Below are 56,984 nucleotides of genomic sequence, written 5' to 3'. Positions count from 1 at the left end.
GTCCCCTGCAGGAAGCCGTAGGAGTCGGTGTCCCACACCACCTTGCCCTCGGCGTCCTTCACGACGCCCGGCTGCAGAGCGGCGATGAAACCGCGATCGGCGTCGGCGAAGTCGGCGGTGTCGGAAAACGGAAGGGTGTCGGCCAGTCTCCGATTGGCCTGCGCGACGGCATCGGTGGGATCGGTCTGCGTGCCGGACGGATTCACCTCGTCCGATGGCCCGCACCCACTGATCGCCGACCCGACGCCGACCGCCGCGAGGGCCGCCGCGCCGACGCCGAACATTCCGCGTCGCGACACCCGCGACCCGCCGGTGCCCGGATTCTCCGGTTCACCGGCGGTGGTTTCTACCCCGACCACGTCGATCTCCTGTTCTCGATCGAATCGAGCACCGAACCCAGCCAAGCAAGTGTTAGCCGGAAGTTCGCCAATTTCCCGATAACGATTGGTTCACATCCACGCATTGACAGATTGTCAGCTTCTACCCGCCAGGAGTCGACGGCCATCGCATCGCCCGGCGGTTGCTACCTGAGAACAGTAGTGCAAATTGCAGTCTTACTGCAATAGCGGTCGGGTGCGGCGCACCACACACCGCGCGCGATGGACGACTCGGTGCGGGCTGTGATCGGATGCAGGAATGAGCGAGGGGACGAGTGAGGCCACCGGCGAAGTGCGGCGGCGCAGACGCAATCCTGAGCAGACGCGCCGGGCGATCGTGGAGGCGCTGCTGGCGGCGCTGAAGGAAGGCACCTTCGTTCCCACCTCGAAGGACATCGCCACCCGCGCCGGCGTCTCCGAGCGCAGCGTCTTCGTGCACTTCCCCGAGCGCAACAGCCTGCGCACGGCGGCCGTCGAGGCGCAGTCGGACTACGTCGAAACGCTGCTCGTGCGCCCCGATCCCGCCCTGCCGCTGTACGAGCGCATCGACGCCGTCGTGCGGCAGAGCGAGGCGATCTTCACCGCCCAGCGCAATCCGCGCCTGCTCGGACTGCTGGAATCGCAGTCGATTCCGGAGGTCGACGACCGAATGCGGCTGACCGACAGCCGAATCCGTGACGAGTTGGGCCGAACCTTCGCCCCGGAACTCACCCGGAACGGATCCCAGGACGCCGAACTGCTCGACCTGGCCGAGGCCACGATCGGCTGGGCCTACCGGCATCAACTGACGGACCGACGCGGCCTCTCTCAGGAGGCCGCGTCCCAGGCCATCACCCGGGCGTTGCGAACCCTGTTGTCCGACAGCGCGTCCGAGGGTTCGCCGGTGGCGCGCTAGATCTCGACCATCTGATAGTCGGCGACGAAGCGCGCCAGGTAGCGCAGGTGATCGCTGGAGTCACCGAGGGTGTGTTCGATGGCCGTCAGTCGCGCGGTGTAGTGCCCCACCGGATACTCGGCGGTCATGCCGATCCCGCCGTGCATCTGGATGGATTCCTGGCCGATATGCCTGGCGGAGCGGCCGATTCGCAGTTTGGCACGCGAGGCCACCACCGGATCGATGATGCCGTCGGCCAGTGACATGGAGGCGTACAGGCTCATGCTGCGCGCCAGTTCCAGCGAGACGTACATATCGGCGGCCCGCTGGGTCAAGGTCTGGAACGTGCGCAACTGGACGCCGAACTGCTTGCGGGTCTTCAGATACTCCGAGGTCAGCCGCAACGACTCCTCCATCGCGCCCACCGCTTCGGCACACAGTGCGGCTTGCGCGCCGACCTGTGCGGCCTCGATCTCCGAGGCGGCGTCGCCGGCGTCACCGAGCCGTTCCGCACTCGCACCGTCGAATTCGATATCGGCGCCACGCAGGCCGTCATGGGTGGTGAAGCCGGTACGGCGCACGCCGGGGTCGGCGGGATCGACCAGGAACAGGCCGATGCCCTCGGGCGACGCCGCGCTCACGATCAGCCGATCGGCGCAATCACCGTGCGGGACGGGATGTTTGCGGCCGGTGAGCCGCCAACCGTCGGCTCCCTGCTCGGCCTGGGTGAGCCGCACGGCGGCGGGCCACCGGTATCCGGGTTCGGCGTGGGCGAAGGCGAGTCGCAGCTCCCCCTCCGCGATCCGGGGCAGCAGATCCTTGCGCTGGGCGTCGGTGCCGGCCCGGGCGACGAGGCCGCCCGGCACCAGCGCGCAGTCCAGCAGCGGTTCCGGGGCGAGGCGACGGCCGATCTCGGTCAGCACCAGCATCGCTTCGATGGGACCGGCGCCCATGCCGCCGTCCTCCTCGGCGAAAGTCAGTCCGAGCAGGCCGATTTCGGCGAAAGTGGCCCAGATCTTCGGGTCCCAGCCGAGTTCGGTGCCGGTGACCTCGGTGCGACGCTCAGGGGTGTAACCCCGGGCGAGCACATCGCGCACGGTGTCGCGGAGCATTTCCTGTTCGACGGTCAGAGCGAAATCCATGGTGCTTCCTCACAATCCGAGGATCGTCGAAGCGATGATGCCGCGCTGCACCTCGTTGGATCCTCCGTAGATCGATGTCTTGCGATAGTTCAGGTATGTCGAGGTGCTGCGCCGCGCCCAGTCCGGGGTCTCACCCTCGCGGGGCAGTGCCTCGGGCCCGGCGATGTCCACCATCAGTTCGGTGACCGCCTGCTGCAGCTCGGTGCCGCGCAGTTTGAGAATCGAGGACACCGGGTTGGGCTTGCCGTCCGAGGATCCGGCCGCCACCCGCAACTGCACCAATTCCAGTGCCAGCAACTCGTTCTCGAGTTCGGCCAGCCGGGTGGCGAACACCGGATCCTCCAGCAGCGTGCCCTCCCCCAGCCCGGTGTGGCGGGCATACTCCTTGGCCAGCCACAGCCGGACCTTGTTCTGCCCCACCGCCGCGATGCCGGTGCGCTCGTTGCCGAGCAGGAACTTGGCATAGGTCCAGCCCTGGTTCTCCTGCCCGACAAGCTGATTCACGGGCACCCGCACGTCCTGCAGGAACACCTCGTTGACCTCGTACCCGCCGTCGATGAGCTCGATCGGACGCACGGTGACGCCCGGGGTGTCCAGCGGGAACAACAGCATGGAAATGCCCGCCTGCTTCTTGGGCGCCGCGGGATCGGTGCGCACCAGGCAGAAGATCCAGTCGGCGTTCTGGGCGGCGGTGGTCCAGGTCTTCTGCCCGTTCACCACATAGCTGTCGCCGTCCCTGACCGCGGTGGTGCGCAACGACGCCAGATCAGAACCGGCCTCGGGCTCGGAAAAGCCCTGACACCACCAGATCTGGAGATCGGCGGTGGCGGGCAGGAACCGCTCCTTGAGCTCCTGCGAACCGAACTGCGCGATGACCGGGCCGATCATGTTCACGTTGAAGGTGAGCGGTTCCGGCACGGAGGCGAGCTGCAGCTCGTCGTGCCAGATGTGGCGCTGGATCGGCGTCCAGTCCCGCCCGCCCCACTCCACCGGCCAGTTCGGGGTCGCCAGTCCGTGCGCGTTGAGGATGCGCTGGGTGGTGACGATGTCGTCCTTGCTCAGCTCCTGTCCATGCCTGGCCCGATTGCGGATATCGGCCGGGATCTCGGTGCGGAAGAAGGCGCGCAGCTCGTCACGGAAGGCGAGCTCGTCGTCGGTGAGCGCCAATTGCATGCGTGTGACCTCCAGTTTCGGTGCCGCCTCGCAGCGGAGCCGGTATTCGGTGGATATGGTACACAGAGTATTCAATGTCTCAAATAGCCTCGTGGTTCGCGTAGCCTGGAACCTCGGACATCGCGCGAAGGAGCCCCATTGCCGGATCAGGACAGCACCCTCGGCGTCGGCGAACTCATCGCGAAGCGCCACCGCGAGGCCAGCACGCCCGGACAGCGCACCGACGGCCATCGACTCGCCCTGGTCATCGAGGGCGGTTCCTCGCGCGGTGCGTTCTCGCACGGAATGACCACGGCCATCGAGGAATTGGGCCTGTTGCCGACATTCGACACCGTCTACGGCGCGTCCGCCGGAGCGCTGAACGCCGCCTGGCTGCTGTGTGGGCGCGCGGTGGACGCCGAACGGGCCTGGAATCCCGAGGTGATCAACCGGGTCATCAGTCCTCGCCGGGCGCTGCGCGGCGCGAAGGTCGTCGATACCGACTACCTGGTGCACACCGTCTACGAACGGATCGTGCCGATGGATTTCCCCGCGATCCTCGCCAATCCGGTCACCTTCCACCCCATCGCCACCGATGCCGACACCGGTGCGGCGGTGGATCTGCACGCCGGGCTGACCGATCCGCTCTCGGTGCAGACCGCCCTGCGCGCCTCCACCTGCCTGCCGATCCTGGCCGGTCGGCCGGTGCGGATCGGCGCGCACCGCTACGTCGATGCCGGACTCTCCGAGTCGGTGCCCATCCGAACGGCTCTCGTGCAGGGCGCGACCCGGGTACTGGTGTTGCGCACTCGCCGTGAGGACGAAAACCACCGTCCGCCTTCATCTCTGGAGAGTCGCGTGGTGGCGCGCTTCCTGTCCCGGCACGCACCGGGGACCGTGCAGCCGTGGCTCGTGCGCACCCTGCAGAATCAGCGCGACGAACAGGACTTCGCCACCGATCCGGCCGTCCTGCAGATCCGCCCGCCGCACGACGCGCCTCGCATCGGCCGCCTCGACCGCGACCCCGTCCGCCTGCGCGAGGCGCTCACCCTCGGCCGCGCCGTGACCGCCCGAACGCTGGCCGCCTACCTGGCCCCTATGCTTTCGGCGTGACGCGCGCCGACGGAAGCAGAGCACCGGGCCGACCGGCCTCGGCCAGCCGGGACGATGTGCTGCGCGCGGCGATCGCGGTGTTCATGGCCGGTCAGCGCCTGGACGTGAACGCCATCGCGCTGCAATTGGGTGTCAGCCGGGCCAGCATCTACCGCTGGTTCGGCTCCCGGGAGGGTCTGCTGGGAGCGGCGATCTCACGCCAGCTCGAACGCGTGGCGGCCTACGCCGATCGGCAGACCCACGCCACCGGTGGCGAACGACTGAATCTGATCCTCGATCACACAATCCACGCGCTGGTCGAAAACGACGCGCTGCGAACCTATTTCGACAACGAGTCCAACTCGGCGCTGCGGATGATCACCCGCAGTGACGGACCGGTGCACCAGGCGGCGGTCCGGCTGCTCGAATCTCTCATCGAGCGCGCCGAATCCGAGGGGTACCGACCGCCGATCGAGCGCGCCACCCTGGCTTACGCACTGGTCAGGCTGTGGGATGCCTTCCTCTACAACGATGCCGTCGCCGGGTTCCGGGGTGATGTCGAGCGCCTGCGGCAGGTGCAGGACGCGCTGTTGCGCACCTGATTCGGCGCATCGGTTTCGGTAGTCCGGAAACGATACGGCCCGCCGGTTCCGAAACCGGAACGGGCGGGCCGAGATTCGCTGGAGCGAGCGTGTGAACGCTCAGGCAAGACCCCAGGCGTGCAGCAGGTAGGTGACGTTGGCCGCGAGAGCGGTGACCGAGTTCGCCAGATCGAGAGCGGCGGAACCGAGGTTGATGATCGGCATGTGTTCTACTTTCGAGTCGGAACCGTTTCGCCGATCAACGGTAGTTACATGGGCTAACGGTCCGCACCATGAATCGACTCACTGCCCCCATCGCCTGTAGCCCCCGTCACACGACGGCTCCCCCACCTGGTGAACCCGTCGAGCCACCCGGCGAGAGTGGTTCAACTCTCAGCGCACAGGCTGCGACACGCGGCGCTCGCGCGGGGACGAAAGCAGGAAGAACGAGACGACGAGCGCCCCGCCGACCAGATACAGCCCCCACGACCCCTCGATCAGGGTGCGGTAATCCTCGCGCAGCTGCTGCTCGGCAACCTGGTACAGCCGCCAGCCCAGCACGCCGAATCCGGCCAGCCCGGCGAGGTTGCCGACCCAGCCGATCAGTCGGAAACCGCTCAGGGCCGCGATGAGGATCAACAGCGCGGCGCCGAGCAGCCCGGCCATCAGGGAGCCGAAGAAGCCGCCGGACTGCGAGCCGATCTGGTCCAGCGAACTCCCGGTGGGGAACCCGTTCCGCAGGTCGGCGAACTGAACGTTCCGTGCGTCGATGGGGCCCAGCAGCGGAAAGAAGACCCCAACGGCCATGACGATCGCGCAGACGAAAAGCAGCAGGTGAACCGATGTGCGCATACTCAACGGTAGGGCGCGGGACGGTTCGGTGTACGAACCCACGCCTCAATCGCGTTGAACATGTGATCAACGCGATGCGCTCTCAGCGAATACCCGGCGTCCCCGGATCCGCGCCCACGCAGCCGAGAATGAAGCATCCCGCGGGCCAGTCGGCGAAGGGCCGGGTGAGCGGTGCGCCGAGGCAGCTCAGGAACCCGCAGCCGGGATACGCCATCGGGCCCAGGCCGAGTGCGGCATACGTGGCATCGGGGTTCATGATCATCGGATCGGCCAGGCTGATATCGGGATGCTGCTGATAGGGGCCCGGATCGGCCAGCGTCGGCGACCGGAACGCACCGGTCAGGGCGCGCAGCACATCGTGCGGGAAGCTGACCGCGCCGCCGGGCACCGTGATTCCCGTCCAGCTGACCAGCAGGCCGAGGCTGGGCACGATGAAATTGTCCTGTCGCATCATTCCCGACATCTGGTAGGCGTCCTTGGGCAGACCGGGGAACGCCGCGTCGCAGCCGGGGCCGTTGACCGTGAACAGGAACCCGTAACAGGGGTTGGCCTCGGTCGGCGTGCGCGCCTGGTCGAGGTAGGCGGTCGAAATCAGCTGGTTCCCATGCCAATTGCCATTGTCGGTCAGCAGCAGACCGAGCTTCGCGAAATCGTTCGGCGGCAGGACAAGGTGCGCGTAGCCGTAGGTGTTGTCACTGCGGTCTCGTGCCCAGTGATAGTCACCCTGCCGGATGCCCAAGGGGTCGAACAGCTTTCGCTGCGCATAGGCTTGGAAGTCCTCGCCGACGGCTCGCTGCACCACGTACGCGAGCAGGTCGATGGCACGCTGGCTGTACTGCCATTCGGCGCCCTGAGGGTTCACGATCGGCATACCCAGCGCCTGGGCGACCACATTCGGGTCCAGCTGCACCAGACCGGTCACACCCTCCGACGCGACGGCCACCTCCATACCCGAGGTCTCGGTGAGCAGACTGCGGATCGTGATCGCCCGGTGGGACGAATCCCCCAGTCCCGCAGGCAGATAGCTGTCGATCGGGTCATCGACCCGCAGTTTCCCCTCCGACACGGCGACACCGGTGACCATGGACACCACGCTCTTGGTGCTGCTCCACAGATTCCACGCGACGCCGCCCGCCTGCTGATTGTTCGGACCGCCCGCGATCAGACAGTTGTTGCGGAACACCTGGAAGGTGAAACGGGTCGGATCCGATGCGAGCGTGACCGCCTCTCGCAGTGCCGCCGAATCCACTCCCACCTCCTCGGGGGTCGCGGTCTCGGGTTGCCGCCCGTCGCTCACCGCGCAATGCTTCAGTCCGTCTCCGGTGGCGGGCGCGGCTGACGCCATCGGGCTAACTGCCAGCATCACGCCCGCGGTCAGCACCGCCACCACGGCACCGGTCCGGAAACGGCCGGTCCTGAAACGCGCCACACTGCCCTCCACTCTCGAAACCACGTCCGTGAAATCGGAAAGTGCTTGGCGGCGTTATCGTCTCGCGACCCCCGAGTTATCGGGGCTGCGCTTTTCGGGGCTCAGGTTTTCGGGGCTGAGGTTTTCGGGGCACCGTCGGGCGGAGTGCGGCGGCGCGGGCTCTCGGATCAGCGGGCGTCGACGGTGGCGAAGGCCGCCCAGGCGATCGGGGAATCCTCGATGCGGCCGCTTTCGCGCCAGTGCGCCAGTCGCGTTCGCTGCCAGTTGTTCAGGGCCAGTACCGGGTCCGGTTGCTCGTGCGCGGAGTCGATGGCGCACACCGCATCCTGCAGCGGCCGAGTGTGCGCCGGTGCGCCGCCCAGGCGCTGGAAGGCGAGATCGGTGGGCAGGGGCCAGCGCCCGGCGGTGACCAGCTCCGCGCCGCCGGTGATCATCGCGGCGACCAGACCCAGCGCCTCGCCGAAGCGCAGATCACCGCCGCTCTCGCAGGCCACGAGTGCCACCCGGCTCGGGAAGGGCCACAGTTGGGGACCGCTGCGCGGGTCGTCCGCGAGGGTGTGGGTGCCCAGCAGCAGATCCCGAGCCGATAGTGGGCGGTGGTCGCGTTGGGCGGCGGCGAATCCGGTCGTATCGGCGGTGCACGCCAAATGCATGGTGGCCGTCTCGCTTCGACCCGAGGCCGGCGCCGCGGCGGTCACGTGCCCGACGTACAGCAGTCGAGATGCGCCCTCGTGCAACATCTTTCCCAGCCAGTTCCGATCCACATCCGTGCGCCGGAAGGCGGCGAGCGCATCGTCCACGGCCGGGATCAGCCGATCCTGCCGCGCGTACCCGGCCACCAGCCGGGCCAGCGGCGCGGCCGAATCCATTCGCCCGAGTACCGATCCCAGCGCGGAATCGGCCCTGAAGCCCGGAATTCGCGGATCGAGAATCGCCACCACCGGCAGCTCCCGCGTCTGCTCCCACGACCAAGCCACCCGAGCCGGTGCGTGCACGATCCCCGGCGGGGCGAGAACACTCACGTCGGCGATCTCCACCAGCCGCACACCGGGATCCGGTGCGATCAGCTCCCACGGAATCTGTGCCACCCGCGGCGACGGTTGAATCCGAATCAGCGGTCTGACCCCCGCCACATACAGCTCGTACAGCCGCACCGCCAGCTGGTACGGCAGGAAGGTCCCGGAAAGCAGCTGCGCCAGCTCGTTCTCGGCCGCGTAGCTCGCCAATTCCCCAGTGGTCAACGCCGATTCGAGCCCGTTCACCATCCCCGGCGCGGGCAACGCCTCCGAGAACCGCCGCACCGCCTCCCGCACCTGCTCCTCGGGAACCACCCCGACCCCGCCCTCGGCACTCCCGTCCTCCCACCGCCATGTCACATACAGATCCCCCGCATCCGCCATCCGCACCACCGCGGTCGGCCGCTCGCCTGTCATCGGCATTCCGCCCGAAGGTCGTGCCGCATCCGATGCGTCATGATCGGATCACCCGGTCGTCGCGGAGGCGGCGGCCGTAGCGTTGTTCGGCGGCGGCGATCCAGGCGGCCAGGGCGATGTGGCCGTCGGGGGCTACCGCGATGTGCGGGGGTGGGGCTACCGGCAGGCCCGCGCCCGCGGCTACGGCGGCCAGGGCCGTGCCCAGTTGGAGGGCGTCGTTGACCGGATCGATGCTGGCGACCGGGGGCTCGAGCGGGTCCGGCAGATCGACGGGAGGTGTGGTGCCGGAGATTCTATTCAGGTCGAGAGTTGTTCCGGCGCAGCATGTTTCGATGAGATCCGCGACGAGCCGGGCGTCACCCGCGAGGTACGCGTAGCGGAAGGCGAAGCGGAGCGCGGGATCGGCGATGCGCCGGTTCCAGGTTTCGCGCTGGGCGCCGTCGGGCAGTTCGCTGCGGACGGCGTCCAGGGCCAGGGCGGCGGGGACCGCCAGATCCACTGCGCGCGGGAGAAGGCCCGGAACCGTCTGGACGAGTGGTTCCAGCAGGCCCGCGTGCCAATAGTCGAGTTGGGCGCACAGCAGGCCCAGGCCCCGCTCGGCGTAAATGGTGCGGGCGGCGGCCAGTTCGGCTTCGCCGTCCTCGTACTGTCCGGCGGTGTAGGCGACGGTGGCAAGGCGGGTGCGCACGTCGGCGGCGTCGATGATCGCTCCGGATGCCTCGAATCGGGACAGCGCCTGGCGGTAGCGAATGGTCGCGGTATCGAGGTCGGCGCGCTGTTCGGCGATGAAACCCATGATCTTCCAGCCGATTCCGGCGCGGTGACCGACACCGGCGGCATCGAAGTGCTCCTGCGCCTCGAGCAGCAGCGGCTCCGCGTCCTGGAAACGGCCGGAGCGCGTGAGCATCACGGCGAGATTCTGGCGGGTCTCGGCGATGCCGTCGCGATCCCCGGCGGCGGCGAACGCGTCCAGCGCCTGGAGCGCGAAGTCCTCGGCGAGCTCCCAGCGACCTGTCTCGAAGTGCGCCGCCGCCAGGTTCATCAGCGGATGTCCGACCTTGTCCGGATCGAATCGTCCTGCGGCATCCAGGGATTCGTTCGCCAGCTCGATCGCGTGCGACCACTGTTGCCGATACAGCGCCACCGCGGTCAAGGACACCAGGCACGCGAACCGCAGATCCCCCGGGGCATCCTGAGCCGCGAGCAGTTCCCGCGCTTGTTCCAACACCGCCTGTCCCGCGTCCAGATCCCCGAGATACTGCAGCGCCTGCGACAGATTGATCAGCGCCGCCGGGCGCATGCGCGGAGCGACCACCGGCATCTGCGCCAACGCCGCGCGAAAGCGCACCACGGCCCCCGCGTGGTCCCCCAATTGGTTTGTCACACAGGCGGCGTCCACCATCGCGCACACCCGATAGTCACCGCTCTCGGTGATCACGGCGTCATCGAATATCCGCAATGCCTCCCGCAACTCCCCCCGGGCCATGGCCTCCGCCCCCGCCCGCAACACCGGCGACTCCGGAGCGCCGCCCTCGGCACCGGTTCTCGAGGCAACCTCGCGCCCCGCGTCGCCGATGCCACCGCGCTCGACCGCGCCGTTCGTCACAGGCCGGGCAACGCTGCCGGGGGCGCCGGGTTCGCCGGGCCACTGGGCCGCACCGGCGCTGCTACCGCTGCCGGGGCCAGGGTTGGCCGAGCCGCCTCGGCCCACATCGTCCACCTCCATCTCAGAAGTCCGAATCCTCTGCGGCGGCGGCGATCTCGGCGAGGAGCGGGGCGCTCGGGGAGCGGTCGTCGGCGGGTTCAGCGGCGTATCGGAGTCGGGCGGAGGCGAACTCGCGGATTTCGCGGCGCAGCTCCGGGGCGGCCGGGTCGGTGTCCTCCGCGACTCCGAAGCCCGGAAGATAGAGGTCCACGCGGCCCGCCCGGCCCACGGTCGGCAGGAATGCTTCGCCGACCCAGGCACCACCGACCGACCGCAGCTCGGCATCCACAACCCCTCCGGCCGTGTGGATTCGGGCCCACGGCCGCAGGTACGCGGGCAAGTCGGCGGGCCCGCCGGGTGCGGCGACAGCACTGACGGCGACCGTGGTCACACCCGCGTCCCGAACCACCTGCCAGGACACGGCCCGCTCGGACGCATCGACCAGCCCGGGCGGGCAGCGCCGCCAATCCCAGCCCCCCGCACCGCGCGCGAGCACCATCCCGCCACGGTCGCCCTCACCCGCCGCCAGCGCGTAATCCGAAGCCCTGGGGAAGGTTTCGACACTCGCGGGCGCCTCCGCCACGACGGCGTCCGCACCGTCGACCAGCGACTCGCACTCCTCGGTCAACGCGGCGATCTCCCGATCCAGCAGCACCGAATCCAGCGGAGCGATCGAGTCCAGCGTGGAAGCGGGCCACCATCGAGAAGCCCAGTGCGCGTACGCCAGTCGCCACGCACTCGCCGCCAGCGCGGGCGACCCGGGCTCCGCCCACAGCTCGCCCGCGCTCACACCGCCCGCACCGTCGACAGGTCCCGAACCGATCACACCGTCAGCGACCTCGCCCGCACCGTCACCAGCGCCGACGGCACGCGCAACCTCGGCATCGGCCTCACCCGCGGCGCCTGCCGAACTGCCGGCGGGCATTTCGTCCACGACACCATCGGCACCGGCCGGACTTTCCGAAGGCGTCCGGTGGGCATCCAGAGCGAGGGCGACGCGCTCCCCGTACAGAGCCCACACCCACTCCTGCGCCAACTCCGGGTCGTCGATCACTGCGGCCGGAATCAACTGTCCGGCAAGCACGTTCCAGGTCAGATACCCACCGGCGACCTCGAGCACCATGACGTCGGGATCCGCCACCGCGTCCAGCACCACTGGCGCGTCTCGCCGTCCCGCTGGTCCCGGCCGTCCCTGCTCACTCCGCGTGCTCTGCGTGCCCGGCGTGCCCTCAGCGTCCAGCCCACCGGGCGCACCGGGCACCTCCTGAGAGCCCCGTGGCACGATCCCCCGCAGCCCATCACCGAAGTCCCGGATCTCCATCACCGAGTTGCTCATCCCGCCCTCGATTCCATCGGATCGAGTTCAGCCGCAACGGCAGTCGCGGCCAGTGCCCGCTTGACCCGCATCCGGTGATCCAGAATCACCGATCGCGCCACCCCGTCCAGCAGATCCCACAGTTCCTCGGACCCGTACACCGGCACCTCCCGCACGTCGCGCCCGTGCAACCGCACCCACAACCGCCGCGCATACGGCCGCCACGGCACCCGCAGCTCCGCCGCGATCCCCGCCAACGGCCCCGAAGCCTCCGGCGCATCCTCTCGCACCACCATCCGACGCGCCTGCAGCACATACGCTTCCCGCTGCCACCGCCCGTTGATCACCCGGGCCGCGGCCGTGCCGCAACCGCCCGCGCCGTCGCTCCCCGGGCCTGCGGGCGCTGCCGCCACCTCGGCCGCGTGGATACTCCCCGCGTGGGTGCCGAATCCGTGCACCACGGTCGCGCGCGGCGCTGCGGCGGGGCCGATGGGGCGAAGTTGCAGGGCCAGGACCGCGCCCGCGGCGGCGGCTACGCGGAGTGATTCGTCCAGCAGGGCCCAGGGGGCGCAGGAGCGGGCGATTTCGGCGGCGACCAGTTCGGAGATGGGTGGGAGTTCGGCGCGTTCTCCCGTGGCTTGCAGCACGGTGAAGACGCGCTCGTGGATGGTGCGGTCGAAGGGGAGGCCGAGGCTGGATTTCGAGGCCGATTCGCCTACCCGGGGCGGGTCGGGGAGGTGGTGGGCGGTGAGGCCGAGGCGGTGTGCGGTGGGGGCGAGTTCCGATGCGCCCTCACCGTTCCGCTGCCGCCACAGCGCGATTCCGGTGTGCGTGCCGACGTGTGCCGCCACCAGGTCGTCGAGCTCCACATCGGGATCGGATTCACCGAGACGGTTTGCGGCGCAGGCGTTCAGGAGGTCGGTGAGCGCGACGGTGTGGTCGGGGGTCGGGGTCAGCGGCCGGCGCCGCCACGCGGTGTGGATGAGTTCGGTGAGTTCCTGTGCCCGGATCGGATCGGCGAGATATCCCTTGAGCGCCTGGGTCGTCCGCCCGGCGGTCAGATTGTGGATCTCCAGCAGCGCGGCCTCGGCGGCGGTGCGGTCCCGCACCGGGTCCGGCGTCCCCTGCATCGTGGCGAGTTCGAAGCACCGCTGGAAGTAGATGTCCTGGGCATTGCCCTCGGTGATGCGCAGCGACCGCCTGGTCTGCTTCAGCAGCGTGAACCAGGCGGCGGTGGCCCTCAGGACATCCGCGGCGGCGTGGATGCGCGTGGCGAGCAATACCGCCCCATCCGCGCCGAGGATGGATCCGGCGCACTCGGGATGCTGCATGGGCCGGATCACCAGCGGATCCAGCACGAGTTTCACCGTGCGCCGCAGCGGCCCGCCGTGCGGCCCGCTCAGGGCCTCGACACCGTCGAGACGACGCCAGACCTCGTCCAGCACCATCGCTCTCGGTCTACGCATTCGCCCAGGTTAGCGGAGTTTCCGCGTCCCAGCGGCACCGAAAGTTGGTATCGGTAGGACGACCGGTTCTTTCTACGGTTCTCTCATCGGCTCCACCGGAGAGCCGGAGATCGAGAACGAGGAAACATCATGACCACCAAGCAGATTCGCTTCACCTCCGCCGCTTTCGCCGCGACCGCCGCCATGGCGCTGCTGGTCACCGGTTGCAGCAGCAGCGACGACTCCAGCTCGTCGTCCACCTCGGCCGCCCCCGCCTCCACCGGCAGCGCCTCCACAGGCAGCGCGGCCCCCGGCACCACCGCCTCGTCCGGCAAGTCCAGCGCCACGGTCGACGGCAAGGCCCTGGACGCCAAGTTCGACACCACCTGCGCCAAGCAGGGCGACACCCTCGCCCTCGCCCTGACCGACACCGGCAACGCCACCTACGGCCAGCTCAGCGTGAGCGCCACCATCACCGGTTCCGACACCGTGCAGGCGGTCGGCATCGCCGGTAGCAAGGGCGGCTCCAACGGGATGCCCTACGCGGTCGGCTACGGCAACGGCGCGGCCGGCGGTTCGGCCAAGGTCACCAAGAGCGGCAACACCTACACCGTCACCGGCGAGGGCGTCGGCGCTCCCGACCTCACCAATCCGACTGCCGGGGTCAAGAACTCGACGTTCGACATCACCTTCGCCTGCAGCACCATCGTCGGCGGCTGATCCTCCTTCCCGCTCATGCCGCGACGGCATGAGCGGGAACGGAGCACAGCACCGGATCGACCCACTCCCCTCCCACAGCCCCACCTCCGACCGAGAGATCACCATGAAGAACCAGATCCGGATCGCCGCCCTCGTCTTCCTCGGCCTGTCCGTGGCCTACTACCTCTGGCACGGCCTGACCTCCGACGACGTGTTCGGCTGGGTCGGCTGGCAGATGGCCCTGCCGATCATCGCCTGCACCGTCGTCCCCCTTGCCTTCGCCTTCACCGCCGACGGCATCCTGCCCGCCCTCACCGGCCACAACAGTTCCGAATTCCGTGACGCTCCGATGGGCCTGGGCACCGTGGTCGCCGTCGGTCAGACCGGCTTGACGCTCAACGACCAGCCGCAACTGCGCATCGAGTTCAGCGTCGAGGGCGTGGACGGCAAGACCTTCCGGTCCCTGGCCACGATGATCGTGCCGCTGACCGAGATGGCCCTGCTGCGCCCCGGTGTGGTGCTGCCGGTCCGCTATCTGCCCGGCCGCACCGACCGCGTGCAGGTAGACCTGTCCGGCGATTCGTCCGCGGCCCAGGACGCCATGAACGCGGCCATGATCCGCAAGGGCATCACCACCCCCGCCAAGCTGGACATCGCTCGACGCGGCACGTCCGCTCAGGCGGTGGTGCGCTCGCTGTCGGTGCCCGGCGAGATCCGCGACGGCCACCCGCGCCTCGATCTGGAACTGGTGGTGACGCGACCCGACGGGACCGCGTTCGTGGCCCGCACGGAGAAGTTCCTGCCTCCCGCGAGTGTCGGCCTGGTGCAAATCGGACGTGTCGTCGCGGTTAATTATTTGCCGGAGAACGAACAGGAACTGGTCATCTCCCTTCCGGTCAACGTCTCCGCCGCGTGAGCCGGAGAAATCGAATCGCCGCAGGTCCCGAGGGGTCTGCGGCGCTCGCACGCGTGCCGTCCCGGCGATCTCGAGCCCGGATCTCCCCGCCCGCGAAACCCGCGTCACGACTCGCCGTGAGGGTCAGGTGGCTCACAATTTGCCGTGTCCCTAGTGGCAAATCCGTCAGTCCATGGCATTGTTAGGTCTTGAGATCGGGCTTGTCGGACGTGACGAGCTTCGGCTCACCTACAGAAAAGAAGAAGTAAAGCAATGGCTCAAGGCAGTGTGAAGTGGTTCAACAGCGAAAAAGGCTTCGGCTTCATCGCGCAAGACGGTGGCGGCCCTGACGTCTTCGTCCATTACTCCGCCGTGTCCGGCTCGGGATTCAAGTCCCTTGAAGAAGGACAGCGCGTGGAGTTCGAGATCGGCCAGGGACAGAAGGGGCCGCAGGCCCAGGATGTCCGCGCTATCTGATTTCCGATAGCTCGTTGAGAGCCTCGCTCCCTCTGGGAGCGGGGCTCTTCTCGTTTCCGGACCAGTTCAGGCAGGGTCCGGCCTTTCCCGTGAGTACATGATTTTCTGAATACAGAATTTTCTGTAATATCCTTCGGGTGGACACGCTCGCGCATACCGATGCGCTCACCCGGTTCGGCTATGCCCTGTCCGACGCGACCCGCACCCGAATTCTGCTGCGGCTGCGCACCGGGCCGAGCTATCCGTCCGAGCTGGCCGAGACCATCGGGGTCTCGCGGCAGATTCTCTCCAATCACCTTGCGTGCCTGCGCGGATGCGGGCTGGTGGTGGCCGTGCCCGAGGGTCGGCGAAGCCGGTACGAGCTCGCCGATTCCCGCATCGGGCACGCGCTGGACGATCTGATCGGGCTGGTGCTGGCGGTGGATCCGGCCTGCTGCCCGGCATCCGAATCGGGCGGAGAGTGCTGCTGATGTCCGCGCCGCTCGGCATGCCGGGTCCGTTCTCGCCACAACCCGTCTCCGCATCGTCCGTCTCCGCACAGCCCGTCTCCGCACAGCCCCTGTCGGCGCAGCCCCGGACCGGGCCGTCCACGCGGCGGCGCGCGATCCTGACCCGGCGCATTCGGCTTTTCGTCGCGGCCACCATCACCTACAACGTCATCGAGGCGATCGTCGCCCTGTCCGAGGGCGTGCGGGTGTCCTCCACCGCGCTGATCGGATTCGGGCTGGACTCGGTGATCGAGGTGTCCTCGGCCGCGGTGCTCGCCTGGCAGTTCTCCGCCCGCGATCCGCGGTCCCGGGAGCGAATCGCACTGCGCCTCATCGCGTACTCCTTCTTCGCACTCGCGCTCTACGTGAGCGCGGACTCCGCGCGCGCCCTGCTCGGGGTGGGCGAAGCGCGGCACTCGACCATCGGCATCGCGCTGGCCGCGGCCAGTCTCGCGATCATGCCGGTGCTGTCCTGGGCGCAGCGCCGCACCGGTCGCGAGCTCGGATCCGCTTCCGCCGTCGCCGATTCCGCGCAGACCCTGCTGTGCACCTATCTGTCGGCCGTGCTGCTGGTCGGACTGCTGCTCGAAAGTTTGCTGGGCTGGTCCTGGGCCGACCCGGTGGCCGCACTCGTCATCGCCGTCATCGCCGTCCGGGAGGGCGTCAACGCCTGGCGCGGCGATACCTGCTGCCCCGCACCCACTCTCACCGCCGTGGCCGTCACCGACTGCTCGTGCTGCGACTCGGAGTAGGTTGCAGAGAGTTTCGATCTCGACGAAGGAGTGCGCCGATGGCGATGCCGACCGAGTTCCTGGATATCGCGAAGCGCGTGAACAATTGGGGTCGCTGGGGTGCGGACGACGAGATCGGCACACTCAATCTGATCACCGACGAGGTGGTGCGCGCCGCCGCGGCCACCGTGCGCAGCGGTAGGCGGGTCGCACTGTCGGTACCGCTGCAGCAGAACGGAATTCAGACCGGGATGATCCCGGGCCGGGTCAATCCGCTGCACACCATGGTCGCGGTGAACTGGGAGATGTTCGGCCCCGGACTGATCGCCACCAGCGATGACACGGTGACGATGGGTCTGCAGGCCGCCACGCACTGGGACGCGCTGACCCATGTCTCGCACTCCGGGACGATCTACAACGGCCGCTCGGCCGACACCATCACCGCACACAAGGGTTCGGCATTCAGCGGAATCGACAAGGCCCGGCACGTGATCTCGCGGGGTGTACTGCTCGACGTGGCCCGGGTGCACGGCGTCGAACGCTTGGACACCGGCCACGCGGTCACGCCCGAAGACCTCGATGCCGCCGCGGAACTGGGCGGCGTGCGGGTGCGCGCCGGCGATATCGTGCTGGTGCGCACCGGCCAGATGCAGCTGTACCTGGCGGGTGACAAGACCGGCTATGCCGTTCCCTCGCCGGGTCTTTCGGTCCGCTGCCCGGAGTGGTTCCACGCCCGCGATGTGGCCGCGGTCGCCAACGACACGCTCACCTTCGAGACCTTCCCCGCGGAGATCCAGGACGGCTGGCTCGCGGTGCACGCCCTGCACCTGGTGGAAATGGGCATGATTCAGGGCCAGAACTGGAATCTGGAGGACCTCGCGCGGGTGTGCGCGCAGGAGCAGCGCTACGAATTCCTGCTCAGCGCGACGCCGGAACCGTTCGTGGGCGCCACCGGAACCCCGGTCGCGCCGGTCGCCATCTTCTGATCAGAGCAGCCGTTTGGGGTGCATGCCGTCCACCTGGCCGACGAAGGGCGGGTGGATGCTGAACCCCAGCATGCGCAGGATGTCCTCGTCGACCTCGCGGGCCACCTCGCGCGCAGTGGAGAGGTTGAAGTTCTCCTGGGTGCGCAACCACGGTTCGCAGTACTGCGCCGTGAGCGCCAGTCGCGGAGTCTCGGAGGTGTTCGCACCGCCGCCGTGCCAGAGGGTGCCCAGGAAGAACACGCAGGATCCGGCGGGCATCAGCACCGGAGTCCGCGCCGCGGAATCGTTCTCGGGTAGCTCCGAGCCCCATTCGTGGCTGCCGGGGATGATCTCGGTCGCGCCGTTGGTGGTGGTGAACTCGTCGATGGCCCAGATGGTGGCGGCACTCAGGGCGGCGCGCGGGCGAGGTATCGGATAGAAGCCGTCGTCGGTGTGCAGCATCTGCGGCGTCTCACCGGGCAGGATGTTGATCACCTGGAGCATGGACAGCAGGTAGTTCGGCATCAGCAGCCGGTCCAGGATCGCCAGGACCCGCGGATGCGCGGCGATCCGATCGCAGCTGCGGGTCTTGTTCAGCACGCTGTAGATCCGCTGCGTGGTGTGGCCCTCGAAGTCGTTGCGGCCCCGATGATCCAGCAGCGGGCCGACCTCGGCGCGGATCTCCGCCAGTTCCCGCGGGGTGAGCAGGTCGGTGAGGATCACGTACCCGTCCCGCAGCACGGCCGCGAGATCCGCGTCGGCCACGGCCGGGTCGACGCTGCGCCCGCTGCTCTCGGTTCGCCGGTAGGTCCCGGCGATATCCCCGGCCAGATCGGTCACGGACGACACTTCGGTACTCATCGGCACCCTCCGAACATAACTGAATTCTGTTATTGTTCCGACTGTGGCACGCGCACCCATCGGACGTCAACAGCTTCTCGAAGCGGCACGCGCGGAGCTGCTGCACAGCAACGGTGTCGTGGACCTCAACGCACTCAAGCGCAGGTCGGGGCTCAGCACGGGGGCGCTGTATCACCACTTCGGCTCCAAAGCCGGTCTGCTGGTGGCGATTTACGAGGGATACCAGGCCGGACTGGTCGCGGCCATCGCCGACGACACCATCCCGGCCGAGGGCTCCTGGGGTGTGCGCGAACGCGCCCGCACCCACAATTACGTCGCCTATCACTTCGCGGATCCGCTGGCGGAACTGCTGCTCGACCGGATCAGCATGGAGCCCGAGGTCGCCGAGCTCGAGGCGGGCGCGATCGGGCGCATCATCGATTCCGCGGCCGAGAACATCCGGCGCGGCCAGAGCCGGGGCGAGATCTCCGCGGCGGTCGACGCGGATCTGGCCGGCGCGTGCATCATCGGGGCGCTGCGGCACGGCATCGCCCGTCAGCTCGGCCGCGATCCCCGCCCGTCCATCGAGACCACGACCGACCAGCTCTGGGCGTTCATCGCCGCAGCGCTTGGGCTGTAGAACCCCGGGGAAAGCAACTGCTCGAGACACGTTCGACAACACCGAAATTCGCAGGTGAAAGCCGTAATACGCAGCCCCCCAGCAGCTTTGCCACCCAGTGGGACTGCCCCGGGATCCGATGAGGATTAGCGGGGATGCTGCTACTGTGGGCGTGTCGTCGCCGTGGGGGGCGGCAGGGAAGGATTGCTCCATCGGACGGTGATCGTCGGAATCACTTGTCCCGCAGGGACTACGAGGTGAACGCTGGTGTGTCTTCCGGTTGCCTCGATGGAGTTCCGATCCTCGACCCATGCACTCGGTACCGCAGCGCGATCCGCTCCGTACCGGTCCCGTGTTCCCCATCGTCTGGAGTCAAGTCTTTGACCTCGTCATACTCGTCGGCGCCCCAACAGCACCCGGCCATGTCCCACCCCGCCGGAGCCGGAACCTGCCCGGTCGCGCACGGCTCACCCGCCGATGCCGTCGGGCCCCGAATCGGGCTGCACACACCGGAGTTCGCGGCCGATCCGCACGGCACCTACCGTCAGATGCGCCGCGAATACGGTGGACTGGTGCCGATCGAGCTCGCACCGGGGGTGCCCGCCACCCTGGTGATCGACTACCGGACCGCGCTGCGGATCCTGCACGATCCCGAGCACTTCCCCGCCGATCCGCGCGGCTGGGAGGGCAATATCCCGGACGATTCGCCGATCAAGCCGATGATGCAGTGGTACCCGAATGCGCTGCGCAACAGCGGGGTCACACACGCGCGCTACCGGCAGGCGTACGTGGCCAGCATCGATGGAATCGACCTGCACGCGTTGCACAGCACGGTCGGCAAGATCGCCACCCCGCTGATCAACACCTTCTGCGAGGCCGGATCGGTGGATCTGGTGTCGCAGTACGCCTTTCCGCTGGTCTTCGAGGTGCTCAACCAAATGGTCGGCTGCTCGGCCGAATTGGGGCAGCGGGTCGCGACCGGGATGGCCGCACTGTTCGACACCGTGAACGCGGCCTGGGGCATGCAGACCCTGAGCGAGGCGCTGATGGAGCTGGTGCAGTTGCGCCGCGCCGAACCCGGCGACGACGTCACCTCCCGGCTCGCGCACCACTCCTCCGCGCTCGACGACACCGAGATGCTGTTCAACCTGATCAGCTTCTACGGCGCGGGCCTCGAACCGATGCAGAACCTGATCACCAACACCCTGCTGCTGATGCTGACGGACGACCGCTTCGGCGGCGACGTGCTCGGCGGCAGTCTCTCCACGCGCGACGCCCTGGACGAGGTGCTCTTCAACGACCCGCCGATGGCGAACTTCTGCATGAGTTACCCGCAGCAGCCGACCTTGATCGGCAATACCTGGTTGCCGGCGAACCAGCCGGTCCTGATCAGTCTCAGTGCCTGCAACAACGATCCGGCGATCCGGTTCGGCGATCACACCGGCAACCGGTCGCACCTGGCCTGGAGTGCCGGACCCCATGCGTGCCCGGCGAATTCGGTCGCCTACCTGGTCGCGCAGGACGCCATCGATCAGTTGCTCGACGCGCTCCCCGACATGCGGATGACCCTGCGTGCGGACGAAGTGGCCTGGCGGCCAGGACCGTTCCACCGGGCCATGGCGACGCTGCCGGTCGTCTTCCCCAAGTCCCCACCGCTGCCGGTGATTTAAGGAGAACGCGATGGAACAACAACCGATCGTCCTGGACCCCACGGGGACCGATATCCAGGGCGAGTCCGCACGGATCCGCGAGAGCGGCCCCGTGACCCTGGTGGAATTGCACGGCGTGCCGGCGTGGTCGGTGACCGATGCCGTCGTGCTCCAGGGTCTGCTGACCGACCCCCGCGTCTCCAAGGCCGCGAGCCTGCACTGGAGCGCGTACCTCAACGGTGAGATCACCGCGGAATGGCCGCTGCTGCCCTGGGTGGCCGTGGACAACATGTTCACCGCGTACGGCGCGGATCACAAGCGCCTGCGCAAGCTGGTCGCCCCGGCGTTCACCCATCGCCGCACCACCGCCCTGCAGCCCCGCATCGAGGCGATCACCGCGGCCCTGCTCGACAAGCTCGAGACGGTGCCGCGCGGCGAGATCGTCGATCTGCGCGAGCTGTACTGCTACCCGGTGCCGATTCAGGTCATCAGCGAACTGATGGGTGTGCCGGACGATCGCAATCCGGCGCTGCGCAAGTGCGTCGACACCTTCTTCGACGGTTCGATCGGACCCGAGGAGGGCATGGCCAACTACCTCGAAATGTACGGTCTCGTCAGCGAAATCGTGGCGATGAAGCGCGAGACGCCCGGAGACGACATCATCAGCGTGCTGATCGCCACCCGCGACGAGGACGACGATTCGCAGCTGCTCGAGAAGGAACTCGTCGACACCCTGATGCTGGTCATCAACGCGGGTCACGAGACCACCGTCAACCTGCTGGACCAGGCCGTCTTCGCGCTGCTGAACCGGCCGGAACTGCTCGCGGACGTGCTCGCGGACAAGATCAGCTGGGCCGACGTGGTCGAGGAGACGCTGCGGTACGAGGCTCCGGTGGCGCACCTGCCGCTGCGATACGCGGTGGAGGACATCGAGATCGGCGATGTGCGCATCCCCAAGGGCGATGCCATCCTGGCCTCCTACGCGGGCGCCAACCGCGACCCGAACGTGCACGGCGCGGATGCCGACGAGTTCGATCCGCACCGGGCGAGCAAGGACAAGCACCTGGCGTTCGGCTACGGCGTGCACCACTGCGTCGGTGCTCCGCTGGCCCGGCTCGAGGCCACCATCGCACTGCCCGCGCTGTTCGCCCGCTTCCCGGACCTGCGCCTGGCCGAGGATCCGGCCGGTCTGGAGAAGGTCGTCAGCTTCATCTCCAATGGGCATGCCCGCCTTCCGGTTACGCTGCACGCGGAGTAATTCCGTCTGATCTGCGGCGGCGCGCGCCGCCGCAGATCGCGTAGGCACGAGGGGCGAGAAATGGGCCGCGTGGTCGGGATCGACCTGGGGACGAGCAGTTCCACGCTGTGTGTTCTGCAGGACGGCAAACCGACGGTGCTCTCCAGTGCCGAAGGGGCGCACAGTACTCCGTCGGTGGTGGGGTTCATCAGGAACGGGCTGGTGATCGCCGGTCAACCCGCCCTGGATCGTGCGGTGACCAACGCGCCGCGAACCTTTCGATCGATCCGTCGGCCACTCGGTTCCGCGTGGAGCTCCCCCGCTATCGACGGAAGGGTCTACGCCGCACAGGATATCGCTGCCTGCGTGCTGATGAAGCTCAAGCGCGACGGGGAGGCCGAACTGGGCGAGGAGATCACCGACGTGATCATCTCCGTGCCCGCGCTCTCGAGCGAGGCCGAGCAGCAGGCCACCGAACGCGCGTGTGCGAAAGCGGGTCTGCACGTGCTGCGCATGGTGAGCGAGACCAGTCTCGCCGGATTCACCTACGGGCTGGTGATCACCCCGGAGGATCGCAGCATCCTGGTGGTGGATCTGGGCGCGGGCACACTCAGCGTCGGGCTTTTCGAGATCGGCAAGGGCATCACCGAGGTGCGCACCGCGGGCGGTGACAATCGGCTCGGCGGTGACGAATGGGACCACCGGATCGTCGACTGGCTGATCGGGAAACTGGGAAACACCGGTGTGCGCGCAGACATTCGCGCGGACCCGCACGCGATGGAACGGCTGCGCGCCGCGGCCGAGAAGGCACGCATCGAACTGTCGAGCATCGAGAACACCACCGTCGCGCTGCCCTATATCGGAGTGGACGCCGCCCGGAACCCGGTCTCGCTCGACGAAGCGCTGAGCCGAGTCGAGTTGCAGCGCATGACCTCCGACCTGACCGACCGCTGCCGCGCCGTCATCGAGCAGACCCTGGCGCAGGTGCAGGTCTCGACCGCCGCCATCGACCATGTCGTGCTGGTCGGCGGGGCCACCCGCATGCCCGCGATCGCCGCGATGGTGAAAGACCTGATCGGCGGCCGGGAACCGCATCGGGGGCTGAATCCGGACGAGGCGGTCGCGGTCGGAGCGGCCGCGCTGAGCGGCGTCCTGGACGGCACGATCCCGGACCGCCGCCTCGTCGAGCCGCCGCCTCGCGACGCCGAAAAAGACTCGGAGCCGGACGGATTCGCCACCGCCGGACCGATCGACCTGTTCGCCATCCCGGTGCGGGCCATCGCACCGGCCCCGCCACCGGAGCGGGCAGCGTCCGCTCCCGAGTCGGCCGTCCCCGCTCCATCCGAACCCTCACCCGGCGCAGCGGCCGAATCCGCGCGTCCCCCGGCGACACCGGGCTCGGCCGGGTCCTCGAGATCCGCCCGGACCACATTCGCCGGGGCGGTCCGCACCAGACTGTCGAGGTCCCGCCGAGCCGAGCCACCGAAAACCGCACGCACCGAGGCGCCGACGCCCGCCCGCGCCGAGGCGGACGAACCAGCCCATGTCGAGCCCACGAAACGCTCCCGGCTCACGAAAACCGCTCCACCGACACTCGCCGGGCCGAAACCCGCTCCGACCGAGCACTCCGTCACTGCCAACACGCGGCCCAGAAAGCCCGCGGGGGTCGCGAAACCCCTGCTGGTCAAGGTCCTCATCTGGTTCTTCTCCGCCACCGCCGCGTTCTTCCTGGTGGTCAACGTCCCCCACCTCTTCCGAACGGTCGGCGGCGACGAGCCCCCCACCTGCGCCGGGCACATCATGTCCAAGGCCGACGCCTGCCGCATCGAGGGCAAAACCCCCGGCTATCTGGGCTACGAGGAGATGCAGCAGCGCCAGCGCGGCAACAACCGCGACAACGCCGTCAGCGGAACCGTGATCGGCGCTCTCCTCGGCGGAGCGGCGCTGCTGCTGATCTTCCCGCCTCGGCGACGCCGGAGCGACATCGACCGAGGGGGCGGGTCGAGGGCCATTGGCACACGGGGGATGTGACCGGCGATACAGTGGCTGGGGGTGAAGGCTGAGGAATCGGATGAACAGAGCACCGCAACGCAATCCCTGGATGGCGGTTCGGCCCGGGGAGGATGTCGTGCAGTTGGCACGGCGGGTTTCGGTCGCGCATCAGACTTTTCTCGACGGCGCGGAACGCCTGCCGACGGTTCGCCCGGCGGGGGAACCCATGCGGTCGGTCGTGCTCGATTCGTGGCGGCGCAGTCGCGATCTCGGGGTGAATCCGGACGGGTTCGGGGACGCGGGCGAGCTCGAGGGCGCGGAGCTGCGGTCGTACCGCACCGCACATCCGATGGCGATGATCCGGCCGGTGGTGCGCAGGCTGCTGGTGCAGGACGCGGCGGAGGCCGGTCTGCTGGTGGCGATCAGCGATGCCCGGGGGCGGCTGCTGTGGGTGGACGGCGATGCCGAGGTCAAGGACCGGGCGCTGGCGATGAATTTCGCCGAGGGGGCCGATTGGAGCGAGGATCGGGTCGGCACCAACGCCCCGGGAACCGCTCTCGCACTTGATCATCCGGTGCAGATCTTCGGGGCCGAGCATTTCAGCCGCGCGGTGCACGACTGGAGCTGTTCGGCCGCACCGGTGCACGATCCGATCACCGGGCAGATCATCGGCGCGATCGACATCACCGGAGGACCCAGAGTCGCCGCGCCGGAGGCACTTTCGCTGATCCGGGCGACGGTGGCGGCGGCGGAGTCGGAACTGCGACTGCATCTGCTGGCCGCGCCGGGCAGACTCAGCGGGGACATCGTGCGCGTGCGGGTCCTGGGATCTGGGCGGCCCACCGTCATCCGCCGCGACGAGCGAATCGCGCTCTCGCAGCGGCACGCCGAGATCCTGGTCCTGCTGGCCGAGCATCCCGAGGGCCTCAGCGCCGACCATCTGGCCATGCTGCTGGACGAATCGGAGCTGGACCCGGTGACGGTGCGAGCCGAGATGTCCAGGCTGCGAAAGATATTGGGCGCGGACGCGCTCGGGTCACGCCCGTATCGACTGCTGCTGGAACTCGACTCCGACCTCGACCGGGTGCGCCGGGCGCTGGCCGGGGGCGATGCGCAGGCCGCCCTGCACGCGTACCCGGGCCCGGTGCTGCCGCGCTCGCTCGCGCCCGGCATCGAGGAGATTCGGGCGGAATTGCGTGGCGGCCTGCGCGCGGCTCTGCTCGGAACCGGGGACTGGCGGCTGCTCGCGCGCTGGACGGGTTCGGCCGAAGGCCGCGAGGACGTGGCGGCGTGGGCGGCGTACCTCGCCTGCCTGGATCCGAAGTCCTCGATGTATGCACAGGTCAGGTCGCAGTTTCTCCTTCTCGACAGCAGACTGGGCATCTGACCAGTTTCTTGCAACCGCCATGCAACTTTCACACTCCTAGTGTCATGGATCACATCTGGCGAACAGTCAGTAGATCGAGGAGCGTGCGATGACCGTCTACCCCCGCCCGGGCACACCCGATGCCGCCATGGCCTTCCAGTCACGGTACGAGAACTGGATCGGCGGCCAATGGGTCGCGCCCGTCAAGGGTCAGTACTTCGAGAACCCCACCCCCGTCACGGGTCAGACCTTCTGCGAGGTCGCGCGCGGCACCGCCGAGGACATCGAGCTCGCGCTCGATGCCGCTCACGCCGCCGCGCCGGCCTGGGGCAAGACCTCGGTCGCCGAGCGCGCCGTCATCCTCAACAAGATCGCCGACCGGATGGCCGAGAACCTCGAGGCCATCGCCCTGGCCGAAGCCTGGGACAATGGCAAGCCCATTCGGGAAACGCTGAACGCCGACATCCCGCTCGCCATCGATCACTTCCGCTACTTCGCCGGAGCCATTCGCGCACAGGAGGGTTCGCTGTCGGAGATCGACAAGGACACCGTCGCGTACCACTTCCACGAGCCGCTCGGCGTTGTCGGACAGATCATTCCGTGGAACTTCCCGATCCTGATGGCGGTCTGGAAGCTGGCCCCCGCGCTCGCGGCCGGCAATGCGGTCGTGCTCAAGCCGGCCGAGCAGACCCCGGCCTCGATCCTGTTCCTGATCGAACTGCTGGGTGATCTGCTGCCGCCCGGCGTGGTCAATATCGTCAACGGTTTCGGCGTCGAGGCGGGCAAGCCGCTGGCCTCCAGCCCGCGCATCAAGAAGATCGCGTTCACCGGCGAGACCACCACCGGCCGCTTGATCATGCAGTACGCCTCGCAGAACCTCATCCCGGTCACCCTGGAACTGGGCGGCAAGAGCCCCAATATCTTCTTCTCCGACGTGTTCGCCGCGGACGACGACTACCGAGACAAGGCGCTCGAGGGCTTCACCATGTTCGCCCTCAATCAGGGCGAGGTCTGCACCTGCCCCTCGCGCGCGCTGATCCAGGCCGATATCTACGACGAGTTCCTGGACCGTGCCGTGGCCCGCACCCAGGCGGTCATCCAGGGCAATCCGCTCGACACCGACACCATGATCGGCGCGCAGGCCAGCAACGATCAGCTCGAAAAGATCCTGTCCTACATCGAGATCGGCAAGGGCGAGGGCGCGGCCCTGCTCACCGGTGGCGCCCGCGCGGACCTCGGCGGCGATCTGTCCGGCGGCTACTACGTGCAGCCGACCATCTTCACCGGCAAGAACGCCATGCGCATCTTCCAGGAGGAGATCTTCGGGCCGGTGGTCTCGGTGACCTCGTTCACCGACTACGACGAGGCCATCTCCATCGCCAACGACACCCTGTACGGGCTCGGGGCGGGCGTGTGGTCCCGGGACGGGTCGGTGGCCTACAGCGCGGGTCGCGACATCCAGGCCGGACGGGTGTGGACGAACACCTACCACCAGTACCCCGCGCACGCGGCCTTCGGCGGCTACAAGCAGTCCGGCATCGGGCGCGAGAACCACCGCATGATGCTCGACCACTACCAGCAGACCAAGAACCTGCTGGTGAGCTACGCCCCGAAGGCGCAAGGCTTCTTCTGATGACCGACACCACCCCGTCCGCACCCCGAAGGGTGCGTGCCACCGTGGCGGCGATGGAGCTCCTGCGTCGCCTCCGGGCGGCGCACGGGCCGCTCATGCTGCACCAGTCCGGTGGGTGCTGCGACGGGTCGGCTCCGATGTGTTATCTCGCAGGCGAATTCGTGATCGGCGATCGCGATGTGCTGCTCGGGCTGCTGGATCTGCGCCTGGGCATCGGCGAGATGCCGACCAGCGCGGCGGCACCGGAGGATACGGCGGCCGTGTGGATCTCGGGTCCGCAGTTCACCGCCTGGCAGCACACCCAGCTGGTGCTGGACGTGGTGCCGGGGCGGGGTTCGGGATTCAGCCTGGAGGCGCCCGAGGGAATGCGATTCCTCAGCCGCGGAAGGGTTTTCGACTCCGACGAGCTGACGGCGCTGTTCGAGGTCGAGACGCTCACCGGGCAGCTGTGGGAGCAGGGGCATCGCCCGGCCGAATCCACCGAGCCGCAGGTGGTCGCCGAGGCGGCGGACGCCTGCCCTGTCCCGAGCCGGGACACCGGGGCGAGCTCCCCTCGGTCGTAGGCGAGAGGTGAATGGACGAGTAGTGACGGGCGATCAGCTGCCCGCCCGGTCAGCGGGCAGCTCGATAGGCGGCCAGGCGCGTGAGGGTGCGGTCCGCTTCCGCGACGATCTCGGCGACCACATCCGCGGCAGAGGCGATCGCGGTGACCCGGTCGAGGGCTTGGCCCGCCCAGATGGGCACGACGTCCGGGTCCTGCTCGGCGGCCGCGGCCCGGAATCGCTGTTGGGCGTCCAGATCCCCGCGCAGTTCGGCTTCGCGGTCACGCCAGGCGTCCAGGAACGCGTTGCGGAGGGTGCGGGCGGGATACCGTGCCGGCCACGCGGACCCGCGGGCGATATCGAGGACTCGGTTGGTCTCGGTATCGGCGCCGGTGGCATCGAGCAGGGCCTTGATCTCGGCTGCGGGGACCAGGGATTCGTGAGTGGCCTGGAAACGGGTGCCGATCATCGCACCGGAGGCTCCGAGCGCCAGCGCGGCGGCGAGGCTGCGGCCGTCCGCGATCCCGCCCGCCGCGAGCACGGGGATGGATCCGGCCATGTCGACCACCGACGGCACGAAAGACATTGTCCCGACGGCGTTCTGACCCGCATGACCGCCCGCGTCGTTGCCCTGCGCGACCAGCACGTCCGCACCGGCCTCCAGCGCGCGTCGCGCTTCGGCCATGTCGGTGACCTGCACGATGAGTCTCACTCCGGCGGAACGGATCTCGTCGGCGTAGGGCGCGGGATCACCGAAGGAGAGCAGAATCGCGGCGGGGCCGTGATCGAGTGCCCGTGCGATGGCGTCGTTTTCGAGGGACCACAGCAGGAACCCGATCCCCCACGGCTTGCTCGTCGACGCGGTCACGATCCCCGCCTCCCGCTCGAGGACCTCGCGGGCGCCGCTGCCCGCTCCGATCAGCCCGAGTCCGCCGGCTTCGGATACCGCGGCGGCCAGCGCTCCGCCCGCCGCCCCGCCCATCGGCGCGGACACCACGGGATGCTCGATCGACAGGCGTTCGGTGAAATCGGTGCGCAATGCCATGCCCTCGATCATGGCACCGGACAGCGCGGCGGCAGGTGGGCGGGCATCGGGTACCCGATGCGGGGATAAGCTCGTAGTTCTTATGGCTATCAGCGCAACGCTTCATAATTTCGTCGTCCAGCTCTCGGACATCGATCGCGGTGTCTACGAGGAGCTCGATCTGCGGGTCGCCCGGCACCCGTCCGAGACCGACGAGTTCATGCTGACCCGGTTGCTGGCCTACTGCCTCGAGTACGAGGAGGGGATCGCCTTCGGCGGCGGCGTATCCACCACCGATGAGCCCGCGGTGCTGGTGCGGGACCTCAGCACCCAGGTCACCGCGTGGATCGAGGTCGGCGCGCCGGACGCGGAGCGGTTGCATCGGGGCAGCAAGCTCGCGGGGCGCGCGGCCGTCTACACCCATCGCGACCCGGTCAAGGTGCTGGCACAGCTGGTCGGCAAGAAGGTGCATCGCGCCCAGGCCATTCCGGTGTTCAGCTTCGATCGCGATTTCATCGAGGCGGCGGTGGAGGCCATCGATCGGCGCAATGACATCAACCTCTCGATCACCGAACGGGTGCTGTACCTGGAGATCAACGGCACCGCCCTGAGCACGCCGATCGAGGAGCACCGGCTCGTGTGATCGGGTCGGTCTGTCGGACGGCCCGGTTAGCCTGTCGGAGTGAATGAACTCGACGGCCAGGAACTCGACGGCGTGGCCGTCATCGCGTTCGCGGATGCCGACGCCTTCGATCGCTGGCTGGCCGAGAATCACACGCGGGCCGAGGGCGTGTGGATCCGGGTCGCGAAGAAGAACTCGGGCATCGGGTCGATCACGGAGGACGAGCTGGTCGATGTCGGTCTGTGCTTCGGCTGGATCTCCGGGCAGCGGCGTTCCCAGGACGAGCGGTACTACCTGCAGAAATATGTCCCGCGCCGGGCCAAGAGCCTGTGGTCACGGGTGAACGTGGACAAGGTCGAGATGCTGACCGCCGCCGGGCGCATGCGCGAACCCGGGCTCGACGAGGTGCGCAAGGCACAGCAGGACGGGCGCTGGGCCGCGGCCTACGAATCGCAGCGGAACGCGGCGATTCCGGAGGATCTGGTCACGGCGCTCGCGGCGCATCCGCAGGCCGCGGCGGCCTTCGACGCCCTGGACAAGTCCGGGCGCTATCGCGTGATCCTGCCGCTGCTGCAGGCGCTCACGCCGGAGGTTCGACGGCAGCGCCTGGACCGGGCTCTGCGACTCCTGATCGAGAGCCCCGCGCAAGCCTGATCGTTTCCCGCTCCGACCTGCGGCTCGAGCAGCGACCACCCGCGGGTCTGGTTGGATGATCGGGTGACTGGCGTTCCCTTCCGATTGATCGGCCCCTTCCGTTTCGACCTGGTGATGCCCGCGTGGGCCGAGCACTTCCCCCAGTTCGACACGCTCGTCGGCTATTCGGACCTCGGGCACGCCTTCCTGATGAGCACCCGCACGGGCGAATACGCCATTCTCGATCCGTACAGCGCGGGCACCAAGCGCTACGGGCCGTTCACCGAGATCACCGCCTTCATCGACCGGGTGCTGTTCGATCCGGCGGTCGTGACGTATGTGCTGCAGCCGCACCATGTTTCGGAGATCGAACGACGACTCGGACCACTCGGCGAGGACGAGGTGTTCATCGCCACGCCGTATCCGTTCCTGGGCGGCTCCGAATCCCCCGACGCCTACGACAAGGGCGGCGTGTGGGTGTTCTACGACCTGGTTGCCCAGGCGCACGGACTCGAAGGCTGAGCCACGCGCGGGTGGCCCGATGCGGCCGCCCGGCTTGACGGAAAGACACACCGAGCTGCGGGTCGAGGTGCGATGATGCAGCACGCCGCAGTTTTTCGGCGGTTGCTCTGCGAGTCTGTGTGTACGCGCCGAAGTGGGGTGGTCGCTCGTGGTGAAACCTGTCTCGACATCGCGTCTGGCACGCGGATCCAAGCTCGGCGCGGTGGTGGCCGCGCAGTCGATTCGCAAGCGGCGCACCAAGTTATCGATGATCGGCCGTTCGAACGAGGCGCGCGCCCGGCTGGCCGACGAATCGATACTGCGCACGGCCGAACAGCTGGTGCGGGTGCTGGGCCAGATGAAAGGCCTGGCGATGAAACTGGGCCAGCTGCTCTCACTGCTCGATCTGGAACTGGTGCCGCCCCGGCATCGAGAAACGTTCCAGCGCAGGCTGGCCGTGCTGTTCGATCAGGCCCCGGCCGTCGACTTCGACACCATGCGCCGGGTGATCGAGGAGGATCTGGGCGCGCCGCTCGAGGAGCTGTTCGCCGAGTTCGAGCCGAATCCCCTTGCGGCGGCGTCGATCGGGCAGGTGTATCGGGCGCGGTTGCACAACGGCGCCGAGGTCGCGGTGAAGGTGCAGTACCCCGGAATCGACCTGGCGGTGCGCGCGGATCTGAAGAACCTCGCCATGCTGCGGACGGCCGCACAGCAATTGCTGCCGGGTCTGACGCTGAGCGTGTTCGACGAGCTGCGCACCAGTTTCGAGGCGGAACTGGACTACACGCTCGAAGCGGACACCCAGCGGCACGTCGCGAGGCTGTACGCGGACCATCCGTTCATCGCTGTGCCGCAGGCGTTTCCGGAGTTCAGCGGTCGGCGGGTGCTGGTCTCCGAATTCTCGCCCGGCCTCGATTTCGAGGCCATGCGCGCGCTGCCGGACGCCCAGCGCGATCGAATCGGAGAGATCGTCTACCGGTTCTACGTGGGCTCGCTGTACGAGTTCGCGGAGTTCTGCGGCGATCCGCATCCGGGCAATGTGCTGCTGCGCGAGGACGGGAAGGTGGTGTTCCTGGATTTCGGGCTGTACAAGCGAATGGCCCTGGCGGACATCGCGTTCGAGATCAAGTGTCTGCGTGCCACCGCCGAGGATCGGTGGGACGACCTGCACCGGTTCATGGTCGAGCGCGGGATCGTCGGCGCGGAATCCGGCGTCACCGCCCAGGAGTGCCACGACTACATTCTCTCGGCCTCGGAGTGGAGTCTGATCGACGAGGATCTCACGATCACCCCGGAACTGGCGTGCGGCGCGTTCCTGCCCGTATTCGATACGCGGCACCGGGAATTCGCCGGCATGCGGCAGCAGAACATGCCGCCCGAACATCTTTTCTCGCGGCGGGTCGACTTCTGGACCTGCGGGACACTGGGGCAGTTGCGCGCCACCGCGAACTGGCATCGGATCGCGCGGGAGTGGTTGTACGACGAGGAGCCGGTCACGGAACTCGGCCTGCTGCACCGGGATTGGCGACGCACACGCGATCTCGACGGCGCTGTCCGAACCCCTGACGCCGCGAACCCGCCCCTCAGAGACTGAAGACTCGCTCCGCCGGATCCAGGATCGGGACGGTCGCGGAGATCTGCGACACCAATTGCGCCGGGCGGGACATGTCTCCGGTGGCCTTGCCACTGGTCAGGATCGCGCCGGACAGACCCCGGTGCGGGTCGGCCCAGCCGTACTGGGTGGTCAATCCGCTTCGGCCGAAATGGGCTTCGGTGTCGCGGCCGAACTTCGAGCGGCGCGCGCCGAGTTCGTAGCCCGCGCGGCTCACCTTGCCCGCCGCACCCAGCATCCGGTCGGCGGGGGCGATCGCCGACCGCAACGTCTCCGGGCGCATGATCCGTACTCCGTCCAATTCACCTCCGCGAGCGAGGATTTCATAGAATCGGGACAGTTCGGCGGCGGTGGTGACGAGATTTCCCGAGGGCAGTTCGGCGGTGAGGAACGCGCGGGTCGACTCCTGTGTCATGGCTCCGGACATGCCGCCGCCGAGTGCCTTGCGGGCCAGGTGACTCCACATCCGCGAGGGTCCCGGGCCGACCTTGACACCGGGCACCACCTGAGCGGTTTCCTCCGGCAGCACTCCGAAGTTGGTCCAGCGGAAGCCCAGTGGCTGCAGGACCTGCTCGCTCAGGTGCTCACGCATGCGCTTTCCGGTCGCGCGCTGCACCAGCAGTCGCTGAATCAATCCGGCGGTCATGGCGTGGTAGACCCGGAATCGGCGGGGCCGCCAACTCGGCTCCAGATCGGCCAGTGCCCGCGCCGCGAGTTCCTCGTCGACGACGAGCTCGTAGCCCTTGTACGGAGGGGTCACGAACGGCACACCGGCCGAATGCGACAGCACATCGCCGATGGTGATCCCCGACTTACCGTGCGCGGCGAATTCCGGAATATAGTGTGCGACAGTATCTTCGGGCTTGAATGCGCCCTGCTCGACCAGCATGTACATGAGCGCGGCCGCCACTCCCTTGGCGGTGGAGAAGCCACAGAAGGGCGTGTCCGGGGTGGCGAGCACCTTCTCCGTGTCCGGACCGTCACCCGGCGAATTTCCCCAGCCGTGCCCGATGGATCGGTTGAGCACGACCTTGCCGTCGCGGCGCAGGCACACCTGGATCGCGGGCGTCGTGCCGAGCCGGTACCAGGCCTGCACCGACTCCCACACCGCGTCGACTCCGGCGCGGGTCATCCCGGCCGAGTCGGGATCATCCTCGTAACCGGCCGTGGTCACGGCCGCGAGATCGTCGCCGACTTGCACAAGTGGAACTGCGGGAGCGCCCATTCGCCCCAGGGTAGCGATGCCACCGCGCCCCCGCCGCCGCCGCGCGGGTGGACCCGGCGCCACGCCCGCGCCCGCGTGGTCCACCGAGTGGAGACTGTGGGAATCGGGCGAATGTGACTACCGTGGGTGGTGCTCTCGGTTCCACCGCCCGATTCCGCTGGAGGATTCTTGCGCACGATCACTCGCGTCCTGCTCGTCATCATGGCCCTGGCCTGCGGCTCCGCTCTCGTGGTGCCCGCGGCGTCCGCCGCCCCGACCGCCGACCTCGACCCGAGCACCTCGGCCAAGATCGACGAGCTGCTGGCTCTGCGCGCCGCGTCGGGCGGTAAGAGCCGCGGGGATCTGATCGAGGCGCTCTCGAGCCGCTTCCTCGGCACCCCCTATGTCGCGAACATGCTCATCGGCTCGGCCTCGCAGCCGGAGAAGCTCGTCATCGATACGCGAGGGGTGGACTGCTTCACCTACCTCGATTACGTCGAGGCGGCCAGTCGCTCCGGCAACCGAGACGAGTTCGTCCAGAACCTGATCGACACCCGCTACACCGGCGGCACCGTCGATTTCCGCGCCCGCAAGCACTTCTTCAGCGACTGGGCCAACACCGCCCGCGTCGCCGCCACCGATGTCACCGGATCCCTGAGCCCGGCCGCGGTGACCGTGCCGAAGCAGTTGAACGCCAAGGGTGACGGCGGCAGCTACCTCCCCGGCCTCCCCGTGGTCGACCGCGCCATCACCTACATCCCCAGCTCCGCCGTGGGCGACAACGTGATCGGCGGCCTGCGCACCGGCGACTACATCGGCGCCTACACCGACCAGCCCGGCCTCGACGTCACCCATGTGGGCATCTTCGTCATGACCCCCACCGGCCCCGTCTTCCGAAACGCCTCCTCCCTGTCCGCCAACAACCAGGTGGTCGACTCCCCCTTCACCGACTACGTGAACACCACCCCGGGCATCGTCGTCTACCGCCCGCGGTAGTCGCGGCACACTTCGCCTCGAAACAGGTCAGGCCCGGCGCGTGCGCCGGGCCTGACCTTTCTGCCGAGTCGAGAGGCTACGGAACGAGACCGGCCGCACCGGCGCCCGCGCCGACGCCCGCACCCACGAGTCCACCGACACCGGCCGCCGGGATACCGGCCACAGCCGCACCGATGCCCGCACCGACGACGCCGCCGATGACACCGCCGATTGCCATGGCGCCGGCCGCGATCGGCACCGCGGCAGCAGCCTCGGCCGCCAGGGCCGGAAGCACGATGACGCAGCCGACGCCCGTGGCGCACATGGCCAGGTTCGCCAGCGACGCACCCAGTGCGGTACCACCCGCGCCCACCACGAGTCCGGCGGCGACGCCGACTCCCGCGCCGACGACACCGCCCACCACGCCGCCCGCGACAGCGGCCGGGATACCGGCAACGGCCGCACCGATTCCGGCGCCGGCCAATGCGGCCTGGCCGATCTTGTTCGGATCGGGCTGGGCGATCGGCTGCGGGGCATCGACCTCGACCGCGGCGGCCGGCTGTACGACCGCGACCTGCTGCACCGGCGCCGCCTGCGTGCCGGGCGCGGCCGAGGCCATTCCCGCGAAGGTCAGCGAGGCCGCGAGCGGCAGCGCGACCAGAATCGCGGCGCGGCGCGCACTTCCGGTGGTGTGACGAATTGTCATGACTCCCCCTTGACTGTCTGTTGCTGTAGAACAGCCTCATTCAAGGATGCCCGGCAGTTTCTCAGCAACTTTTGTGGCAGCCCTCACGAATGCGAGTCGGGGCGCATCACCGGCCCTACCGCTCGGCGGTGACCAGCAGATATTCCCATTCCATTCGGCCGTTGCCGAGGTTGTGACGGTCGCCGAGGGCGGCGAGTTCGCGGTCGAGCTGTGCCACTCGGTCGGGGTCGGCGGCAATGGCTTTGTAGACCGCGACGGTCGGGCCGTAATTGGACTTGAAGAAGTCGCGGAATTGCGCGCCGTCGGCGAAACAGTCGATGACCACTGATTCGCGAGTCAGGGTGAGGTTCGAGACGTGTTCTCCGATCAGGGATTTCACGTGATCTTCGGAGCCCCACAGCGGGGGCGGCTGGGCGCCCTCGGGCGGGGCGGGGGCGAAGGGTTTCATGATGGCGAACATCTGGCCGATGAAACCCTCGGGAGTCCAGTTGGCCAGGCCGATGGTTCCGCCCGGCCGAACCACGCGCAGGAGTTCCGCCGCGGCGTCGCGATGGAAGGGCGCGAACATGATTCCCACGGTGGACAGGACGCAATCGAATTCGGCGTCGGCATAGGGCAAATTCTCGGCATCGGCCTCTGCCAGTCGATGTCCACGCCGCGTTCGGCGGCTGCCCGGCGGCCCACCTCGAACAGTTCCGGGGTGAGGTCACTGGCCACGACCCGGGCGCCCGCCTCGGCCGCCGGAATCGCGGCATTGCCCGCTCCGGCCGCGATATCGAGCACGTACTGCCCCGCACCGATACCGGCCGCCTCCACGACACGGGCCCCGAGACCGGGGATCACCGCGGCGGCGACATCGGGGTAGTTCCCCATGGCCCACATCGCGCGGTGCTTGACCTTGAGCGCGGAGGGCGCCGCCGTGGTGGGATCTGCTGGCACTGAACGAGACATGAGCACTCCTGGTGTCGGAATTACCTACCTGGAGTCGATACCTACCCACCCCGCCGACGAGTTCGATATTCGGTTGACGCGGCTCATTCCACTGTGGAATATAGGGGTATCGGCAGCCCGCCGTCGTCCTCTGCAGAAAGAGCGCACCATGCCCACGCTCCCGTGGATCACCGTCGGCACCCCCACCGAACCCGTCGTGCGCTGCATGGCCTCGCGACTCGAGGTCAAGTCCCTGCGCAACGCCCCCGGATTTCTGATGTCCTCCCTCTCCCTCTGGCGCCAGGCTCGCCGCTCCCCCTGCGTCCTCGGAGTGGCCCTCAAAGCCGAAATATTCAAGGGCACCTTCTGGACCTACTCCGCCCTGGACCGACAACGCGTCCATCTATGCCTACGCCGGCACCGAACCCCACAAGTCCACCGTCGCCCGCAAGAGGAAGGTCATGAAAGAGGCCACTTTCCTGTTCTTCGAAGCCCCCGCCACCGAACTCCCTCTCCCCTGGGACGAAATCCGCCGCCGCCTCGCCGACCAACGCGAAAAGGAACGCTCACAGTCACCCACCGAGTGACTCTGCGATTCCCCACCCGGCACCGAGATTTGAACGCGCGCTAGGAAATACGGAGACAGCCGAGCCCCTCGAACCCGGAGGGTGTGCGAGCGGCTCGGCTGCGTGCGCGATATCGGGTGATTGCCTCAGGCCCGAGCCAGCGCCCCCAGCGCCTGCTCGATATCCCCCTCGGTGTTGTAGAGGTGACAGGCCAGGCGCAGGCGCCCGGCCCGGATCGCTCCGATCACCTTGACCGCCTGCAATCGGGTAATGACCTCGGGGCTCACCTCGAGCGCCACGATGGCCGAATTACTTTCCGGGAGAACGAGTCTTGCGCCCGGGCGGTTGCAGGGCCACATTGCGGCAATGAATGGCGAGGATTCCCGTCATGCTTCCATCCTGCGCGCTCACGGATCGGGGGAACAGGTCCAGCGGCCCGAATCTGGTCGTCGATTCGGGCTCGGGTGCTCAGTGAGGGGCGGTTCCGACCGGGGCGGTCACCCGGTGCAGGTCGTCGATGAGGCCGGTGAGCGAATGCGCGAGGTTCGGGTAGGCGGCGAGGTCCAGCCCGCTTTCGGAAATGGCTCGCGACATCGACTGATACGCGACCTGACCCCGGCGGGTCGGGAAGACGAGCACCCGGCGGCGGTCGGTGTCGTCCACCTTGCGGTGCACCAGGTTCTCGGCGATCATCGCATCGATGAGCCTGGTCAAGCTGGCGCCCGAGAGCACCGTGGCGTCACCCAGCTGCGACATCGCGACGCCGCTGCCGCCGGTGACGGCGGTGAGCACGTGCCAGCGCGCGACCGTGGACTCGCCCAGGCAGATCGCGATCGCCCGGTCCAATTCCTGGGATGCCCTGCGCACCGATCGGGCCAATTCCTCCAGGGCCGCCGGAGCGGTACTATCGTCCACCGAAGCACTATATCCAATGCCGTACGGTATTGATTCGCACGGAAATAATCGGTGGTGATTCCATTGCCGCGCCCGGATTCTCGCGCCGATCGCACGACGGTGGATATCGCGCTCGTGGTGCCGCTCAGCGGCCCGGCCGGAATGTTCGGCCCCTCGTGTGAAGCGTGTGCCACCCTCGCCGTCACCGATATCAACGCCGCGGGCGGAATCCTGGAGCGCGAAGTTCGCCTGCATCCGGTCGACGCGGGCGCGCCGCTGCCCGAACTGTCGGCCCGGATCGACAGGATGATCGACCTCGGGCAGGTCGACGGGGTGGTGGGCTGGCATCTGTCCAACGCCCGCAAGGTGATCACGCCGCAGACGGCCGGGCGCGTACCGTACGTCTACACCACCTTCTACGAGGGCGGCGAGGATTCCGACGGCGTCTACATGGTCGGTGAGACGCCGGAGCATCAGCTGTTCCCGGCAATGCGCTGGCTGCGCGCCGAGCAGGGCATCCGGCGCTGGTGCGTGATCGGCAACGACTATGTGTGGCCGCGCGAAACCGCGCTAGCCACAAGGGGATTCGTGGCGGCTACCGATCTCGACATCATCGGCGAGGCCTATGTTCCGCTGGGCGGCCGCGATTTCCGGCACGCCATCGATCTGATCCGGCGCTCGTCGGCCGAGGGCGTGCTGATCTTCATGGTCGGCGCGGACTGCGCGGCCTTCAATCGCGCCTTCGCCCGAGCGGGCCTGGACGAGAGCCGGATCCGGCTGAGCATGATGATCGGCGAGGACGTACTGTATGCGGGCGGTGCGGACAGCACGCGCGGATTGCACACGGCCAGTGGCTATTTCGAGAGCCTGGTGTCCACTGCCGGAATGGATTTCGGCGCCCGATATCTGCGCGAGTTCGGCCCGATCGCGCCCGTGCTCAACAATATCGGCGAATCCTGCTACGAGGGTCTGCTGCTGTTCGCCTCGCTGGCCCAGGCCGCGCGCAGCGTGGATCTGCGCGCCATCGAGCGCAACGCGGGTCGGGTGAGCTACGGCGGACCGCGCGGTGAGGTGCGCGTGCGCGGTGCGCACACCACCCAGCCGGTCTACCTGGCCGCGGCCGACGGACTGGATTTCAGCGTGCTGGCCGAGCTGAACTCTTGAGGGCCAGCTGTACCCCCAGGGGCTGATTCGCTGCTCCGAGAGCACCGTGCGGGTGCCGGGATTTCGCTCTCGCCGGGAAGTGCGATGATCGAGGGCGAGCCCAGGGCGGCAACCCTCTCTCGCCGCTCCGCCGTTCCGGCGGGGACCGCGGATCGGTGTCGACCCGTAAGCCGAGAGGAATCGCCATGCAAGAAAACGACGAATCGACTCGCGAGAAGACCCACCCCGCGACGGTGGCCGTGCTCGGTCCCGGTGGCGTCGGCGGACTGCTCGCGGCGCTGTTCGCGCGCGCCGGTCACCGGGTGATCTGCCTGGCCGCCGAGCAGACGGCGAACACACTGCGAGACAACGGCATCCACGTGCGGAGCACTCGATTCGGAGACTTCACCGCACGCGTGGAGGCCGACACCGTGCTGCGCGAACCGGTCGACCTGTGTGTCGTGACGGTGAAACACACCGCGCTCGAGGCCGCGCTCGATCGGGTACCGGCCGAAAATCTGGCCGGGGTGATCGTGCCCCTGCTCAATGGCGTCGAGCACGTGGACGCCCTGCGCGCACGGTACGGACACCGTGTGGTTCCGGCGGTGATCCGCGTCGAATCCGCGCGCACCGAACCGGGTGTCGTCGTACACGGCAGCGCGTTCGCCGAGATCGACCTCGCCGGTCCGGCGGATCGGCTGGCGGCCCCGGCCGCACTGCTCACCGAGGCTGGAATCGACACGCGCGTGCTGCCCGACGCGGATGCGGCGCTGTGGGACAAGCTGTCGTTCCTGACCCCGTTCGCACTGCTCACCACTCGCCACCGGGCCACGATCGGCGAGATCCGAGTCGGGCATCGGCGCGAGCTGGAGACCCTGGTGCGCGAGACCGCCGCGGTCGGCCGCGCGTGCGGCGGCACGATGGAGCCCGCGCAGATCCTGGACCGCTACAACGCATTCCCGGCGCACGGCAGGTCGTCCATGCAACGTGATGCGGAGGCCGGCCGCCCGCTGGAACTCGATGCCATCGGCGGCGCGGTCCTGCGCGCCGCCGCCCGGCACGGAATCGACGCTCCGTTCACGGCGGAACTGGTGGCGGAGCTGTCCGCGCGGGACCGCGTCGTGCGATTCCTCGGCGACCGTGAGGCGGACCGGATTCCGCACCCCGGCGGCACCCTGCTGGGGCACCTGCTGCGCGTCGCGGAGGTCCTGGAGACCTGGGGCGCGGATCGGGACACCTGCGCCGCGGGGCTCTGTCACGCCGCGTACGGCACCGACGGCTTCGACCGCTCGCTGCTCGCACCCACCGACCGGCGCACCCTGGCTGCCCTGATCGGGGAACGAGCCGAGGCGCTGGTGTACCTCTACGGCAGCTGCGACAGATCGGCGGTGTACCCCCGCCTCACCGCCGCACCGGCGCGCTTGCGAGACAGGTTCACCGGCAACGACTTCGAACCCGACGCCGAGGACCTGCGGGCGTTCATGGCGATCACCGTCGCCAACGAACTCGACGTCCTCTCGCACAATCCGGAGATCGCCGCGGCGCACGGACCCGCGCTGCTGGACCTGTTCGAGCGCACCTCGTCACTGCTGCCCGAACCGGCGCGACGAGCAGTCGCCGAGAGCCGAACTCGCTTGCCGGGCTGAGGGTTTCCGGAGCGCGGCGGACGCCTCACCGACGACGGTGGCCGCGAACGAGCGGTCACCGTCGTTCTCGATACGAACGAAACACCCGACGCCGGCACCCCCGGCCGTTATGATCACAGCGCACACCGCCCAGGGGAGGGCCGGACGCTGGACACTTTGTGGACGTACGTGGTCGAACACCGTCAGCAATTGGTGACGGACTCCTATCTCCATGCCTCGGCGGTGGTGCAGTCGGTGATCATCGCGGCGATCGTGTCGGTGCTCATCGGGGTGCTCGTGCACCGCAGTCCGCTGGGTTCCGCGGCCGCGACCGCCGCCGCCAGCATCATCCTGACCATCCCGTCGTTCGCGCTGCTGGGCATTCTGATCCCGGTCATGGGACTGGGAGTTCCGCCGACCATCACGGCACTGGTGCTGTACGCGCTGCTGCCGATTCTGCGCAATACGATCGTCGGGCTGTCCTCGGTGGACACGACCGTCACCGATGCCGCACGCGGCGTGGGCATGAATCGACTACGGGTGCTGACCAGCATCGAACTGCCGCTGGCCTGGCCGGCCATTCTCGCCGGTATGCGGGTGAGCACTCAGATGATCATGGGCATTCTGGCCATCGCCGCGTATGCGAAGGGCCCCGGGCTGGGCAACCTCATCTTCTCCGGGCTGGAACGGCTCGGCACACCGACCGCGGTGCCACAGGCGCTGACCGGCACGGTGCTGATCGTCGTGCTGGCGCTGCTGCTCGATGCCGTTCTCGTCCTCGTCGGCCGTCTGACCACATCCGGGGGTATCCGTGACTGAATCCGAGACCGGCGTCTCCGGTGTCGAGATCGTGCTCGACTCGGTCACCAAACACTATTCGGCACAGCCCGATCCGGCGGTCGACAATGTGTCGCTGACCATCCCGGCCGGGGAGATCGTGGTGCTGGTCGGCCCGTCGGGCTGTGGGAAGACCACCACGCTGCGCATGATCAACCGGCTGATCGAACCCAGCTCCGGCACCATCACCATCGGCGGGCAGGACGCCTTGTCGGTGAATCCGGACCGGCTGCGCCGCGGCATCGGCTACTCCATCCAGCAGGGCGGACTGTTCCCGCACCTCACGGTCGCGAAGAACGTCGCCACCGTGCCGGGCCTGATGGGCTGGGATCGCAAGCGGGTGGCCGAACGCGTCGACGAGATGCTGGATCTGGTCGGGCTCGATCCTACGAGCTTCCGGAACCGCTACCCGCGTCAGCTCTCCGGCGGCCAGCAGCAGCGGGTCGGGGTGGCGCGGGCGCTGGCCGCGGATCCGCCGGTGCTGCTGATGGACGAGCCGTTCGGCGCGGTCGACCCGATCACCCGCGGTCTGCTGCAGGACGAATTGCTGCGCCTGCAGGCGGAACTGCGCAAGACGATCGTCTTCGTGACGCACGATTTCAACGAAGCCGTGAAGCTCGGGGATCGAATCGCGGTGCTGGGCAAGGGATCCAGCATCCTGCAGTACGACACTCCGGCCGCGATCCTGGCCGATCCGGCCGACGATACGGTGGCCGGATTCGTCGGCGCGGGCGCGGCGCTCAAACAGTTGACCCTCACCCGGGTCGAGGACGTCACCCTGGGCGACTGCCCGACCGTCACCGAGAGCGATCGGGTGGGGTCACTGCGCACCGCGCTCGCCGAACGCGATCAGGCCTGGGGGCTGATCGTGGACGAGCAGCGCCGCCCCCTGCGCTGGGTCACCCTGCCCCAGCTCGCGCAGGCCACGACGCTGCGCGAGGTGGGAACACCGGTGGGACAGGTGATCTCACTGCGATCCACCCTCCAGGAGGCGCTCGAGGCACTGCTCGCGGAGAGCACGGCGAACGCCGTCGTCACCGGCCGCCGGGGCGCGTACGCGGGGTTGATCACCATCGACACGCTGGTCTCGCATCTGTCGCAGATCCGAACGGCGCACTCCCCCACCGGCGCCGACGCCCACGCCGGCGACGAGGCAGCCGGTCCGGCATGACCGCGCAGACCGAACGCCGCGCCGAGCGTATCCGGCTGCTCGCGCAGCCGGTGCTCGCGATCGGATTGTGCGCCGGAGTTCTGTGGTGGGCCTTCGCCCGTGATCTCACGCTCACCCAGCAGGCCAGCCTCACGGCGGGCAATATCGCCACCGTCACCCGTCAGCACGTACTCATCACGGTGACCGTCGTGGCCATCGTCGTCGCCATCGCGGTACCACTGGGCACACTGTTGACCAGACCCCGATTCCGGCTGCTGGCACCGCTTTTCGTCGGCATCGCCAATATCGGCGCGGCCGCTCCCGCGATCGGCCTGATCGTGCTGTTCTATCTGATGACCCGCACCACCGGATTCTGGATCGGGGTCGCACCGATCGTGCTGGTGTCGATGCTGCCGGTGCTGCGCAACACGATTCTCGGTTATCAGCAGGTGGATCCGGCGGTCATCGACGCCGGCCGCGGACAGGGCATGTCGGCGCTGACGGTGTTGCGGCGCATCGAGTTTCCACTCGCGGTGCCCTACATTCTCGCCGGACTGCGCACCTCGCTGGTGCTGGCCGTCGGCACGGCGACGCTCTCGTTCCTGGTGAGCGCGGGCGGGCTGGGCATCCTCATCGATACCGGTTACAAGCTCCGCGACAACGTGACGCTCTGGGTGGGCGCGCTGCTGGCGGTCGGGCTGGCGCTGCTGATCGACTGGCTGGGCGCGCTGGCGGAGCGGTATCTCGGACCGAGGGGACTGCGGTGAGGACTCGAATCCGGCGCGGCGGTGCGGCTCTCGCGGCCCTACTCACCCTGCTCTGGGTCGCCGCCTGTGGTCTGGAGGCGGGTAGTGCGGTGCCGCTGCGGGTGACCCCGGCCGGGATCCAGCCGATCCCGGCACTGGACGGGGTGCGAATCACCGTCGGGTCCAAGGACTTCACCGAGCAGAGCGTGCTGGGCTATCTGATCGAGTTCGCGCTCACCGCGGCCGGCGCCCAAGTCCGTGATCTGACGAACATCGTCGGGTCCAACAGCCTTCGCGACGCCCAGGTGCGCGGACAGGTCGATATCGCCTACGACTACACCGGTACCGGCTGGATCAACTATCTGGGCAACGAATCGCCCGTGCCCGGATCTCAGCCGCAATTCGAGGCGGTCCGCGACGCCGACCTCGCCGCGCACGGAATGATCTGGGCGGCAATGGCTCCCATGAACAATACCTACGCCATGGTGACCAGTGCCCGCACCGCCGAGGAGACCGGTGTGCGGACGCTGTCCCAGTACGCGAACCTGGTCAATTCCGATCCGGGCGCGGCAGCCACCTGCGTCGGCACGGAATTCAACGTCCGCCAGGACGGATTCCCCGGCATGGCGGCGAAATACGGTATCGACACCGGCAAGGTGAACAAACAGATCGTTCAGGATGCCATCGTCTATCAGGCCACCGCCGATGCGCGCCAATGCCGCTTCGGCTCCGTCGCCGCCACCGACGGGCGCATTCCCGCGCTGGATCTGCGCCTGCTCGAGGACGATCGGAGCTTCTTCCCGCAGTACAACGCGGCGCTGGTGATGCGCGAGGACTTCGCGAAGGCCCATCCCCAGGTGGTCGAGGTGCTGGCGCCGATCTCCCGGCTGCTGACCAACGAGACGATCACCGGACTCAACCGTCAGGTCGATGTCGACGGACGAGAACCCGAGCACGTCGCGCGGGAGTGGATGGCGGCGCAGGGATTCATCACCATTCCCTGAGTGCGGCAGTGCCCGTGGGGAACTCGGAGTCCCCGGGAGAGAACTCCGGCACAGGACGCCGGACGTGTCATCGTTCGGAGCCGGTGGGCCGCCGAGGTGTGCCTCGGTGCCATACGGACCAGGTGAGCGGCACACCAGGGCGGTAGGCGAGGTGAACCGCGGACGGGGCGTCGAGGATGTGCAGGTCTGCCCGCGCGCCGGGCCGCAGGACGCCGACCGCGCCGTCCGCCGCGAGGTCTCGGCCGAGCGCGAGCGCCCCGCCCGCGGTGGCGGCCCAGACCGCTTCGTCGATCGACAGGCCCATCTGCAGGACCGCCGTGGCCACGCAGTAGGCCATCGACGTCGTGTACGAGCTCCCGGGATTGGCATTGGTGGCCAGCGCGATTCGAGCTCCCGCGTCCAGGAGGCGGCGGCCGGGGGCGAGTGGCTGACGAGTGGACAGGTCGCAGGCGGGCAGCAGAGTGGCGACGGTGGTGGAGGCGGCAAGGGCTTCGACGTCGTCATCCGTGAGATGGGTGCAGTGGTCGACGCTGGCCGCCCCGTGCCGCACCGCCAGCCGGACCCCCGGCCCGGGCCCGAGTTGATTGCCGTGCACTCGCAGACCCAGCCCGCGAGCGCCACCCGCCGCGAGGACGCGAGCCGACTGCTCCGCGTCGAATGCGCCTGTCTCGCAGAACACGTCGATCCAGCCGACATGCTCGGCGACGGCGTCCAGCATCGGACCGCAGACCAGATCGACGTACTCGTCGACATCCGCGCCCCGTGGCACCACGTGGGCCCCGAGGAACGTCACCTCGTCGGCGACCTCGGCCGCCAGTGCCGCACAGCGTTTCTCGTCGGCGACGGTGAGGCCGTAGCCGGTCTTCGTCTCCAGGCACGTGGTGCCCTGGCGCAGGGCCTCCGCGCGCAGGCGGCGCAGAGTGGCCGAGAGCGTCGCATCGGTCGCCGCGCGCGTGGCCGCCACCGTGGTCTGAATTCCCCCGGCCGAGTATGGAATCCCACCCATCCGCGCCCCGAATTCGGCGGTGCGGTCACCGGCGAACACCAGGTGGGTGTGGCTGTCCACCCAGCCGGGGAGCACCGCACGGCCTTCCACGTCGACCCGGCGGTCGGCATCGGGCGCGGCCGTCGCGGGCCCGACCCAGCGCACCCGCTCCCCCTCCACGACCAACGCCGCGTCGTGCAGCGTGCCGAACTCCGCTGTGTTGGTGATGAGTTCACCTATTCCGGTGATCACCGTCGTCATCGAATTCACCCCGACTCCTCTCGCGCTCGTGCCACGGATGTCGCTCATCGCCAGAGGGCGCCGATCTCGGTATCGAGGGCCGCGGACACGTCCCCGATCCCCAGATGCGTGCGGTCCCGGACGATCCATCGTCCGGCGACCATGACATCGGTGACGTCGGAAGCGGTCGCGGCATAAAGGATTCCGGCCTCGTGTGTACCGGCGGTGCGCACCGAGGCGGTGTCAACGCGCACCAGATCCGCCGCCCGCCCGGGAGCGATCACGCCGACCTCGGGCCAGCCCGACGCCGCGTGCGCGGTGGCGGCGGCGAGCAGTTGGGGCGGGCTGAACCGTCCGCGCGCGCCACTGGCCAGTCGCTCGTGCAATTCCAGGGCACGGACTTCGAACCAGGGATCGATGACGGACTGCCCGTCGCTGCCCAGCGCCAGCCGGATGCCCGCATCCGCCAGCCGCCGGGCCGGACCGATGCCGTCGCCGAGATCGGCTTCGGTGCTGGGACACAGGCACACCCAGCACCGCGTGAGATCGGCGATGTCCGCGGCGGTGAGATGGGTGGCGTGCACCGCGACGGTGCGGGGGGTCAGCGCGCCCGCCGCGGCCAGCAGCCCGGTCGGGGTGCGGCCGTACCGTGCGAGACATTCCTCGTTCTCGCGCGGCTGTTCCGACACGTGCACATGCAGGGGACGAGTTCCCGCGCCGAGCACGACGGCGGGCAGCTGGTCGGCCGGGACCGCGCGCACCGAGTGAATCGCCGCGCCGGGCACGACGAGTTCGCTTGCCGGGAAGAAGGATTCGATGCGCTGCGCCCACGCCTCGGCGCTCCCGTCGTCGAAGCGCCGCTGCACGCCCGTGGTGGGCTGATCGACACCGCCCGCCAGATAGCACACGTCCAGGAGGGTGAGGCGGATTCCGGCGTCGGCCGCGGCGGCCACCAGCGCGTGCGAGAACTCGTGGGGATCGGCGTAGCGCCCTCCGCCCGCAGGATGGTGCAGGTAGTGGAACTCGGCGACCCCGGTGTAGCCCGCCAGCGCCATTTCGGCGTAGACCGCGCGGGCGAGCCGATAGTAGGAGTCCGGCTCGAGGCGGCCCGCCACCGCGTACATGCGCTCGCGCCAGCTCCAGAAATCGCCGCGATCATCGTGGGTGCGACCGCGTAGGGCTCGGTGGAACGCATGCGAGTGCACATTCGCGAAGCCGGGCACGACCATGCCTGACAGCACTGTCCCACCGGGCTTTTCACCGGCTGTCACCGAGGTGATGACGCCCTCGGCCACATCGATGCGCACCCCGGAGGCCACTCCATCGCCCAACCACGCCCGCTCACACCAGTAGGCGCTCATCCGGCGAGGGCCCGAAGCACTCGCGCCAGTTCCGCTGTGCCGTGGTCGATGTCGCCGGGTTCGGCGAATTCCTGCGGTGCGTGGCTGATCCCGGTCGGATTGCGGACGTACAGCATGGCCGTGGCGACGAACGGCGCGAGCACCGCCGCGTCGTGTCCGGCACCGGTCGGAAGTACCGGCGCGCCGCCCAGGAGTGCGGTGAGGCGATCGCGCAGCGCGAGGTCGAACGCCGCGGTGCCCTCGAACGATTCCTCCCGCACCTCGACCGCACAGCCTTCGAGTTCCGCTGCCGCTCTGGCCTTCTCCGATATCTCGGCGACCAGATCGCGGACGCTTCCGGGCTCGGGCAGGCGGGCGTCGAGCCAGAGATCCACTTGCGAGGCAATCACATTGGTGCCGCCGGGGATGGGGATCACTCGTCCCACCGTGGCGCGGGCCCCGGGTACCGCGGCGGCGGATCGGCGCACACCGGCGATCATCTCGGCGGCGGGCAGCATGGGATCACGGCGATCGTCCATCAGGGTCGTGCCGGCGTGGTTGCCCTGCCCGGTGAAGGTGAACCGCCAGCGACCGTGCGGAATTATGCTGCTGCCCACCGCGAGCGGAGCATTCAGGTGCACGAGACCACGCCCCTGCTCGACGTGCAACTCCACGAATGTCCCTATCCGGCCGAGGGTTTCGCTGTCTCGGCCGAAGTGCGCCGGATCCCGCCCCGCCGCGCGAGCGGCATCGGCGAGAGTGGTGCCGTCGGTGTCCCGCAGTGCGAGCGCGCGTTCGGGGGGCAGCGTTCCGGTCAGCAGTCGCGAGCCCAGGCACGGCATGCCGAACCGACCGCCCTCCTCCTCGGCGAACACCACGATCGCCAGCGGCCTACCCGGTGTGAATCCCTGCGCGCGAAGCAGATCGAACGCCGAGAGCGCGCTCACCACGCCCAGCGGGCCGTCGTAGGCGCCACCGCCCGGCACCGAATCCAGATGGCTGCCCGTGACGATCGCATTCGGTCCGGGGGCGCCGAACCACGCCCACAGGTTGGCATTTCGATCCGTGTGCACGTCGAGCCCCCGGGCGCGGGCGGCGGCGGTGAACCACTCGCGCAGTTCCGCGTCGGCGGCGGTGAACACATGACGCGAGTAGCCGCCTCGGGTGCGATCCGCGCCCACCTGCCGAATCTCGGACAGCAGATCGTTCGCCGAGGGCACCGATTCATCTGGATGTTCGGGGCTTCGTGTCATCACTTCACCTGTTCCACATGGGAATCCGCACTCCACTGCGATCGGCGACCGCATCGGCCTCCGGATATCCGGCATCCACGTGCCGCATGACGCCCATGCCCGGATCGTTGGTGAGAACCCGCTCGATCTTCTGCCCGGCCAGCGCGGTGCCGTCCGCGACCGATACCTGTCCGGCGTGGATGGATCGCCCGATCCCCACGCCGCCGCCGTGGTGGATCGACACCCAGCTGGCCCCGGAGGCGGTATTGACCAGGGCATTGAGCAGCGGCCAGTCCGCGATCGCGTCCGACCCGTCGGCCATGGCCTCGGTTTCCCGGTACGGTGAGGCGACCGAGCCGCAGTCGAGATGGTCGCGGCCGATCACGATGGGCGCGGACACCTCACCGGTGGCGACCATTTCGTTGAAGCGCAGCCCGGCCAGGTGACGCTCGCCGTAGCCGAGCCAGCAGATCCGCGCGGGCAAGCCCTGGAACGCCACCCGTTCACCGGCCAGGCGGATCCAGCGGGCCAGTGATTCGTTGTGCGGGAACAGTTCCAGCATGGCGCGATCGGTCGCGGCGATGTCGGCGGGATCCCCGGACAGGGCGACCCAGCGGAACGGCCCCCTGCCCTCGCAGAAGAGCGGGCGGATATAGGCGGGCACGAATCCGGGGAAGTCGAAGGCGCGGTCGTACCCGGCCAGTTTCGCCTCGCCGCGAATGGAGTTCCCGTAGTCGAAGACCTCCGCGCCACGATCGAGGAAGCCGACCATCGCACCGACGTGCACCGCCATGGAATCGCTTGCGCGGCGGGTGAATTCGTCGGGCTTCCGCGCGGCGTAGTCCTGCCAGTCCTCGAGCGCGATGCCGATCGGCAGATAACTGAGCGGGTCGTGCGCCGAGGTCTGATCGGTGACGATGTCCACCTCGACCTCCCGGCGCAGCAGTTCCGGCAGCACCTCGGCGGCATTGCCGATCAGGCCCACCGACAGGGCCCGCCGCTCCCGCGTGGCGGCGTCGACCCGGGTGAGGGCATCGTCGAGATCGGCGGCGATCTCGTCCAGGTACCGGGTCTCGACCCGCCGCGCGGCCCGCCGCGGATCGCATTCGATGCACAGCGCCACACCGCCGTTCATGGTGACCGCCAGCGGCTGTGCCCCGCCCATTCCGCCCAGACCCGCTGTGACGGTGAGGGTTCCGGCGAGGGTGCCGCCGAAACGCCGGGCCGCGACGGCCGCGAAGGTCTCGTAGGTGCCCTGCAGGATTCCCTGGGTGCCGATGTAGATCCAGGAGCCGGCGGTCATCTGCCCGTACATGGTCAGGCCCGCCGCCTCGAGCCTGCGGAACTCCGGCCAATTCGCCCAGTCCGGAACGAGATTCGAGTTGGCGATCAGTACCCGGGGCGCCCATTCGTGGGTGCGCACGACGCCGACCGGCTTCCCCGACTGCACGAGCAGGGTCTCGTCCTCGCGCAGATCGGTCAGCGTGCGGCCGATCGCGTCGAAGCTGGGCCAGTCCCGCGCCGCCTTCCCGGTGCCGCCGTAGACGACCAGGTCCTGCGGACGTTCGGCGACCTCGGGGTCCAGGTTGTTGTGCAGCATGCGCAGGGCGGCCTCGGCCTGCCAGTTGCGCGCGGTCAGGGTCGTACCCCGCGCGGCGCGGATGGTCCTGGTCATGATCGTGAAACCCCCTGCTCCAGAAGTTGGTTCACCGCGCCCGAGCGCACCAGGTCGGTGACCGCGGCGATGTCGGGGGCCAGGTGACGGTCCGGCCCCGGCCCGGGTACCCGCGTGCGAACCAGGTCACGGACCGCGCCGGTCACGGGGGCGGGCCGCAAGGGCGCACGAAAGTCCAGCGCTCTCGTCGCGGTGAGCAATTCGATTCCCAGCACGGTGGTCAGCCCGTCGACGGCTCGGCGCAGTTTGCGTGCGGCGGCCCAGCCCATGGACACATGGTCCTCCTGCATGGCACTGGAGGGGATGGAGTCCACCGACGCCGGTACGGCACAGCGTTTGAGCTCCGACACCACTCCGGCCTGGGTGTACTGGGCGATCATGTATCCGGAATCGACACCGGGATCCGCCGCCAGGAAAGCGGGCAGGCCGTGCGAGCGATGCACGTCGAGCATGCGGTCGGTGCGACGCTCGGCGATGCTCGCGACATCGGCGATCGCGATGGCCAGGAAGTCCAGGACATAGCCGACGGGCGCGCCGTGGAAGTTGCCGTTGGACTCCACCCGTCCATCGGACAGCACGACGGGATTGTCTATGGCCGAGCACAATTCGCGGTCGGCGACAGTGGAGGCGTAGGCCAGGGTGTCGCGCGCGGCACCGTGGACCTGCGGCGCGCAGCGCAGCGAATAGGCGTCCTGGACGCGGGTGCAGTCGTCGCCTCGGTGGCTGGCGACGATCTCGGATCCGGCCAGCGCGGCGCGAATTCCCTTGGCGGAGATCGCCTGTCCGGGATGTGGGCGCAGCTCCTGCAGGTCGGCGGCGAAGACCCGGTCGGTGCCCAGCTGTGCTTCCACGCTCATGGCGGCGGTCAGATCGGCGATGTCGAACAGCCTGTGCAGATCGTGGATGGCCAGCAGCAGCATGCCCAGCATGCCGTCGGTGCCGTTGGTGAGGGCAAGGCCCTCCTTCTCGGCCAGTGTCAGCGGGGTCAGGCCGTGCTCGGCCATCACCTGTGCCATCGGGCGTGGACCGCGCGGGCCGAGTACCGAGCCCTCGCCCATGAGGGCGAGCGCGACGGCCGCGAGGGGAGCCAGATCGCCGGAGCAGCCGAGCGAACCGTATTCCGGCACAACGGGAATGAGGCCGCTGTCGAGCAGGCGGGCCAGCGCCACGGCGGTGCCCGGGCGAACACCGGTGTGACCGGTCATCAGGGTGCGCAGGCGCAGCAGCATCATGGCGCGCACCACCTCGGGCTCGACCGGGGCGCCCGCGCCGGCCGCGTGCGAGCGGATCAGCGAGCGCTGCAGGTCGGTCCGCCGCTCCGGGGCGATGTGCCGCAGGGCGAGCGCGCCGAATCCGGTGGACACCCCGTAGACGGGTCGCGAGCTGTGCGCCAACTCGTCGATGTGGCGACGCACCTGTTCGAGTCGCGCCAGGCCGTCCTCGGACAGTTCCACCATCGCGCCGTAGCGGGCGACCGCCACCACCTCCGAGGCCGTCAGCCCGCCCGCACCCACCAGCACCGGCCGAGTCCCGATTCCCGTCATCCCCGCACGGTCCCGATTCGCGTCATGGCCCCATTCCAGCGCCTCGCGGCGTCCGGAGCGAGCACCCGCGACCGGGTTTCGTCTGGTATTTCAGACAGTATGAGCGGTGACATCCCGGCGCTGAGACGCGGACTGCGGGTGCTGGGCCTGCTGGCCCAGCGTCCGCACCCGATTCCGGCCGCGATCATCGCCCGGGAACTGGGACTGCCACGCTCTTCCACGTATCAGCTGCTCAACGAATTGCGAACCGCCGGATACGTGACGTATCTGCCCGCCGAACGCCGCTACGGGCTCGGCATCGCGGCCTTCGAACTGGGGTCGGCGTATCTGCGGCACGATCCGCTCGAGCGGGTGGCCGCTCCCCTGCTGCGCACGCTGGTCGACCTCACGGGCGGTACCGGGCACCTGGGAATCCTGCACGGCGGCGAATCGCTCTATCTGATCGAGCAGCGCCCGCCGCGCCCGCAGACCCTGGTCACCGATGTCGGCGTGCGCCTGCCCGCCCACCTGACCGCGACCGGTCGCGCCATGCTCGCCCAGCTGGCCGCGCCCCACGTTCGCGCCCTGTTCCCCGGCCGGTCCGCCTTTCCCATGCGCACCGACCGTGGCCCACGCGACCTGCGCGATCTACGCCGCGTCCTGCGCACCGAGGCCGAGCGGGGCTGGGCGGTCGAGGACGGCTACGTCACCGCGGGTTTCGCCACCGTCGCCGCCGCCGTCTTCGACCACGGCGGCCGGCCCATCGCGGCCGTCGGCCTCACCATCCGTCACCACTGCCCCGACGAGTCCACCGAATGCGGCAGCACCTGGCCGGACCTCGCCGCCCGGATCCGAACCACCGCATCCACCCTCACCATCACCATCGGCGGCCGCCCACCCGCGCCCGAGCACGACTGATCGCCCGCCGGGGAGAGCCCGTTCTCAGATCCGGCGAATACGCGCCAGCCAGGCCACCACATCGACCCGCCCATCGTGCTGTTCCATGGCAGCCGCCGCTTCCGCGACACCCGGCGTGACCCGACCTCGATACCGCGCCGGTTGCAGATCCTCCAATTCCCATCCCTCCCCGAAGGATTCGCGAATCACGCTGTCACTGATCCGCGGGCCGAACCCGGCCTCTCGATCCGAGAGCGCCAGCACGTGCACGCGCCCGCCCGGTGCGCACACCGCCGCCAGACTGCGCACGTACTCCGCTCGGGCCTCGGGCGCATCCCCGAAGACATGGAACAGCGCACTGTCCACGATGGTGTCGAATTCGACAGTCCCACCGTCTTTTTCGGCAAGCACCGCTGCTTCGCTCAGCCGCAGCGCGTCCACCACATCGAATCGGGCCCCGGCGACGCCCTGCTCCACCGCGTTGCGCCGCGCGTGCTCCACCGCACTGGGCGACAGATCCACCCCGCGCACGTCGTACCCCAGCCGGGTCAGCGCAATCGTGTGCTCGCCCGCCCCGGCTCCCGGATCGAGCACCCTTCCCCGAATCCACCCCGCCTGCTCGAGCCCGACGATCGCGGGCTGCGGCTCACCGATAACCCACGGCGCGGTGTCGTTGTCATACGCGGAATCCCAAAATTCAGCTGCACGAGTCATCCCTCCACCCTGCGCCCTCAACCCCACTCGAGGTCAACCCCCAAACCGCGGTGAGTGGCGCGGATTCGAACGCAGGCGCGGTTCACGCGCGGTTGTCGGGTGCGCGAGGTGCGTACGTCGAATTACGTAGTCCCCGCTGCGTTTCCAGGCCGATGCCGCCCGAGGCGGCCCGCTGACAGCATGAAATCCGCAGGCTCGACGACCGTCGCGCCACGGATATCGGGAGCGATTCGATGACGAACAATCACTCGTTCACAGGCAAGGTCGCGCTGGTGATGGGAGCCAGCCGGGGCATCGGCGCGGCGACGGCCCTGGCGTTCGCGGCGGCGGGCGCGGACGTCGCGCTGGGCGCCCGCGACGATCGGCAGCTGGCCGAGGTGGCCGAACAGATCAAGGCGACGGGCGGGCGAGCGCTGCCCATCCATCTCGATGTCACCGATCCGGAATCGGTGCGGCACTGTGTGGCGGCGACGGTCGGCGAATTCGGCAGGCTCGATGCGGCCGTCAACAATGCCACCGGCGGCGGCCATCCGCCCACCCCGCTGACCGAGGTCACGGTCGAGGACTTCACCAGTGCGTTCGAGGTGAATACGCTCGGCGTCTTTCTCGGCATGAAATACCAGATTCCCGCAATGCTGTCCGGAGCGGGCGGGGCGATCGTGAATGTCTCGTCCTCCGCGGGCTTGCAGGGTGTCGGGGGTCTGACCGGATATGCCACCGCCAAACACGCGGTCATCGGATTGAGCCGGGTCGCGGCGCTCGACTACGCCGGACAGGGGATCCGCGTGAACATCGTCGCGCCGGGCCCCATCCTGACCGACAACCTGCGGCGCGCGGGCGAGCGGGGTCAGCATGCGGCCACCCAGGCGATTCCGCAGGGCAGAGTGGGTGCGGTGGACGAGGTCGCCGATGCGATCGTGTGGCTGTGCTCGGCCGAGGCCGGATTCATCACCGGCGCGACACTGCCGATCGACGGCGGCAAACTGGCCGGCGTACAGCCGTTCACTCGTGTTCTCCCTCCGCAGCGCGCCTGATGTGAAACGAATGTATTGCAAAGTCTTCGGCCGCCTGGGAATTCGCGGGCGCAATTCCTATCGCACGCGGGGGCGAGTTCGCTACAACTCGCTGGGATATTCCCGGGGATAGCTGGAGTTGTTGGCTGAGAGGGCAATCGGCCCGTACGGTATCCGGAAGGTCGGGAATCTGAATGAAACCAACCGAACATCAAGGAGATTCACCATGATCAACCTCCGGACCGCGGCGCTCGTGGGCTTCGCCGCTGCGGCACTGACCGCCGTGGGCACCACTTCTGCCAGCGCTGGAGTCCCCGCCGACTTCGATTCGCAGGCCGTGTGGGCGTGCCAGACGAACGGTCCCGACTACCAGTACCAGAAGGTCCAGTTCGCCATCCAGGGCTACCCGGCCTTCGTGAACTGCACCAGCGGCATCGACCTCAAGGTCACCCCGATGCCCAACGGCGCGTACTGCACCATCGCCGGAATCCCGCCGGTCGTCGGCGAGGCCGACGGCGCCGGTGGCTGCCGCGCACTCGGCGCCGCCGAGACCCAGCGCTAGCACGCGAGTGCGGCGCTGAGCGTTCCGATTTCGGGGACGCGGTGCCTGCCATCGGGGCCGGCGTGGTCGGACGTGAGTCCGCCCGCCGGCCCCGACGCATGTCCCGGACAGGCGGGGCGACGCCTCGACAATCCCGGTGACCTGCGATGATTCGGCGACCATCGGGCCGAGGCCGGACGATACCGAGAAAGTGACAGGGGCTTTCCCCCGGTCTGTGGCTAGCATCGACGTTCGTGCGTGGTTTCGGGGGAGTTGTACGGGTTCGATCGGTGTGTGTCGTCGCGGGCATACTCGGTGTGCTGCTGGCGGTGCTGACGCCGCTGCTACCGGTGCGGCAGGATCGCACCGCTCTGGATTGGCCGCAGGGGCAGAGCGTCCAGGTGACCGCGCCGCTGGTGGACTATGTGCCGCTACAGCTGGATGTGAAGGTGCCGTGCACGGCGCTGCGGGATCTGACGAGCGGAACGGTGCTCTCGACGGTTCCGGTGCAGTCGCGGGGGGCCGCGGCGAAGGGGCTCGTGGTCACCATCGAGGACCGCGCCGAGGTGGGGCGCACGCTGGCCGTGACGGTGCGCGATATTCCGTTGCTGACCGCGTCGATCGCCGAAATCGTCGGGGAGGGAACAGCATCCGCGCCGATCGCGCCCGGCGGGAGCGGAGATTCGCCGCCGGCCGGTGCGGGCGGACCGCCGCCCGGCGCAGGTCCGCCACCCGGGAGCACTCCCCCGCCCGGTTCGACACCGCCACCGGGCAGCACTCCGCCGCCAGGGTCCACACCGCCGCCGGGTAGTACGCCGCCGCCCGGCAGCACCCCTCCCCCTGGCGCGATTCCGCCACCCGGCGCGATTCCGCCACCGGGATCCACTCCGCCGCCGGGCAGTACTCCGCCCGGTAGCGGAGACCAGCCCGGTGCGAATTCGGCGCTCGGCTCCGGCTCGGCTCCGGGTGTCGCCCCGATCCCCGACTGCGGTGCGCTCTATCTGCACTCGAACGCGTCGGCCACCACCGCCGAGGTCACCGGGGTGTCGCGCAAGGACGGGACCGGCGGGTTCCGGGGCACGATCGCGAAGGATGTGCGACCACAGCTCGTCGGCGTCTACACCGACCTGGACCGGACTCGGCTCCGGGACGCGACACTGCACGCCGAGATCGACTCCCGATTCTCCTCCAGCCCGAGCGGGCTGAAACTGGCCGCGATCGTGGGCGCGGTGCTCTGCACGCTGATCTCACTGATCTGCCTGCACCTGCTCGATACCCGCGACGGCCGCCGGGCACGGCGGTTCCTGCCCGCCCGATGGTGGCGGTTCACCGGCGCCGACGCGGTGGTGCTCGGCACGCTGGGACTGTGGCACGTGATCGGGGCCAACACCTCCGACGACGGGTACATCCTGACCATGGCGCGTGCCTCCAGGGAGGCCGGATACACCGCCAACTACTACCGCTGGTTCCAGGTCGCGGAAGCGCCGTTCGGATGGCCGTACGAGTTGCTCGCGCAATTGACGCGCATCAGCAGCGCGGGTCTCGTGATGCGACTGCCCGCTCTGCTGGCCGGCGTGCTGTGCTGGCTGGTGATCAGCCGGGAGGTGCTGCCGCGCTCGGGTTCCCGGGTGCGCGCGAGCACCGCCGCGCGATGGACCGCCGGCCTGGTCTTCCTGGCGCTGTGGCTGCCGTACGACAACGGCCTGCGTCCCGAACCCCTGATCGCGCTGGGCGCGGTGCTGACCTGGTGCTCGATCGAGCGCGCCATCGCCACGCGCAGACTGCTCCCGGCCGCGATCGCGGTCCTGATCGCCGCGTTCTCCCTCGCCGCCGGACCCTCCGGATTGATCTGCCTGGCAGCGCTTTTCGCCGGTTCCCGCCAGGTGCTGCTCATCGCGGTCCGCCGCGTCCGCACTGAAGCGACGGCGGCCGATGCCGCCGCGCCCGAGGCGAGTTCTGCTGCGGCGCGACTGTTTTCGCGGGTCGATGTGCGAAAGATGTGGAATTACAGCGCGCTTGTGGCTCCGATTCTGGCCGCGGGCACGCTGGTGCTGGTCGTCGTGTTCGCGGATCAGACGTTCGCGTCGGTGTCGGAGGCGACGCGGGTACGACAGTTGGTGGGGCCGGACGAGACCTGGTCCGATGAGTTCAGCCGGTGGCAATCGCTGATGTCGTTGACGCCGGACGGGTCGCTGGCGCGGCGGTTCGGGGTGCTCGCGATGCTGCTGTGCCTGGGCGTGTGCGTACTGGTCGCGCTGCGCAAGGGTGGCCGCATTCCGCACACCGCACGGGGACCGGTGACACGGGTGCTCGGCATCGTGGTGATGTCGCTGCTGCTGATGATGTTCACGCCGACCAAGTGGACGCACCACTTCGGCGTGTATGCCGGATTGGCGGCGGCGCTGGCGGCGGTGACGACGGTCGCGTTGAGCGCCACGGTGATTCGCGCTCGGTACTACCGCACGGGGTTCGCGGCGGCGGTGCTGTTCCTGCTGGCCGTCACCTTCACCGGGTCGAACGGCTGGTGGTACGTCTCCGGATACGGGGTGCGCTGGCCCGATCGCGCACCCCTGCTCGGCGGCACCGCGATCGCCTCACTGTTCCTGATCCTGGCAGCAGTGTGCCTGCTGGTGGCTCTGTGGCAGTTCTTTCGCGATACGAACACATCCGGCTCTGCCGCAACGGCTTCCGGTGCGAGTGCGTCCTCGGCCGATCGGTCCACGGGTTCCGAAGGGTGGCGCGCTCGACTCGGCCGGGTCACCAGCCGAGGACAGACGGCCTCCGGGGACCGGCGGCGCGGTCGCGTCACCGTTCGACCGCTGACGATCGCCGCCGCCGCGCTGCTGCTGTTCGAAGTCGGATCGATGGCGCAGGCCGCGTATGCCCAGTACCCCGGGTATTCGGTGGCGCTGTCGAATCTGCGGGCGCTGGCCGGTGCACCGTGCGCCATGGCGGATGACGTTCTGGTGGAGACGAATACGGCGGATTCGCTGTTGCAGCCGTTCACCGGCTCGGCCGCCGACGCCCTCGCCGCGGAGAACACCGGATTCACCCCGAACGGCGTGGGCAGCCTGCTGCCCGAACCCGGCCCGGGTGGCGGCGACGGTCCCCCGTCCGGCAGC

Annotated in this window: 53 protein-coding genes and 1 pseudogene (1 of these 54 running past the window's edge); 32 read left to right on the top strand and 22 right to left on the bottom strand. The window is 68.7% G+C overall.

All coding sequences use genetic code 11. The features are described from left to right. Positions 1 to 284, bottom strand: the beginning of a protein-coding gene (locus NJ1_RS33730; protein ID WP_084479129.1) for an alkyl/aryl-sulfatase. It extends 1,708 nt beyond the left edge of the window; 284 of the gene's 1,992 nt are visible here — the first part of the coding sequence; the start codon lies at positions 282 to 284; the stop codon falls past the left edge of the window. Positions 285 to 636: 352 nt separating this feature from the next. Between NJ1_RS33730 and NJ1_RS33725 the strand changes: the two genes are divergently transcribed. Continuing rightward, entirely contained in the window at positions 637 to 1,272 is a 636-nt protein-coding gene (locus tag NJ1_RS33725) for a TetR/AcrR family transcriptional regulator (protein WP_067702986.1), read from the top strand. Here the strand turns inward: NJ1_RS33725 and NJ1_RS33720 are convergent. Both NJ1_RS33720 and NJ1_RS33715 read right to left on the bottom strand, forming a co-directional pair. Continuing rightward, positions 1,269 to 2,393, bottom strand: a complete 1,125-nt coding sequence (locus NJ1_RS33720) for an acyl-CoA dehydrogenase family protein (RefSeq protein WP_067702984.1) — start codon at positions 2,391 to 2,393, stop codon at positions 1,269 to 1,271. The two genes, NJ1_RS33725 and NJ1_RS33720, sit on opposite strands and share 4 nt — an antisense overlap. Before the next feature lie 9 nt (positions 2,394 to 2,402). Next, entirely contained in the window at positions 2,403 to 3,566 is a 1,164-nt protein-coding gene (locus tag NJ1_RS33715) for an acyl-CoA dehydrogenase family protein (protein WP_067702983.1), read from the bottom strand. Positions 3,567 to 3,704: 138 nt separating this feature from the next. Here NJ1_RS33715 and NJ1_RS33710 point away from each other — a divergent pair, with 138 nt between their 5' ends. Then, positions 3,705 to 4,658 carry a patatin-like phospholipase family protein gene (locus tag NJ1_RS33710; RefSeq protein ID WP_067702980.1) on the top strand — a complete coding sequence of 318 codons (954 nt, stop codon included), beginning with the start codon at positions 3,705 to 3,707 and terminating at the stop codon, positions 4,656 to 4,658. Beyond that, the gene (locus NJ1_RS33705; RefSeq protein ID WP_067702977.1) at positions 4,655 to 5,239 is read left to right on the top strand and encodes a TetR/AcrR family transcriptional regulator; all 585 of its coding nucleotides are present in this window, start codon (positions 4,655 to 4,657) and stop codon (positions 5,237 to 5,239) included. Before NJ1_RS33710 ends, NJ1_RS33705 begins: the two co-directional genes overlap by 4 nt. A 372-nt stretch (positions 5,240 to 5,611) precedes the next feature. On the opposite strand, the gene NJ1_RS33700 is transcribed toward NJ1_RS33705, so the two are convergent. The 6 genes from NJ1_RS33700 to NJ1_RS33675 form a co-directional block, all read right to left on the bottom strand. Then, positions 5,612 to 6,070: a hypothetical protein gene (locus tag NJ1_RS33700; protein WP_067702974.1), complete on the bottom strand. Its 459-nt coding sequence runs from the start codon at positions 6,068 to 6,070 to the stop codon at positions 5,612 to 5,614. Between the two features lie 82 nt (positions 6,071 to 6,152). Then, positions 6,153 to 7,499, bottom strand: coding sequence for a serine hydrolase domain-containing protein (locus tag NJ1_RS33695; RefSeq protein ID WP_245717695.1), 1,347 nt, complete (start codon positions 7,497 to 7,499; stop codon positions 6,153 to 6,155). A 167-nt stretch (positions 7,500 to 7,666) separates the two neighbouring features. Then, positions 7,667 to 8,932, bottom strand: a complete 1,266-nt coding sequence (locus NJ1_RS33690; protein ID WP_157574474.1) for a hypothetical protein — start codon at positions 8,930 to 8,932, stop codon at positions 7,667 to 7,669. Between the two features lie 37 nt (positions 8,933 to 8,969). Next, entirely contained in the window at positions 8,970 to 10,418 is a 1,449-nt protein-coding gene (locus NJ1_RS33685) for a tetratricopeptide repeat protein (RefSeq protein ID WP_067703026.1), read from the bottom strand. A 241-nt stretch (positions 10,419 to 10,659) separates the two neighbouring features. Then, positions 10,660 to 11,973 carry a hypothetical protein gene (locus NJ1_RS33680; protein WP_067702970.1) on the bottom strand — a complete coding sequence of 438 codons (1,314 nt, stop codon included), beginning with the start codon at positions 11,971 to 11,973 and terminating at the stop codon, positions 10,660 to 10,662. Continuing rightward, positions 11,970 to 13,400, bottom strand: coding sequence for a hypothetical protein (locus NJ1_RS33675; RefSeq protein ID WP_067702968.1), 1,431 nt, complete (start codon positions 13,398 to 13,400; stop codon positions 11,970 to 11,972). Before NJ1_RS33675 ends, NJ1_RS33680 begins: the two co-directional genes overlap by 4 nt. Before the next feature lie 147 nt (positions 13,401 to 13,547). Here NJ1_RS33675 and NJ1_RS33670 point away from each other — a divergent pair, with 147 nt between their 5' ends. The 6 genes from NJ1_RS33670 to NJ1_RS33645 all read left to right on the top strand — a co-directional run bounded on the left by NJ1_RS33670 (position 13,548) and on the right by NJ1_RS33645 (position 17,673). After that, positions 13,548 to 14,117: a lipoprotein LpqH gene (locus NJ1_RS33670; RefSeq protein WP_067702966.1), complete on the top strand. Its 570-nt coding sequence runs from the start codon at positions 13,548 to 13,550 to the stop codon at positions 14,115 to 14,117. 103 nt (positions 14,118 to 14,220) lie between these two features. Then, positions 14,221 to 15,012, top strand: a complete 792-nt coding sequence (locus NJ1_RS33665; RefSeq protein ID WP_067702964.1) for a hypothetical protein — start codon at positions 14,221 to 14,223, stop codon at positions 15,010 to 15,012. Positions 15,013 to 15,264: 252 nt separating this feature from the next. Continuing rightward, entirely contained in the window at positions 15,265 to 15,468 is a 204-nt protein-coding gene (locus NJ1_RS33660; protein ID WP_067702963.1) for a cold-shock protein, read from the top strand. Positions 15,469 to 15,605: 137 nt separating this feature from the next. After that, entirely contained in the window at positions 15,606 to 15,938 is a 333-nt protein-coding gene (locus NJ1_RS33655; protein WP_067702962.1) for an ArsR/SmtB family transcription factor, read from the top strand. Then, positions 15,938 to 16,708, top strand: a complete 771-nt coding sequence (locus NJ1_RS33650; protein ID WP_174557147.1) for a cation efflux transmembrane domain-containing protein — start codon at positions 15,938 to 15,940, stop codon at positions 16,706 to 16,708. Before NJ1_RS33655 ends, NJ1_RS33650 begins: the two co-directional genes overlap by 1 nt. Before the next feature lie 38 nt (positions 16,709 to 16,746). Further along, positions 16,747 to 17,673 (top strand): cyclase family protein, encoded by a 927-nt coding sequence (locus NJ1_RS33645; RefSeq protein WP_067702960.1) that lies wholly within the window; start codon positions 16,747 to 16,749, stop codon positions 17,671 to 17,673. Here NJ1_RS33645 and NJ1_RS33640 read toward each other — a convergent pair whose 3' ends face one another. Then, positions 17,674 to 18,513, bottom strand: coding sequence for a phytanoyl-CoA dioxygenase family protein (locus NJ1_RS33640; RefSeq protein WP_067702957.1), 840 nt, complete (start codon positions 18,511 to 18,513; stop codon positions 17,674 to 17,676). It abuts the gene before it with no gap. Positions 18,514 to 18,556: 43 nt separating this feature from the next. Between NJ1_RS33640 and NJ1_RS33635 the strand changes: the two genes are divergently transcribed. The 7 genes from NJ1_RS33635 to NJ1_RS33605 all read left to right on the top strand — a co-directional run bounded on the left by NJ1_RS33635 (position 18,557) and on the right by NJ1_RS33605 (position 27,551). Beyond that, on the top strand, positions 18,557 to 19,132 hold the full coding sequence (locus NJ1_RS33635) for a TetR/AcrR family transcriptional regulator (RefSeq protein ID WP_067702954.1): 576 nt from the start codon (positions 18,557 to 18,559) through the stop codon (positions 19,130 to 19,132). 401 nt (positions 19,133 to 19,533) lie between these two features. Continuing rightward, complete coding sequence (locus NJ1_RS33630; RefSeq protein ID WP_067702951.1) at positions 19,534 to 20,781, top strand: cytochrome P450 family protein; 1,248 nt, start codon at positions 19,534 to 19,536, stop codon at positions 20,779 to 20,781. 10 nt (positions 20,782 to 20,791) lie between these two features. Continuing rightward, positions 20,792 to 22,018, top strand: coding sequence for a cytochrome P450 family protein (locus NJ1_RS33625; RefSeq protein ID WP_067702949.1), 1,227 nt, complete (start codon positions 20,792 to 20,794; stop codon positions 22,016 to 22,018). 60 nt (positions 22,019 to 22,078) lie between these two features. Continuing rightward, a complete protein-coding gene (locus tag NJ1_RS33620; RefSeq protein ID WP_067702946.1) occupies positions 22,079 to 24,028 on the top strand; it encodes an Hsp70 family protein in 1,950 nt (649 codons plus the stop codon). A gap of 40 nt (positions 24,029 to 24,068) precedes the next feature. Beyond that, positions 24,069 to 25,376: a sigma-54-dependent transcriptional regulator family protein gene (locus NJ1_RS33615; protein ID WP_067702943.1), complete on the top strand. Its 1,308-nt coding sequence runs from the start codon at positions 24,069 to 24,071 to the stop codon at positions 25,374 to 25,376. Between the two features lie 88 nt (positions 25,377 to 25,464). Further along, the gene (gene adh / locus NJ1_RS33610; protein ID WP_067702940.1) at positions 25,465 to 26,988 is read left to right on the top strand and encodes an aldehyde dehydrogenase; all 1,524 of its coding nucleotides are present in this window, start codon (positions 25,465 to 25,467) and stop codon (positions 26,986 to 26,988) included. Next, a complete protein-coding gene (locus NJ1_RS33605) occupies positions 26,988 to 27,551 on the top strand; it encodes a DUF779 domain-containing protein (RefSeq protein ID WP_067702936.1) in 564 nt (187 codons plus the stop codon). The genes adh and NJ1_RS33605 overlap by 1 nt, the downstream gene beginning before the upstream one ends. 49 nt (positions 27,552 to 27,600) lie before the next feature. Here the strand turns inward: NJ1_RS33605 and NJ1_RS33600 are convergent, their stop codons facing one another. Then, a complete protein-coding gene (locus NJ1_RS33600) occupies positions 27,601 to 28,575 on the bottom strand; it encodes an NAD(P)H-dependent flavin oxidoreductase (protein WP_067703021.1) in 975 nt (324 codons plus the stop codon). 82 nt (positions 28,576 to 28,657) lie between these two features. Between NJ1_RS33600 and NJ1_RS33595 the strand changes: the two genes are divergently transcribed. The 4 genes from NJ1_RS33595 to NJ1_RS33580 all read left to right on the top strand — a co-directional run bounded on the left by NJ1_RS33595 (position 28,658) and on the right by NJ1_RS33580 (position 31,904). Next, positions 28,658 to 29,197, top strand: a complete 540-nt coding sequence (locus tag NJ1_RS33595) for a YaeQ family protein (protein ID WP_067702933.1) — start codon at positions 28,658 to 28,660, stop codon at positions 29,195 to 29,197. 39 nt (positions 29,198 to 29,236) lie between these two features. Then, positions 29,237 to 29,830, top strand: a complete 594-nt coding sequence (locus NJ1_RS33590; protein WP_067702930.1) for a YdeI/OmpD-associated family protein — start codon at positions 29,237 to 29,239, stop codon at positions 29,828 to 29,830. 63 nt (positions 29,831 to 29,893) lie between these two features. Beyond that, entirely contained in the window at positions 29,894 to 30,331 is a 438-nt protein-coding gene (locus NJ1_RS33585) for a T6SS immunity protein Tdi1 domain-containing protein (RefSeq protein WP_157574472.1), read from the top strand. Between the two features lie 148 nt (positions 30,332 to 30,479). Continuing rightward, positions 30,480 to 31,904 carry an ABC1 kinase family protein gene (locus tag NJ1_RS33580; RefSeq protein ID WP_067703019.1) on the top strand — a complete coding sequence of 475 codons (1,425 nt, stop codon included), beginning with the start codon at positions 30,480 to 30,482 and terminating at the stop codon, positions 31,902 to 31,904. On the opposite strand, the gene NJ1_RS33575 is transcribed toward NJ1_RS33580, so the two are convergent. Beyond that, entirely contained in the window at positions 31,894 to 33,147 is a 1,254-nt protein-coding gene (locus NJ1_RS33575) for a serine hydrolase (RefSeq protein ID WP_067702924.1), read from the bottom strand. The genes NJ1_RS33580 and NJ1_RS33575 overlap by 11 nt on opposite strands. Positions 33,148 to 33,315: 168 nt before the next feature. On the opposite strand from NJ1_RS33575, the gene NJ1_RS33570 reads away from it, so the two are divergent. Continuing rightward, positions 33,316 to 34,122 (top strand): DUF1460 domain-containing protein, encoded by an 807-nt coding sequence (locus tag NJ1_RS33570; RefSeq protein ID WP_067703016.1) that lies wholly within the window; start codon positions 33,316 to 33,318, stop codon positions 34,120 to 34,122. Positions 34,123 to 34,198: 76 nt separating this feature from the next. Here NJ1_RS33570 and NJ1_RS33565 read toward each other — a convergent pair whose 3' ends face one another. Together NJ1_RS33565 and NJ1_RS33560 are read right to left on the bottom strand one after the other, a co-directional pair. Continuing rightward, on the bottom strand, positions 34,199 to 34,807 hold the full coding sequence (locus NJ1_RS33565; protein WP_067702920.1) for a hypothetical protein: 609 nt from the start codon (positions 34,805 to 34,807) through the stop codon (positions 34,199 to 34,201). Positions 34,808 to 34,922: 115 nt separating this feature from the next. Further along, a pseudogene (locus tag NJ1_RS33560) lies at positions 34,923 to 35,758 on the bottom strand (class I SAM-dependent methyltransferase). Positions 35,759 to 36,198: 440 nt separating this feature from the next. On the opposite strand from NJ1_RS33560, the gene NJ1_RS40905 reads away from it, so the two are divergent. Further along, the gene (locus NJ1_RS40905) at positions 36,199 to 36,324 is read left to right on the top strand and encodes a hypothetical protein (protein WP_281202322.1); all 126 of its coding nucleotides are present in this window, start codon (positions 36,199 to 36,201) and stop codon (positions 36,322 to 36,324) included. 125 nt (positions 36,325 to 36,449) lie between these two features. On the opposite strand, the gene NJ1_RS39510 is transcribed toward NJ1_RS40905, so the two are convergent. Further along, positions 36,450 to 36,662, bottom strand: coding sequence for a hypothetical protein (locus tag NJ1_RS39510; protein WP_157574470.1), 213 nt, complete (start codon positions 36,660 to 36,662; stop codon positions 36,450 to 36,452). A gap of 109 nt (positions 36,663 to 36,771) precedes the next feature. Then, complete coding sequence (locus tag NJ1_RS33550; protein ID WP_067702917.1) at positions 36,772 to 37,218, bottom strand: MarR family winged helix-turn-helix transcriptional regulator; 447 nt, start codon at positions 37,216 to 37,218, stop codon at positions 36,772 to 36,774. A 51-nt stretch (positions 37,219 to 37,269) separates the two neighbouring features. Between NJ1_RS33550 and NJ1_RS33545 the strand changes: the two genes are divergently transcribed. The 6 genes from NJ1_RS33545 (at position 37,270) to NJ1_RS33520 (ending at position 43,702) form a co-directional block, all read left to right on the top strand. After that, a complete protein-coding gene (locus NJ1_RS33545; RefSeq protein ID WP_067702914.1) occupies positions 37,270 to 38,361 on the top strand; it encodes a substrate-binding domain-containing protein in 1,092 nt (363 codons plus the stop codon). A 185-nt stretch (positions 38,362 to 38,546) separates the two neighbouring features. Continuing rightward, a complete protein-coding gene (locus NJ1_RS40290) occupies positions 38,547 to 39,986 on the top strand; it encodes a ketopantoate reductase family protein (RefSeq protein ID WP_067702911.1) in 1,440 nt (479 codons plus the stop codon). Positions 39,987 to 40,133: 147 nt separating this feature from the next. Continuing rightward, a complete protein-coding gene (locus tag NJ1_RS33535; protein WP_067702908.1) occupies positions 40,134 to 40,784 on the top strand; it encodes an ABC transporter permease in 651 nt (216 codons plus the stop codon). After that, positions 40,777 to 41,973, top strand: coding sequence for an ABC transporter ATP-binding protein (locus NJ1_RS33530; protein ID WP_067702905.1), 1,197 nt, complete (start codon positions 40,777 to 40,779; stop codon positions 41,971 to 41,973). Before NJ1_RS33535 ends, NJ1_RS33530 begins: the two co-directional genes overlap by 8 nt. Then, entirely contained in the window at positions 41,970 to 42,719 is a 750-nt protein-coding gene (locus tag NJ1_RS33525) for an ABC transporter permease (protein WP_067702901.1), read from the top strand. Before NJ1_RS33530 ends, NJ1_RS33525 begins: the two co-directional genes overlap by 4 nt. Further along, positions 42,716 to 43,702 carry a glycine betaine ABC transporter substrate-binding protein gene (locus tag NJ1_RS33520; protein WP_084479122.1) on the top strand — a complete coding sequence of 329 codons (987 nt, stop codon included), beginning with the start codon at positions 42,716 to 42,718 and terminating at the stop codon, positions 43,700 to 43,702. Before NJ1_RS33525 ends, NJ1_RS33520 begins: the two co-directional genes overlap by 4 nt. Positions 43,703 to 43,769: 67 nt before the next feature. On the opposite strand, the gene hutI is transcribed toward NJ1_RS33520, so the two are convergent. Genes hutI through hutH form a run of 5 tightly spaced genes read right to left on the bottom strand, consistent with a single transcriptional unit; the run spans position 43,770 to position 50,718 of the window. Beyond that, complete coding sequence (hutI, locus tag NJ1_RS33515; protein ID WP_067703004.1) at positions 43,770 to 44,948, bottom strand: imidazolonepropionase; 1,179 nt, start codon at positions 44,946 to 44,948, stop codon at positions 43,770 to 43,772. Positions 44,949 to 44,992: 44 nt separating this feature from the next. After that, on the bottom strand, positions 44,993 to 46,288 hold the full coding sequence (locus NJ1_RS33510) for a formimidoylglutamate deiminase (protein WP_067702893.1): 1,296 nt from the start codon (positions 46,286 to 46,288) through the stop codon (positions 44,993 to 44,995). Continuing rightward, on the bottom strand, positions 46,285 to 47,520 hold the full coding sequence (locus NJ1_RS33505) for an allantoate amidohydrolase (RefSeq protein ID WP_067703002.1): 1,236 nt from the start codon (positions 47,518 to 47,520) through the stop codon (positions 46,285 to 46,287). Before NJ1_RS33505 ends, NJ1_RS33510 begins: the two co-directional genes overlap by 4 nt. A gap of 4 nt (positions 47,521 to 47,524) precedes the next feature. Further along, a complete protein-coding gene (gene hutU, locus NJ1_RS33500) occupies positions 47,525 to 49,174 on the bottom strand; it encodes a urocanate hydratase (RefSeq protein ID WP_067702891.1) in 1,650 nt (549 codons plus the stop codon). Next, the gene (gene hutH, locus NJ1_RS33495) at positions 49,171 to 50,718 is read right to left on the bottom strand and encodes a histidine ammonia-lyase (RefSeq protein WP_067702889.1); all 1,548 of its coding nucleotides are present in this window, start codon (positions 50,716 to 50,718) and stop codon (positions 49,171 to 49,173) included. The genes hutU and hutH overlap by 4 nt, the downstream gene beginning before the upstream one ends. A gap of 99 nt (positions 50,719 to 50,817) precedes the next feature. Here hutH and NJ1_RS33490 point away from each other — a divergent pair, with 99 nt between their 5' ends. Beyond that, a complete protein-coding gene (locus NJ1_RS33490; protein WP_067702885.1) occupies positions 50,818 to 51,615 on the top strand; it encodes an IclR family transcriptional regulator in 798 nt (265 codons plus the stop codon). A gap of 24 nt (positions 51,616 to 51,639) precedes the next feature. Here the strand turns inward: NJ1_RS33490 and NJ1_RS33485 are convergent, their stop codons facing one another. Next, on the bottom strand, positions 51,640 to 52,308 hold the full coding sequence (locus NJ1_RS33485; protein ID WP_067702882.1) for a class I SAM-dependent methyltransferase: 669 nt from the start codon (positions 52,306 to 52,308) through the stop codon (positions 51,640 to 51,642). A 233-nt stretch (positions 52,309 to 52,541) separates the two neighbouring features. On the opposite strand from NJ1_RS33485, the gene NJ1_RS33480 reads away from it, so the two are divergent. From NJ1_RS33480 to NJ1_RS38525, 3 genes are all read left to right on the top strand, one after another. Then, complete coding sequence (locus NJ1_RS33480) at positions 52,542 to 53,342, top strand: SDR family NAD(P)-dependent oxidoreductase (protein WP_067702879.1); 801 nt, start codon at positions 52,542 to 52,544, stop codon at positions 53,340 to 53,342. Positions 53,343 to 53,547: 205 nt separating this feature from the next. After that, on the top strand, positions 53,548 to 53,883 hold the full coding sequence (locus NJ1_RS33475) for a hypothetical protein (RefSeq protein WP_067702876.1): 336 nt from the start codon (positions 53,548 to 53,550) through the stop codon (positions 53,881 to 53,883). 269 nt (positions 53,884 to 54,152) lie between these two features. Next, a partial coding sequence (locus tag NJ1_RS38525) for an arabinosyltransferase domain-containing protein (protein ID WP_218025300.1) occupies positions 54,153 to 56,984 on the top strand: 2,832 nt, incomplete at its 3' end.

Origin of the sequence: Nocardia jejuensis NBRC 103114, from assembly GCF_001613145.1 — a bacterium.
Lineage (GTDB): Bacteria > Actinomycetota > Actinomycetes > Mycobacteriales > Mycobacteriaceae > Nocardia > Nocardia jejuensis.
This window is presented reverse-complemented; position numbering and strand designations above follow the sequence as displayed.

What these genes read in the sequence shown, in the direction of transcription:
- NJ1_RS33725 (WP_067702986.1), top strand. Translation starts at nt 637, where the DNA reads ATGAGCGAGGGGACGAGTGAGGCCACCGGCGAAGTGCGGCGGCGCAGA.
- NJ1_RS33720 (WP_067702984.1), bottom strand. Translation starts at nt 2,393, where the DNA reads ATGGATTTCGCTCTGACCGTCGAACAGGAAATGCTCCGCGACACCGTG.
- NJ1_RS33715 (WP_067702983.1), bottom strand. Translation starts at nt 3,566, where the DNA reads ATGCAATTGGCGCTCACCGACGACGAGCTCGCCTTCCGTGACGAGCTG.
- NJ1_RS33700 (WP_067702974.1), bottom strand. Translation starts at nt 6,070, where the DNA reads ATGCGCACATCGGTTCACCTGCTGCTTTTCGTCTGCGCGATCGTCATG.
- NJ1_RS33690 (WP_157574474.1), bottom strand. Translation starts at nt 8,932, where the DNA reads ATGACAGGCGAGCGGCCGACCGCGGTGGTGCGGATGGCGGATGCGGGG.
- NJ1_RS33685 (WP_067703026.1), bottom strand. Translation starts at nt 10,418, where the DNA reads ATGGCCCGGGGGGAGTTGCGGGAGGCATTGCGGATATTCGATGACGCC.
- NJ1_RS33680 (WP_067702970.1), bottom strand. Translation starts at nt 11,973, where the DNA reads ATGAGCAACTCGGTGATGGAGATCCGGGACTTCGGTGATGGGCTGCGG.
- NJ1_RS33675 (WP_067702968.1), bottom strand. Translation starts at nt 13,400, where the DNA reads ATGGTGCTGGACGAGGTCTGGCGTCGTCTCGACGGTGTCGAGGCCCTG.
- NJ1_RS33670 (WP_067702966.1), top strand. Translation starts at nt 13,548, where the DNA reads ATGACCACCAAGCAGATTCGCTTCACCTCCGCCGCTTTCGCCGCGACC.
- NJ1_RS33665 (WP_067702964.1), top strand. Translation starts at nt 14,221, where the DNA reads ATGAAGAACCAGATCCGGATCGCCGCCCTCGTCTTCCTCGGCCTGTCC.
- NJ1_RS33660 (WP_067702963.1), top strand. Translation starts at nt 15,265, where the DNA reads ATGGCTCAAGGCAGTGTGAAGTGGTTCAACAGCGAAAAAGGCTTCGGC.
- NJ1_RS33650 (WP_174557147.1), top strand. Translation starts at nt 15,938, where the DNA reads ATGTCCGCGCCGCTCGGCATGCCGGGTCCGTTCTCGCCACAACCCGTC.
- NJ1_RS33645 (WP_067702960.1), top strand. Translation starts at nt 16,747, where the DNA reads ATGGCGATGCCGACCGAGTTCCTGGATATCGCGAAGCGCGTGAACAAT.
- NJ1_RS33640 (WP_067702957.1), bottom strand. Translation starts at nt 18,513, where the DNA reads ATGAGTACCGAAGTGTCGTCCGTGACCGATCTGGCCGGGGATATCGCC.
- NJ1_RS33630 (WP_067702951.1), top strand. Translation starts at nt 19,534, where the DNA reads ATGTCCCACCCCGCCGGAGCCGGAACCTGCCCGGTCGCGCACGGCTCA.
- NJ1_RS33625 (WP_067702949.1), top strand. Translation starts at nt 20,792, where the DNA reads ATGGAACAACAACCGATCGTCCTGGACCCCACGGGGACCGATATCCAG.
- NJ1_RS33620 (WP_067702946.1), top strand. Translation starts at nt 22,079, where the DNA reads ATGGGCCGCGTGGTCGGGATCGACCTGGGGACGAGCAGTTCCACGCTG.
- NJ1_RS33615 (WP_067702943.1), top strand. Translation starts at nt 24,069, where the DNA reads ATGAACAGAGCACCGCAACGCAATCCCTGGATGGCGGTTCGGCCCGGG.
- adh (WP_067702940.1), top strand. Translation starts at nt 25,465, where the DNA reads ATGACCGTCTACCCCCGCCCGGGCACACCCGATGCCGCCATGGCCTTC.
- NJ1_RS33605 (WP_067702936.1), top strand. Translation starts at nt 26,988, where the DNA reads ATGACCGACACCACCCCGTCCGCACCCCGAAGGGTGCGTGCCACCGTG.
- NJ1_RS33600 (WP_067703021.1), bottom strand. Translation starts at nt 28,575, where the DNA reads ATGGCATTGCGCACCGATTTCACCGAACGCCTGTCGATCGAGCATCCC.
- NJ1_RS33595 (WP_067702933.1), top strand. Translation starts at nt 28,658, where the DNA reads ATGGCTATCAGCGCAACGCTTCATAATTTCGTCGTCCAGCTCTCGGAC.
- NJ1_RS33575 (WP_067702924.1), bottom strand. Translation starts at nt 33,147, where the DNA reads ATGGGCGCTCCCGCAGTTCCACTTGTGCAAGTCGGCGACGATCTCGCG.
- NJ1_RS33565 (WP_067702920.1), bottom strand. Translation starts at nt 34,807, where the DNA reads ATGACAATTCGTCACACCACCGGAAGTGCGCGCCGCGCCGCGATTCTG.
- NJ1_RS40905 (WP_281202322.1), top strand. Translation starts at nt 36,199, where the DNA reads ATGAAAGAGGCCACTTTCCTGTTCTTCGAAGCCCCCGCCACCGAACTC.
- NJ1_RS39510 (WP_157574470.1), bottom strand. Translation starts at nt 36,662, where the DNA reads ATGTGGCCCTGCAACCGCCCGGGCGCAAGACTCGTTCTCCCGGAAAGT.
- NJ1_RS40290 (WP_067702911.1), top strand. Translation starts at nt 38,547, where the DNA reads ATGCAAGAAAACGACGAATCGACTCGCGAGAAGACCCACCCCGCGACG.
- NJ1_RS33525 (WP_067702901.1), top strand. Translation starts at nt 41,970, where the DNA reads ATGACCGCGCAGACCGAACGCCGCGCCGAGCGTATCCGGCTGCTCGCG.
- hutI (WP_067703004.1), bottom strand. Translation starts at nt 44,948, where the DNA reads ATGACGACGGTGATCACCGGAATAGGTGAACTCATCACCAACACAGCG.
- NJ1_RS33510 (WP_067702893.1), bottom strand. Translation starts at nt 46,288, where the DNA reads ATGAGCGCCTACTGGTGTGAGCGGGCGTGGTTGGGCGATGGAGTGGCC.
- NJ1_RS33505 (WP_067703002.1), bottom strand. Translation starts at nt 47,520, where the DNA reads ATGACACGAAGCCCCGAACATCCAGATGAATCGGTGCCCTCGGCGAAC.
- hutU (WP_067702891.1), bottom strand. Translation starts at nt 49,174, where the DNA reads ATGACCAGGACCATCCGCGCCGCGCGGGGTACGACCCTGACCGCGCGC.
- hutH (WP_067702889.1), bottom strand. Translation starts at nt 50,718, where the DNA reads ATGACGGGAATCGGGACTCGGCCGGTGCTGGTGGGTGCGGGCGGGCTG.
- NJ1_RS33490 (WP_067702885.1), top strand. Translation starts at nt 50,818, where the DNA reads ATGAGCGGTGACATCCCGGCGCTGAGACGCGGACTGCGGGTGCTGGGC.
- NJ1_RS33485 (WP_067702882.1), bottom strand. Translation starts at nt 52,308, where the DNA reads ATGACTCGTGCAGCTGAATTTTGGGATTCCGCGTATGACAACGACACC.
- NJ1_RS33480 (WP_067702879.1), top strand. Translation starts at nt 52,542, where the DNA reads ATGACGAACAATCACTCGTTCACAGGCAAGGTCGCGCTGGTGATGGGA.
- NJ1_RS33475 (WP_067702876.1), top strand. Translation starts at nt 53,548, where the DNA reads ATGATCAACCTCCGGACCGCGGCGCTCGTGGGCTTCGCCGCTGCGGCA.